The organism is Butyricicoccus pullicaecorum, from assembly GCF_002160355.1.
GTDB lineage: Bacteria > Bacillota > Clostridia > Oscillospirales > Butyricicoccaceae > Butyricicoccus > Butyricicoccus pullicaecorum.
On the sequence record NZ_NFKK01000015.1, the window covers coordinates 1 to 57,671 of the forward strand.

General features: G+C 54.1%; 44 protein-coding genes and 1 tRNA gene (1 of these 45 running past the window's edge). 13 read left to right on the plus strand and 32 right to left on the minus strand.

The features are described from left to right. The 3 genes from B5F17_RS11080 to B5F17_RS11090 all read right to left on the minus strand — a co-directional run. A partial coding sequence (locus B5F17_RS11080) for a site-specific integrase (protein ID WP_330396596.1) occupies positions 1 to 195 on the minus strand: 195 nt, incomplete at its 3' end. 155 nt (positions 196 to 350) lie between these two features. Further along, complete coding sequence (locus tag B5F17_RS11085; protein WP_087373858.1) at positions 351 to 1,445, minus strand: putative NPN-dependent ornithine cyclodeaminase; 1,095 nt, start codon at positions 1,443 to 1,445, stop codon at positions 351 to 353. Positions 1,446 to 1,490: 45 nt separating this feature from the next. Continuing rightward, on the minus strand, positions 1,491 to 3,095 hold the full coding sequence (locus B5F17_RS11090) for an amidohydrolase (protein WP_087373861.1): 1,605 nt from the start codon (positions 3,093 to 3,095) through the stop codon (positions 1,491 to 1,493). A 225-nt stretch (positions 3,096 to 3,320) separates the two neighbouring features. On the opposite strand from B5F17_RS11090, the gene B5F17_RS11095 reads away from it, so the two are divergent. The 3 genes from B5F17_RS11095 to B5F17_RS11105 all read left to right on the plus strand — a co-directional run bounded on the left by B5F17_RS11095 (position 3,321) and on the right by B5F17_RS11105 (position 7,253). Further along, positions 3,321 to 4,565, plus strand: coding sequence for a M20 metallopeptidase family protein (locus B5F17_RS11095; protein WP_087373864.1), 1,245 nt, complete (start codon positions 3,321 to 3,323; stop codon positions 4,563 to 4,565). Positions 4,566 to 4,602: 37 nt separating this feature from the next. Further along, positions 4,603 to 5,967, plus strand: a complete 1,365-nt coding sequence (locus B5F17_RS11100; protein ID WP_242968748.1) for a YfcC family protein — start codon at positions 4,603 to 4,605, stop codon at positions 5,965 to 5,967. 413 nt (positions 5,968 to 6,380) lie between these two features. After that, positions 6,381 to 7,253 carry an aminoglycoside 6-adenylyltransferase gene (locus tag B5F17_RS11105; RefSeq protein WP_087373868.1) on the plus strand — a complete coding sequence of 291 codons (873 nt, stop codon included), beginning with the start codon at positions 6,381 to 6,383 and terminating at the stop codon, positions 7,251 to 7,253. 73 nt (positions 7,254 to 7,326) lie between these two features. Here B5F17_RS11105 and B5F17_RS11110 read toward each other — a convergent pair whose 3' ends face one another. Both B5F17_RS11110 and B5F17_RS11115 read right to left on the minus strand, forming a co-directional pair. After that, entirely contained in the window at positions 7,327 to 8,979 is a 1,653-nt protein-coding gene (locus B5F17_RS11110; protein ID WP_087373870.1) for a putative manganese-dependent inorganic diphosphatase, read from the minus strand. 557 nt (positions 8,980 to 9,536) lie between these two features. Next, on the minus strand, positions 9,537 to 10,109 hold the full coding sequence (locus tag B5F17_RS11115) for a TetR/AcrR family transcriptional regulator C-terminal domain-containing protein (protein WP_162608161.1): 573 nt from the start codon (positions 10,107 to 10,109) through the stop codon (positions 9,537 to 9,539). 270 nt (positions 10,110 to 10,379) lie between these two features. Here B5F17_RS11115 and B5F17_RS11120 point away from each other — a divergent pair, with 270 nt between their 5' ends. Further along, the gene (locus tag B5F17_RS11120; protein WP_087373874.1) at positions 10,380 to 11,633 is read left to right on the plus strand and encodes a cation:proton antiporter; all 1,254 of its coding nucleotides are present in this window, start codon (positions 10,380 to 10,382) and stop codon (positions 11,631 to 11,633) included. Between the two features lie 101 nt (positions 11,634 to 11,734). Here the strand turns inward: B5F17_RS11120 and B5F17_RS11125 are convergent, their stop codons facing one another. The 6 genes from B5F17_RS11125 to B5F17_RS11150 form a co-directional block, all read right to left on the minus strand. Next, a complete protein-coding gene (locus B5F17_RS11125; protein WP_242968746.1) occupies positions 11,735 to 14,902 on the minus strand; it encodes an S-layer homology domain-containing protein in 3,168 nt (1,055 codons plus the stop codon). An 841-nt stretch (positions 14,903 to 15,743) separates the two neighbouring features. Beyond that, a complete protein-coding gene (locus B5F17_RS11130; protein ID WP_087373876.1) occupies positions 15,744 to 17,390 on the minus strand; it encodes a sodium:solute symporter family protein in 1,647 nt (548 codons plus the stop codon). 27 nt (positions 17,391 to 17,417) lie between these two features. After that, entirely contained in the window at positions 17,418 to 17,630 is a 213-nt protein-coding gene (locus tag B5F17_RS11135; RefSeq protein ID WP_016149173.1) for a hypothetical protein, read from the minus strand. A 51-nt stretch (positions 17,631 to 17,681) separates the two neighbouring features. Then, entirely contained in the window at positions 17,682 to 18,227 is a 546-nt protein-coding gene (locus B5F17_RS11140; RefSeq protein ID WP_016149172.1) for a hypothetical protein, read from the minus strand. A 50-nt stretch (positions 18,228 to 18,277) separates the two neighbouring features. After that, positions 18,278 to 18,805, minus strand: a complete 528-nt coding sequence (locus tag B5F17_RS11145; protein WP_087373878.1) for a nuclear transport factor 2 family protein — start codon at positions 18,803 to 18,805, stop codon at positions 18,278 to 18,280. A gap of 42 nt (positions 18,806 to 18,847) precedes the next feature. Next, a complete protein-coding gene (locus tag B5F17_RS11150) occupies positions 18,848 to 19,945 on the minus strand; it encodes an ethanolamine utilization protein EutH (protein WP_087373881.1) in 1,098 nt (365 codons plus the stop codon). A gap of 354 nt (positions 19,946 to 20,299) precedes the next feature. On the opposite strand from B5F17_RS11150, the gene B5F17_RS11155 reads away from it, so the two are divergent. Then, positions 20,300 to 21,325 carry a LacI family DNA-binding transcriptional regulator gene (locus B5F17_RS11155; protein ID WP_087373883.1) on the plus strand — a complete coding sequence of 342 codons (1,026 nt, stop codon included), beginning with the start codon at positions 20,300 to 20,302 and terminating at the stop codon, positions 21,323 to 21,325. Between the two features lie 528 nt (positions 21,326 to 21,853). Further along, complete coding sequence (locus B5F17_RS11160; protein WP_087373885.1) at positions 21,854 to 22,939, plus strand: ester cyclase; 1,086 nt, start codon at positions 21,854 to 21,856, stop codon at positions 22,937 to 22,939. Positions 22,940 to 23,036: 97 nt separating this feature from the next. Here the strand turns inward: B5F17_RS11160 and B5F17_RS11165 are convergent, their stop codons facing one another. Next, complete coding sequence (locus B5F17_RS11165) at positions 23,037 to 23,537, minus strand: HD domain-containing protein (protein WP_087373886.1); 501 nt, start codon at positions 23,535 to 23,537, stop codon at positions 23,037 to 23,039. A gap of 24 nt (positions 23,538 to 23,561) precedes the next feature. Further along, positions 23,562 to 26,591 carry a glycoside hydrolase family 2 TIM barrel-domain containing protein gene (locus tag B5F17_RS11170; RefSeq protein WP_087373888.1) on the minus strand — a complete coding sequence of 1,010 codons (3,030 nt, stop codon included), beginning with the start codon at positions 26,589 to 26,591 and terminating at the stop codon, positions 23,562 to 23,564. A gap of 178 nt (positions 26,592 to 26,769) precedes the next feature. Between B5F17_RS11170 and B5F17_RS11175 the strand changes: the two genes are divergently transcribed. After that, on the plus strand, positions 26,770 to 26,973 hold the full coding sequence (locus tag B5F17_RS11175; RefSeq protein ID WP_206396731.1) for a hypothetical protein: 204 nt from the start codon (positions 26,770 to 26,772) through the stop codon (positions 26,971 to 26,973). 35 nt (positions 26,974 to 27,008) lie between these two features. Here B5F17_RS11175 and B5F17_RS11180 read toward each other — a convergent pair whose 3' ends face one another. From B5F17_RS11180 to B5F17_RS11225, 10 genes are all read right to left on the minus strand, one after another. Then, positions 27,009 to 27,770: an HAD family hydrolase gene (locus B5F17_RS11180; RefSeq protein ID WP_087373890.1), complete on the minus strand. Its 762-nt coding sequence runs from the start codon at positions 27,768 to 27,770 to the stop codon at positions 27,009 to 27,011. A 64-nt stretch (positions 27,771 to 27,834) separates the two neighbouring features. Then, the gene (locus B5F17_RS11185; RefSeq protein ID WP_087373892.1) at positions 27,835 to 30,474 is read right to left on the minus strand and encodes a calcium-translocating P-type ATPase, PMCA-type; all 2,640 of its coding nucleotides are present in this window, start codon (positions 30,472 to 30,474) and stop codon (positions 27,835 to 27,837) included. 79 nt (positions 30,475 to 30,553) lie between these two features. Continuing rightward, positions 30,554 to 31,150: a TerD family protein gene (locus B5F17_RS11190; RefSeq protein ID WP_087373894.1), complete on the minus strand. Its 597-nt coding sequence runs from the start codon at positions 31,148 to 31,150 to the stop codon at positions 30,554 to 30,556. Positions 31,151 to 31,187: 37 nt separating this feature from the next. Continuing rightward, the gene (locus tag B5F17_RS11195; protein ID WP_016149161.1) at positions 31,188 to 31,769 is read right to left on the minus strand and encodes a TerD family protein; all 582 of its coding nucleotides are present in this window, start codon (positions 31,767 to 31,769) and stop codon (positions 31,188 to 31,190) included. A gap of 30 nt (positions 31,770 to 31,799) precedes the next feature. Then, positions 31,800 to 32,381, minus strand: coding sequence for a TerD family protein (locus B5F17_RS11200; RefSeq protein ID WP_087373895.1), 582 nt, complete (start codon positions 32,379 to 32,381; stop codon positions 31,800 to 31,802). A 24-nt stretch (positions 32,382 to 32,405) separates the two neighbouring features. After that, positions 32,406 to 33,545: a toxic anion resistance protein gene (locus B5F17_RS11205; protein ID WP_087373897.1), complete on the minus strand. Its 1,140-nt coding sequence runs from the start codon at positions 33,543 to 33,545 to the stop codon at positions 32,406 to 32,408. Beyond that, on the minus strand, positions 33,542 to 35,980 hold the full coding sequence (locus tag B5F17_RS11210; protein ID WP_087373899.1) for a YceG family protein: 2,439 nt from the start codon (positions 35,978 to 35,980) through the stop codon (positions 33,542 to 33,544). Before B5F17_RS11210 ends, B5F17_RS11205 begins: the two co-directional genes overlap by 4 nt. A gap of 375 nt (positions 35,981 to 36,355) precedes the next feature. Next, entirely contained in the window at positions 36,356 to 37,414 is a 1,059-nt protein-coding gene (locus tag B5F17_RS11215; RefSeq protein ID WP_407922593.1) for a cysteine protease StiP family protein, read from the minus strand. Then, on the minus strand, positions 37,411 to 38,520 hold the full coding sequence (locus tag B5F17_RS11220; RefSeq protein WP_087373903.1) for a phosphoribosyltransferase domain-containing protein: 1,110 nt from the start codon (positions 38,518 to 38,520) through the stop codon (positions 37,411 to 37,413). Before B5F17_RS11220 ends, B5F17_RS11215 begins: the two co-directional genes overlap by 4 nt. Beyond that, entirely contained in the window at positions 38,517 to 39,467 is a 951-nt protein-coding gene (locus tag B5F17_RS11225; RefSeq protein WP_087373905.1) for an HpcH/HpaI aldolase/citrate lyase family protein, read from the minus strand. The genes B5F17_RS11220 and B5F17_RS11225 overlap by 4 nt, the downstream gene beginning before the upstream one ends. Before the next feature lie 207 nt (positions 39,468 to 39,674). Here B5F17_RS11225 and B5F17_RS11230 point away from each other — a divergent pair, with 207 nt between their 5' ends. Both B5F17_RS11230 and B5F17_RS11235 read left to right on the plus strand, forming a co-directional pair. Continuing rightward, a complete protein-coding gene (locus tag B5F17_RS11230) occupies positions 39,675 to 41,120 on the plus strand; it encodes a S1C family serine protease (protein ID WP_087373907.1) in 1,446 nt (481 codons plus the stop codon). 37 nt (positions 41,121 to 41,157) lie between these two features. After that, positions 41,158 to 41,979 carry an AIM24 family protein gene (locus B5F17_RS11235; RefSeq protein WP_087373909.1) on the plus strand — a complete coding sequence of 274 codons (822 nt, stop codon included), beginning with the start codon at positions 41,158 to 41,160 and terminating at the stop codon, positions 41,977 to 41,979. Between the two features lie 53 nt (positions 41,980 to 42,032). Here B5F17_RS11235 and B5F17_RS14705 read toward each other — a convergent pair whose 3' ends face one another. Further along, a complete protein-coding gene (locus B5F17_RS14705; RefSeq protein WP_143287728.1) occupies positions 42,033 to 42,356 on the minus strand; it encodes a hypothetical protein in 324 nt (107 codons plus the stop codon). 56 nt (positions 42,357 to 42,412) lie between these two features. On the opposite strand from B5F17_RS14705, the gene spoVAD reads away from it, so the two are divergent. Together spoVAD and spoVAE are read left to right on the plus strand one after the other, a co-directional pair. Then, positions 42,413 to 43,420, plus strand: coding sequence for a stage V sporulation protein AD (gene spoVAD, locus B5F17_RS11240; RefSeq protein ID WP_087373910.1), 1,008 nt, complete (start codon positions 42,413 to 42,415; stop codon positions 43,418 to 43,420). Between the two features lie 6 nt (positions 43,421 to 43,426). Continuing rightward, positions 43,427 to 43,786 (plus strand): stage V sporulation protein AE, encoded by a 360-nt coding sequence (gene spoVAE, locus B5F17_RS11245; protein WP_087373912.1) that lies wholly within the window; start codon positions 43,427 to 43,429, stop codon positions 43,784 to 43,786. A gap of 254 nt (positions 43,787 to 44,040) precedes the next feature. Here the strand turns inward: spoVAE and B5F17_RS11250 are convergent, their stop codons facing one another. From B5F17_RS11250 to B5F17_RS11265, 4 genes are all read right to left on the minus strand, one after another. Beyond that, positions 44,041 to 45,342 carry an S-layer homology domain-containing protein gene (locus tag B5F17_RS11250; protein WP_162608162.1) on the minus strand — a complete coding sequence of 434 codons (1,302 nt, stop codon included), beginning with the start codon at positions 45,340 to 45,342 and terminating at the stop codon, positions 44,041 to 44,043. 57 nt (positions 45,343 to 45,399) lie between these two features. After that, positions 45,400 to 50,718 (minus strand): M60 family metallopeptidase, encoded by a 5,319-nt coding sequence (locus B5F17_RS11255; RefSeq protein WP_087373916.1) that lies wholly within the window; start codon positions 50,716 to 50,718, stop codon positions 45,400 to 45,402. 214 nt (positions 50,719 to 50,932) lie between these two features. Continuing rightward, entirely contained in the window at positions 50,933 to 53,233 is a 2,301-nt protein-coding gene (locus tag B5F17_RS11260) for a HAMP domain-containing sensor histidine kinase (protein WP_087373917.1), read from the minus strand. Further along, positions 53,230 to 53,943 (minus strand): response regulator transcription factor, encoded by a 714-nt coding sequence (locus B5F17_RS11265; RefSeq protein ID WP_016149147.1) that lies wholly within the window; start codon positions 53,941 to 53,943, stop codon positions 53,230 to 53,232. The genes B5F17_RS11260 and B5F17_RS11265 overlap by 4 nt, the downstream gene beginning before the upstream one ends. 226 nt (positions 53,944 to 54,169) lie before the next feature. Between B5F17_RS11265 and B5F17_RS11270 the strand changes: the two genes are divergently transcribed. Both B5F17_RS11270 and B5F17_RS11275 read left to right on the plus strand, forming a co-directional pair. Next, complete coding sequence (locus B5F17_RS11270) at positions 54,170 to 54,559, plus strand: thioesterase family protein (protein WP_016149146.1); 390 nt, start codon at positions 54,170 to 54,172, stop codon at positions 54,557 to 54,559. A gap of 83 nt (positions 54,560 to 54,642) precedes the next feature. Next, positions 54,643 to 54,729 (plus strand) — tRNA-Leu (locus tag B5F17_RS11275). 127 nt (positions 54,730 to 54,856) lie between these two features. On the opposite strand, the gene B5F17_RS11280 is transcribed toward B5F17_RS11275, so the two are convergent. From B5F17_RS11280 to B5F17_RS11295, 4 genes are all read right to left on the minus strand, one after another. After that, positions 54,857 to 55,396, minus strand: coding sequence for a hypothetical protein (locus B5F17_RS11280; RefSeq protein WP_087373918.1), 540 nt, complete (start codon positions 55,394 to 55,396; stop codon positions 54,857 to 54,859). Then, positions 55,384 to 55,935 (minus strand): DUF6036 family nucleotidyltransferase, encoded by a 552-nt coding sequence (locus B5F17_RS11285; protein ID WP_087373919.1) that lies wholly within the window; start codon positions 55,933 to 55,935, stop codon positions 55,384 to 55,386. The genes B5F17_RS11280 and B5F17_RS11285 overlap by 13 nt, the downstream gene beginning before the upstream one ends. A 139-nt stretch (positions 55,936 to 56,074) precedes the next feature. Next, positions 56,075 to 57,316 (minus strand): RecQ family ATP-dependent DNA helicase, encoded by a 1,242-nt coding sequence (locus tag B5F17_RS11290; RefSeq protein ID WP_087373922.1) that lies wholly within the window; start codon positions 57,314 to 57,316, stop codon positions 56,075 to 56,077. A gap of 128 nt (positions 57,317 to 57,444) precedes the next feature. Beyond that, on the minus strand, positions 57,445 to 57,671 hold the final stretch of the coding sequence (locus B5F17_RS11295) for a hypothetical protein (protein ID WP_087373924.1). Its footprint extends 1,393 nt past the window's final position; the window shows 227 of its 1,620 coding nt (coding positions 1,394-1,620); its start codon lies beyond the right edge, outside the window — the gene reads right to left on this strand; it ends in the stop codon at positions 57,445 to 57,447.

Sequence of the window (57,671 nt, forward strand, 5' to 3'; positions counted from 1 at the left end):
GGAGAGCAGCTGTGCTCTCCACGCAGAAACCTGTGCCTTTTCCAAAGATTTATCTGCCAACCAGCAAAAAAATTTGCGCACATCGCGCAAATATTTCTCAATCGTACCCTCACTGCGCTCTTCCGTGCGAAGATAGACAGCAAAGTCCGACAAGTAATCTATTTGATCCTGCATGGTAACTTCTCCTGTTCGCATAAATATGAACTTATTATATCCATTTTATCGAAAAAGTCGAAGATATGCGGCAGATGAATCTTTCCTGTTCCATAGCAGCGATGTTACAGTCACAAAAAAACGCTCCGCATAACGCGGAGCGTTTTTTGTATTTACCGAATTACTCAATCATGATGTTAAATCACGCCAAGTCCTTTTGCCACGATCATAATAAAATCCTGTACATTGGTGACGATGGTAGTTGCGCTAAGGCTTCCACGATCCAAAAGCTTATTCACGACAAATTCATCGGCATCCACCGTATAAAGGAATACAGGACGCACGGTGCCATTCTCAAGCACTCTATAAGAAGGAGTCATATTTCCGGTTGCAATGGTATGAAGCATGGTGGCCAGGCAGATCACAGTCGTGGATTTTTCAACCATTTTGCGCATCGCGCTCTGACCCTCATACGCATCCCCGATGACTTCGGGAAGCGGGCCGTCATCACGGATGGAGCCGGTCAGGACAAAGGGGACATCGTTTTTGATACAGCCATACATAATGCCGTTATCCAGCTTATAATCGTCAATAAACTGCGCGATGGAACCACTCTTTCGGACGCGATTGATGACATCCAGATGGTTGTAATGTCCGTTCGGCTGAGATTTCTGTGTATAAATATCCTGTCCCAGCGCGGTATGGAACATAGCGCCTTCCAAATCATGCGTTGCCAGTGCATTGCCAGCCATCAGGCCGTCTACATAGCCATTTTCAATCATGGCCTGCATGGCGCGTCTTGCATCGGCATCAAACGAAAATGCAGGTCCCATGACCCAGAGGATATTGCCGTGCTCTTTCTCATATTTCAGCAGTTCAAAGAGGCGGTCATAGTCTCTGGCATAAGAGGTCTCACGACTTCTTCCCTGACGAAAGACGAAGCGATCACTTTCGGTGTCGTCCGGGTCCTCAAAGGCATCCGTGTAAAGATAGATACCATCCTGACCATTTTCCGTACGGCCCAGAATGACTTTATCACCCACTTCCAGATTACGGTTTTCGACAACCTTCAAATGTCCGTCTTCGCAGAGTACCACGCTGGAATCCATACGGCTTTGCTCTGCGAGGATCCATTTTCCGTTGATCTTGAAGTATTCCGGATACATAGAGGTACTGTGATAATTTTCAGGGGCGACACCCTTGATGGTCACGGTCTCCCAGACAGCATCCGGCGCATCGACAAATCTCTTTTCCGTAAAATCGGGCTGTCTGTATTCTGGTAAATGAAACATATTTGCAAGCTCCTTTCTTCTGCAAGCATCACACTTCTATATGGGTCAGCGCTGATATACGCAGGTTCCACCAATGTATGTCTGTACGACTTTGACTTTGTCGATGTCCTCGGACGGCACATGCAGAATATCATCGCTTAATACCACAAAATCCGCACGATAACCGGCGGCCAGCATGCCGGTGTCCGGGAATCCGGCAGCCTGTGCAGCGCCAATGGTATACAAGCGAATCGCGGTCTCGATCTCCACCGCCTGCGCCTGTCCACCGTCTGTACCGTCCGCACAGGTGCGCGTTACGGCAAATTTCAGTCCCGGGAAGGGGTCGGTCGGGTCCGACCAGTAGGTAGCCGGGGCATCGGTGGAAAAGCCGAGCGATACACCGGCATCCAACATGTCTTTATAAGGATAGCATTCTTTCAGCCATGCCTCTCCCAGATTTTTCACATAGCTTTTGCTCTCTGCATAGGGGAAAATGGGCTGCGACAAGAAAGAAATTCCGTGTTCAGCCGCTTTGCGGATGCTGTCCGCAGAAGGATCTGTGACGTGCTCGATTCTGGTGTAGGGAATGTTTTCACAAGTCCAGGCAGATTCCCGGCATACGCGGTCAATCATACGGGAAATCGCTCTGCCGCCCATGGCATGTATGGAGAGCTGGCAGTGATTTTTCTTGCAAAAATCAATCGCGCTCTCCAGCAGCTCATCGCTGCACACCGAAATACCATACTCCTCATTGGAGCCGTAGTAGAGACGGCTCATCCATGCGGTTCGGCCGGAAATACTGCCGTCGCCAATCAGTTTTAGACCTGCGGCAAAGATCTGACGGTTTCGGTCCATGCGACTGTGCGGAATGTCAAAGTTAGGGTCGTCCGCAAAGAAATCCCACATGTAATACACACCTACCCGCGGGTAGAAGCCCTTTTGCGCCGCTGCTTCATAGAGCGGAATGTTATCGCCTGTATCCAGATTACCCATATCACAGATGGAGGTGATTCCCTGTGAAATCAGAACCTGTCCGAGTTCCAGCAGGTTTTCGACATGCTCCTCGGCTGTCTCCTGCGGCATCAGCGGAAGCACCAGATTGCGTGCATTTTCTTTCAGTACGCCGGTCGGTTCTCCGTTTTCGTCGCGCTCGATCTCTCCTCCGGGAGGGTCGGGCGTATTTCGATCAATACCAGCCATTTTCAACGCCATACTGTTGACGCAGCGAATATGAGCACAGGTGCGCGTGATGGATACCGGAGAATCACTACAGCCGCGATCCAGATCGTATCGATTGGGCGATCTTTTCTCGGAAAATCCCTGCTCATCATAGCCCCAGCCCTGAATCCACGCGCCGGCTGGCTGCTGGCTGCGCTTCTTCTGGATGGCGGATACCATCTCTTCGATGGAATTGATCTCCGGCGGCATAATCGTGATTTTTTTGCGGAAATCCGCAAGCATGACCGGATGCATGTGTGCGTCTACAAAGCCAGGAATCACGCGCCGACCCTCCAAATCGGTTACAGAAGCAATCTCCTCTTTCCACGCTGCGGGCATCGCGTCCCGCTCGCCGGTCCAGAGGATTTTTCCGTCCTGCACGACCATGGTGTCTGCATAAGGATGCTTGGTATCCGAAGTGAATATTTTTCCATTTATAAAAAGATGTTTCATGCGATTATGCACTCCTTCTATACTTTTGATGGCAAACTTGCAATTTTTATCGGAAAAATTTTCCCGAAAAAAACTTGTAAATTCATAAAAAAGGTGGTAATATAAAGAATATTTATGCAACAACATATTATAATTATAAATCAAAACCACTGCAGATACAAGCAGTATCCGGAACTTTGATGTTACTGCAAAGACGTCCGGAATGATACTAAGAGGGGCTCAAAAATGGGAATATCGGCAGAAGAGATTAAAAAACGGGCATATCAGTTAGAAAATCAGATCATAAAAGACAGAAGATACCTGCACCAGATCGCAGAAATCGGAACCGATCTGCCAAAGACCAGTGCATATATCCAGCAGCGTTTGACCGAAATGGGAATCTCATGGAAAGCATGCGGCGGCGCGCTGCCCGAAAAACTGACCGCAGACTTTGTGGAAGCAGGATTTCCAAAGATGGAAAAGGCGACCGGAGTCCTTGCACAGATCGGACACGGCAGTCCCTGCATTCTTCTGCGAGCGGATATGGATGCACTGCCGATGAAAGAAGACAGCGGTCTTGATTTTCAATCGTGCAGCAGCGCGAGCCACATGTGCGGCCATGACAGCCACGCAGCCATGCTTCTGGGCGCAGCACAAATTCTGAAAGAACATGAAGACCAGCTGCACGGCTCGGTAAAGCTGATGTTCCAGCCGGGAGAAGAGACCGGCGCCGGCGCACGCATTATGGTAGAAAACGGAGCACTGACTTCCCCGAAGGTGGACGTCGCTTTCGGACTGCATGTACAGCCCACCGAGGCGACCGGAACTATTGGTTATGCCACAGGCGTAAATTCTGCCTCGCTGGACACGTTTATTCTGAAAATCCAAGGAAGCGGCGGCCACAGTTCGCAGCCGCAGCTTTGCACCGATCCCCTGATGATCCTCAACCAGGTGTATCAGGCAGTGAACCTGCTGGTGACACGCGAAGCCGACCCTGCCGCTATGGTGACGCTCACCTGCGGTGTAGCCAAGGGCGGCACAGCGGTCAACATTATCCCGGACAAAGCCGAGCTTCACATCGGTATGCGCACGCTGGATGTAACAGCTGCCGAGCACCTGAAGCAGCGCATCCCGGAGATAATCGATCACTATGTCAAAGCGTGGAACGGAACATATGAGCTGACCGAATTCCATACCCCCTGCACGTTTTCCGATCAGGCATTGTGTGAAAGCCTCGTTCCGCATCTTGCTGAAATCGTGGGCGCGGACAAGGTCCATCAAATCCCGCCTATGACGGGCACCGAAGATTTTGGGTATGTAACGAAGGAAGTGCCCGGCATGTTTGTATTCCTCGGTGCAGGACAGCGCGGAAATGCACCGCTTCATAGTCCGAAAATGGTGCTGGACGAAGCGGTCCTGCCGTTGGGCGCCGCACTCCACGCGAATGCAGCGGCAGCCTGGCTGCGGGAAAATGGAAGGGAGACGGTTTAACATGAATCAAGCCGGAAAGAAGCAACAGGGGTTTCGGATGCCCCATGTATTTATTATACTACTTTTTATTATGCTTTTCGTCGTGGTACTTTCCTACATCGTTCCAAGCGGCTCGTACCAGCGGCTGCAGGACGCTTCGGGAATTACCGTAATTGACCCAAACACGTTTCAATATGTAGAGAATGAGACGCCCATTGGGTTTATGGACTATTTTGAAGCCATTTACACCGGTTTTGTCAATGGCGCAACCATCATGGGCACGCTCTTTATCAGTTCCGGCGCTATTTACCTGCTGGAAGTCAGCGGTGCGTTCGGCGCAGGCATCAATCTGATTCTGAAGAAAACGAGAGGCAAAGAGTTTTCGGTCGTCTGTATTTTTTACACGATTTTCGTGGTATTCGGCGTTCTGGGATATGGTGAGGCTGCCTATCCCTTTTACCCGCTGGCGGTCACGATCGGGTTTGCCTTGGGTTATGACCGAATGGTAGGCACCGCTTTTGCCATTCTCGGCAGCACGGTCGGATTTACTTCCGGTCTGATGAATACATTTACCACCGGCGTGGCACAGCAAATCGTCGGACTGCCTCTGTTCTCCGGTATCGGCTTCCGTGCGGTCGGTCTGGCGGTATTTTACATTATTGGTTTGATCGGTCTTTATGCCTACTGCCGTAAGATCAAGAAAGACCCTTCCGCGAGCCTGCTCAGTCAGGAATATATCAGCCAGTCGCAGGAAGATCACGCCGAGCAGACCGAAGAAATGAACGTAAGACGTGCATTGGGACTTCTTGTTTTCTTGGGCGTCGTCGTTGCGCAGGGTATCGGATGCATTCGCTTTGGCTGGTCTTTTCCGCAGATTGCAGGCATCTATGTCATCATGGCATTTCTTCTCGCTGCAATTTTCCGGATTGCACCCAGTCAGGCATGCCAACTGTTCTGCACCGGTGCCGTGCGGGTGTTCTCCGCAGCATTCGCGGTCGGTCTGGCACAGTCCGTGGTCGTGCTGATGAATCAGGCATGCATCATCGATACGATCGTGCACGCCATGTCGCAGCTTTTGGAGCACAGAAGCGCGATTCTGGCAATCTTCGTCATCTTCGTATTTGTGACGCTCTTTAATTTCCTTGTCGTTTCCGGCAGCGGAAAGGCCGTCATCATCATGCCGATTCTGCACCCGCTCGGAAAAATTCTGAACATCAACCAGCAGGTTCTGGTTCTGACCTATCAGTACGGCGACGGAATCACCAATAGTTTTTGGCCCGGAAGTTCTCTGGTTCAGCTTTCCATGTGCGGTGTGGACTATGGTTCCTGGATTCGGTTCTGCTGGAAGATCTATTTGGGATTTATTGCAAGCGCCTTTGCTCTGATTATCATCGCTTACGGAATCGGATATGGTCCGTTCTAAAGAGGTGAAAACAACAGATATTACGTAAAACCAGTGTTCCCGTGTAAAACCCTTCTGGCGCTTCCCGCTCTACTGTGTTCAGTATATCCGGATTGGGTAAAGCCGTCAACCTCGTTCACGCGCAATAGCAATCACATATTTGATGCACAGATTCCATGCATATAAAAACGCTCCGTGTTACACGGAGCGTCAATTTTTATCTGCCAAATCGCAAAGGAAACCACAGGAATCATTTGCGGAAATATCTTTCTTTTACAAACACTGATCTTTCGCCTGAGCCAAACCATCTCCTCCTTCCTAGCTCAACATTCTGTCACATACCAGGATGATACCTTGAACAGATATTGCAGCATCACGCAATACCGTGCTATGATAAAATCAATTTATAGCTTGTATCGAGAGGAGAATGTACGTTGCGGACAGAACAGGAAATGATGAACTTGATTCTTGATTTTGCAAAAATGGACGACCGCATTCTTGCAGCATACCTGAAAGGATCACGGACAAATCCCAATGTCCCCCCGGACATTTACAGAGATTTTGACATCATGTATGTGGTGACTGAAACATATAGTTTTATCCACGATACGAGCTGGATGAAGCACTTCGGCACGGTGATGCTCATGCAGGAGCAAGACACCGACTTCGGCTATGGAGGACGCTTCCAGATACGAAGTAACTATGACGAGAGCTATTCGTGGCTGCTGCTATTTGACGATGGAAACCGGATTGACGTGGGTGTTGAGACGCTTGCGGTGATGGAGAGCGGCAGAAACCGCAATAAATTGTTCCTGCCGCTTTTGGACAAAGTGGACTGTCTGCCGCATCTGCCGCCGCCAACCGACGAAGATTTTCACATCAAAAAGCCGTCGGAAAAGCGATTTCACGGATGCTGCAATGAATTCTTTTGGAGCTTATGCGATGTCGCGAAGGGAATCGCAAGAGATGAGCTTCCGTTTGCTATGACAACCTACCACGCGCTTTCCAGAGAGATGCTGGAGGTCATGCTGGACTGGTATATTGGAATCGGCACCAATTACACGGTATCCGGTGGAAAACTACACAAGTATCTGAAAAAATATCTGCCCTCAGATTTTTATACGGCGTATCAGAACATCTACTGCGATGCATCTTACACGAGCTTCTGGGCATCGATCGATACGGCCATCCAGCTGTTTCGAAAGGCGGCTCTTTTGGTTGCACAGGATGGTGGATTCACTTACCCCGAGCAGGAAGAACAGGCTGCCAAAAAGTACATGCAATACATTCGGTCAACGCTCGCATGAGCTGATGCAGAACCAAAATTCAACCTACGAAAAAACGCGTAAATCGGAGTTTTCCGATTTACGCGTTTTCATTTTAATCTGCGATGCTTTCATCTTCCAGTGCGGCGAGCAGCGGCGATACCAGCTGCTTTTTACGGCTGACAACACCGGGCAGTGTGATCGAATCGACACCGCCGGGCTGCTGGAAAGCAATCTGCACCAGTTCAGCAGCATTGTGTCCGACAAACAACAGCTCGGTTGTCTCCTCGATGATGTTGGTGAGCATAACAAACATCATGTTCAAGCCGGATTTTTCCAAGCTGCTGCGCATATAGTCGAGCATCTGCGGCTTGAGTTCGTGCAATTCTTCCTGATTGACGCTCGTAACCTGCGAGATTGCAATACGCTTGCTCTTGACCTGATAAGACTTGTAGTCAATGTGGAAAATATCGTCCATCGAACGGCCAACCAGCTCGGAACCTGCGCGGAACATGGCAACAGCATGAGTGGGAATGTCAATGCCTGCAATCTTTGCGAGTTCTTCCGCCGTGTAGCGGTCGATCGGCGTGCAGGTGGGCGAACGGAACATGAGTGTGTCCGACAGAATCGCCGAGCACAGCAGTCCGGCAATGGCCGGTTCAATCTCTACACGATTTTCGTGGTACAGCTGCGTGACGATGGTTGCCGTACAGCCAAGCGGCTGGTTGCGGAAGTAGATGGGATTGGTGGTTTCCAGCGCACCGATGCGGTGATGGTCGATGATCTCGGTGACCTGTGCTGCGTCGATACCCTCGACCGCCTGATCGCGCTCGTTGTGGTCGACCATGATGACCCGCTGCTTCTCAATATCCAGCAAGTTACGCTGGGAGACCATACCGATATACTTGCCGTCCTCGTCCAAAATCGGGTAGTAACGGATTCTCTTCTTGGAAACCGTCTTTTTAACATCCTCTACCAGATCACCCGGATGGAACGAAATGAGTCCGTTCTTGCGCATAATGTGCGCAACCGGTACTGCCTGGTTGATAACCTTAGCGCAGGTATATGTATCCATCGGGGTTGCAATCACGGCACAGCCGGCAGCGACTGCCAGCTTTTTGATGGTTCGCGATACGCCAGCACCCAGACTGATGACAATACAGTCGGCGTTCATCTCGATCGAGCACAGCTGAGACTCGTATCGGTTACCCAGAATGACCAGATCGTGTTCGTTGATATGCTCCTCGAGCATGTCGGGATTGGCCGCACCGATTACAACACGGCCCTCCTCGAAACGGTTCTCGGCGGTGCCGACAACCAGCTCGCCACCCAGAACATCGACCAGGTTGTGATAGCTGGTCTTGGCTGCGGCCAGTGCATCCGCACCCAGATCTTCCATGTAAAATCGGGCGATGTCACTGAGCGTCAGCAGGCCTTGCAGGTGATTGTCTTCATCAACGATCGCGACTGTATGAATATTATTATTATTCATGTATTCCCATGCGCGGCGCAGGGACAGATCTGCACGGATACCGGGTACATCACGGTACTGCACATCGGACAGGCGCGGGTTGAGCGAAGCCAAATAACGCGGCGGCTCCACCTTGAAATGATCAAGGACAAACTTCGTTTCCGGGTTGATCTGCCCCGCACGGCAGGCAATATGCTCCTGGCCGGTCAGAATCTGCTTTAAATGGGCGTAACAAATCGCAGAACAGATTGAATCAGTGTCCGGGTTTCTGTGCCCGATCACAAAGACTGATTTCATTTGCTCTCTAGCTCCTTTACAAACATGCATGTATAGCAAACGTCTACGATCCGGTTGCTGCGCACGTTCTTTTATTAGTATCATACCATAGACCCACCACAAGTTCAAACAAAAATGTTATATTTGTGGGTAATTTATTCAAAATTGCTCGCTTAATTCGATTTTTATGCGAAATTCTTTGACAAATATTTAACCAACCATTCCTGTCAAAAGATGTGTAATAAAATACGCGAAATGATAGAAATAAGTTTGACTCCCCAGTCATCCAAATCTGATGTATCGGGCTGCCTGTGATTCTGCTTTTATCCCCTCTCACGAAACCCGGTTTGCACCGGTACAACTATTTTCGTTTGTTCAAAAATCGGACAATTCCATGAAAATGTCAGTACAAATCGGTACCAAACACTGCTATCCTTTATGGTATCGTGAGGAGGACTCCACAGCGAACAAAAAGGCCATCGGACTGCAAAATCCAATGGCATGAAGTCAAATATCCAGAACAGCGGTCGAAATCCAAGACAAATGCGCGCAATTGCGATTGTGCCGAGGTTACACAATCAAGGTTCTGTGTGGTCTTGCTGCGCGATAATTTGACGGAAGATTTCGCCGGAAAGCAGCTCTTCCAAAATGGCGACGGTCGCGTCCGGGTCTTTCACCATACCGTTTTTCATCCAATCGAGCAGCACACCGGACATTCCGTGTGCATAAAACCTTGAAATCATCTTGATCTGCTGTGGGCTGAGTACCCGATCTCCGTTGGCATTGAATATAATATTCCGAACCAGGTTCTCGTAGAACTCCATCAGGCAGCCGGACAGACTGTTTTGACCCTCAAAGCGCACTACATTCGTGTAAAACGTCCGGTTTTCCTGCATGTAATGGCACAGCGCGCGCATGCCGCTGCCCCACCGCTCAATCGAAGCCGTGTCTCCGATGATCGGTGTGATTTCGGTGTAAAAAATCCAGTTTATGACATCATACTTATCTTTAAAGTGATAGTAAAAGGTATTGCGGCTCATTTTACAGTGCCGGGCGATATCGCCGATGGTAATGTCGGTGAAAGACTTGGTTTCCAACAGCTGCTTGAGTCCGCGCGCGATCATAAATTTTGTAAAGTCCGAGTTCGACATATCCATCCTCCCTGAAAGGTTTTCTGTATTCTATCACGAAAGGGTACATTTCGCAAGCGATTCAGCCGATACAACCGGCTTTTTCAAACCTCTAATGGAGGATGCCAAAGCATACCGATAACAGCTGCGAACAGGAGATGATTCGCTCCCCGAGTGATATTTCCGGCATGGATACCCGCAAGCGCAATCGCCCCGCCTTACAGCGCTTGCGTACGCGACGGTGCAAAGCTGCTCAGCTGGATGCAATGATACAGAATGGAGTGATACACAATGATATCTAATCTGCTGCGGCTGCTCATAGTCGTTGCTCTTGGTTTTTTATTTGGAAAGTTGGCATCCAAGCTCAAAATGCCGGCTGTTTTAGGTTTTTTGATCGCGGGTATGGCGCTGGGACCGAATGCAGCAAACCTGCTGACCCTGGAAATTCTGGATGCACCGGCCTATGAACGTCTGATCTCCGTACTGGAGTGCGGAATGGGCCTGATGCTCGGAACCGAAATGGTTTGGAAGCGCATGCGCCGATACGGAAAGCAGGTTCTGACCATCACGCTCACCGAATCCTTGGGAACCTTTCTGGTCGTCAGCGCCGCATTCTGCGCTATTTTTTACCTGACTGGCGTTCCGGTATTTCTGGGATTGATCTTTGGCGGAATTGCCCTTGCAACCGCACCCGCTCCTGCTCTGTCCATTGTCACCGAGTACCATACCGACGGACCGGTCACCCGGACGCTCATTCCGCTTGCAGTTCTCGATGATGTCGCCGCCATTACGGTATTTTTAGGCGTGATGAGTGTCGTCCTCAAACAGACCTCGGGCGGCAATGTACCGGGTTACCTGATCCTACTGGTTGTACTGTTCCCCATTTTGATCGGACTTCTGGTTGGACTTCCGGTATCTGCTCTGCTGCGCAAGAGCCAAAATCCAAAGACCAATTCGGTCATTGCACTCCTCGGTGTCCTGGCAGCAGCCGGGATTACCATGGCGGCAAATACGTATCTGATGCCCTTCCCCATTCTCAACTTTATGCTGACCGGCATGGTGTATTCCGCCGTCTTTGCCAACCGTATTCCCGAAGAGCAGCTTGACGGTATGATGTCTCGCTGTACGCCCATCATTGGCGGCTGCTTTACACTCATTATCCTAAACCTTGGCGCACCTTTGGATTATCACCTGATTCTAAATGCCGGACTCTTTACCGCCATCTATATTGTGACCCGCGCTGTGGGAAAAATCGGCGGCGCTGCCATCGGTGCACACCTATCCCATGCATCGGTAACCGTGCGCAAATATCTGGGATTGACCCTCATGCCGCATTCGGGTGTTTCTCTGGTCTTGACCGGCATTGCAATCTCGTCCCTGACCGGTACATTCAGCCAGTATGGTGACATCGTGCGCGGCACCATCGCCGCCGCTGCTGTCATCAACGAGGTCATCGCAGTCTTTCTTGCGCGAAAGGGCTTCCAGCTTGCGGGAGAGCTCAATGCAGCACAATCTTCAAGTACGCCGTCCGCACAATCTGCATGATATGATTTCAGACAACCTTTCATTTAAACTTCGCGTATCAGCGATCAAAGCAATAAAAGAGGCTGACCTTTAGGTCAGCCTCTTTTAAGCTGGGAAATGATTTACTTTGCAATATTCTCGCAGGAACGCATCAGAATCGTTGCGACCTGTGCACGAGTTGCGTTGCCTGCCGGGGTCAGCGTGGTTGCGCTAGTACCGGTGATCAGCTGTGCACCGTTTGCCCATGCCATTGCGTCGGTTGCATAGGTGCTAACCTGCGCTGCATCGGTGTAAACGGACAGATCAGCCTTAGCCGATACATCATAGCCCTTGAACTGTGCATAGCGGTACAGGATTGCCGCCATCTGCTCACGGGTGATTGCATTGTTCGGTGCAAACTGTTCTGCACTCATACCGGAAACAATGCCGTTCTGACGTGCCCAGTAGACCGCATCTGCATAGTAAGCGTTTGCATCGACATCGGCATACGGATAGCCCAGATTCTCATTTAAGAGATCGGGAGAACCTTCCAGGCGGTACAGAATGGTTACGATCATGCCGCGAGTGGTGGTCACATCCGGGCTGAAGGTGGTCTCGCTGGTACCACTCATCATGCCGTTCTCATAGACGTACTGGACTGCATCTGCGTACCAAGCATCAGCTGCAACGTCCGCGAAGTTGGCCTTGACCGTCTCGTCCTCGATCAGAGCGAAGGATACTTCGATCTCAACATCGCCCTTAGGCATCTCGAAGGTGAACTTGCCGTCACCCTTGTCCTTGAGGTCGATCTTATCGCCGTCCTCATCGTAAACTGCCAGCTTATCCAGCTCATAGCCCTCGTCCGGGGTGACCGTGATGGTGACGGTGTCGCCCTTCTGGGCCTTGGAGTCGCTGACCTTGATCGAACCGTTTTCTACCTTGGAAGGCTTGGTGATCTCGTAACGGTTAGAAGAAGAAGTGCTGCCAGCTTCCGGATGCGATGCGCCGCCGCCCGAGGAAATGCGATCCCAATGTGCCGTTAAGGTCACAGCTGCGGTTACGGTGTACGGACTCTTAACCAGTTTATCGCCATCATACCAACCTTCAAATTCATAGCCTTCACGGATTGGAGTCGGCAGAGTAATTTCGGTCTTTTCCGGTACCGTTACGGATGCAATCGCATTGCCGCCATTTCCATCGAACGAAACGGTATAGCTCTGGGGCACACCGTCATCCTTGATTACTGTAATCGTATCACCCGGTTCTGCAGCCCGAATCGCCTCATCCACGGTATCATAATAACTGTAAGGTGCCTTTGTATTAGATGCGCTCTTGAGTTCAGTATTCAGAGACTCATCCAGATAATCCGGCTTTACAGACTCGGCATAATGACCACTATAAACCGTAATTGCATCTTTCGCTGCATCTGTACTTGTGGATGTAGCTTCAATCTTCCCAAAAGTTCCGTTTCCCTTAATTTCTAATGTATGTGTCTCGGAATCCGAGCTGTCATAAACAATGGTTCCTTGGATCGTTCCCGTATAGGATTCATCGAAAACGACTGCCACACTCGGATAGCTGCTATATTTACAAATATCAAATACAATCGTGTTTTCCGGATCTGTAACGTAGATGCTAGTGTCGCCCTTAAAAACAATGTTGCCACAGTTAAAGCTTAACGCATAATTTTCTCCACCGACCTGATTTTTTGCATAAATCTGCATATTTTCCAGAGTCAGATTTGCATAGTTCTGAATAATACGTCCAATCGGCTTTCCAGATCCTGCACTTCCATTCTTATCAGAAATGCGAATGGTACCATTTTTGAATGTGATGTCTGAACCTTGTAATAACTGGAAACCATTGGTTTCTGTTCCAGTCGATCCTGCACCCGGATTGCTCAACGTATAAGTATGACCATCAAAGTCAATGGTGAATTTCTTTCCGGACGGAACGGAAATTCCAGGAGCCTCATTGACATCATTCAAGATTGTAATTGTGTCACCCGAAGTGGCCGCATCTACAGCATCCGCTAATGTTCTATAATACTTGTCGCCGATTGCAGCAACGCCTTCGGATTCAGGAATGGGCTTAACAACATACTGACCATTCTCTTCCTGCCAATCGCTGCTGGGATCGATATACTTGCTTACATCACTGGAAAATGTACCGCCAGTGATGTTCAATCCTCCTAGGTCTTCATCAACCCGGACTGCTGTTTTATCATCTCTACCTGATTCAAAAATACCGCCATAGATATTTACGATGGCATCCTTCTTTTCTCCTCCATCATTACTATTACCGATATAAGCTGCATATTTGCTCGCAGCTACAAAGGTGCCACCATATACATTACACTCTACTTCACCAGATTCACCAGCGACATACAAAGCATACCACGCACTATTTTTACCATGGCTTTCACACGCAACTGTTTCAAAGGTTCCATCATGCACTTCAGAATATCCGGCAGATGTAGAAAACGCCCCCTGCACACCAATTACAGTACCATCATAAAAATAAAATTCGGGTTTTTCTGCAGATTTATCATTCCAATGACTTTGAATAGTATATCCCCAAATATTTCTATCACACGAAGAACAAGATCGACCATCAAAGATTCCATCATAAATTTTAGTTATGCCTTCATTATATACTGCTGTTGGTGATCCGTAAAAACTACCGCTATAAATTTCACAAAAACTCTCAGGTCTATTTTTAACTACCGAACCACCTGCATATGTATAACTTCTATAGGTACCGTTTTTCACAATCAAACTTCCATAATTGTCAAAAACTCCATATGCATTATGTGCAGATTCAGTATCTACAATACCATCACCAACCACTGTTAATGTTCCCTCAATCCTAAAGGGACGCCCTTCAAAATCATCGGAAACTGTAAGCTTTTTACCATTCATATCTAAGATAATAGATTTATTCTCAGGAATGGTAACAATTTGGCTGGTAGCCATTTCAGAAATATTATCTACCAGCCGAATGGTCGTTTCGACTCCATCCTCAGCATTTTCAACCGCCTTTTGCAGGGCATCCGCGCTATCGACTTCAACAACACCATCTGCCGTCTTCTCTGTCTCTGCAATCTCTTGAATCTCAGACGCCGGTATGCTTTCAATCTCGGCAGGCTGCTCCATACTCTCGTTTTCTGGCACCTCTTGCTCAGACAAAATGGTACTCTCAGGAAGTAAATTTGTTGCTTCTTCAGTCGCATCAACAGCCATTGCAGTTGTTGACATCGAAGCCATTACCATTGTTGCAGACAGAACACCTGCCAACAGTTGCTTTTTCACAGTCGCTCCTCCTTTTCAAATTTAACACGAACATCTTTACACATTCGGAAGTTATATATTATTTGTATTATAGCACAGTCCATTTTTCGTTTCAATTACCATTCTGTATTTAATTCTTATTTTCTAGATACTACTGTATTTCCATGCTATTAAAGTTATATTTTGCAAATAATTTGTATTTTACATGATTTATACAAACTATATTTGCATTTTATACTTTTTATATTTTATTTTTAAAATGATTATTTACCTAGTATTTCCTATCTTTTTTGAAAACCTTATACCGTTTTATCTTTCATACCATCAAATGTTATAAACAAGATATCCGCAGAAACATACCGCCGCATAAACAGTTCTATCCTCTCGCGCATTGCCCTCTAATACTGTAAAAAATCCCCGTATCTTTCGATACGGGGATTTTTTCGCTCTCTTTTTGTATGCGGTTATTCCAGTTCAAGACAGTTTTTATGTTCTACTGCACAGTAAACTTCCTCATTTTCTCCAAGCAAAACAGCTTCAGAGAACAGTACATCTGCGTGGATGTTATAATTTCTTATAATTGAAAATCACACGATTTCGATACAGTCCCTGTACATTTTAAGATCACACGGTTAATTTCCAACAAATAATATTTACCGCCCCACACATCCAGGTCATCTCAATCCCGCAAACAAGGCGAAGACCTCTCCAGGCATGCAACGTACATGTCCGGAGAGGTCTCACAAAATTGAGGGGGAGTTATTTATGTATCCAATGCAAACCGATGATATTTCACATCAGCCTGATTGCGTCTATACATGCGCCGCGTGCACACGGCGCATGCAGCATTGGAATCAAATTTTTACATGTTCTCGCGAATCCAAGCAGAAACGCGGCCACGAACGAAGAAATCCTTGAAGATATCGGTCTGTGCGTTGTGCTTCTCGTAGAACTTCTTCTCGGTTGCCAAAGAAACCACGATGATCGTAATGATACCGCAGAAGATTGCCGGAAAGCCAAGGAAGAAGCCGCCCCATACATAGCGGATACCAGAGAAATACATTCCGAGGTAAACAGCTTCCGCTACAAGCATGCTCGCAATTGCACCATGCGGGGTTGCCTTCTTCCAGAACAGACCTGCTGCGATCGTCGGGGTAACCAGTACCATACCGTTGGTTGCCATATCGGTCAGCAGGGTCAGCAGCGGCAGATCGGTCAGGCTGAAGCAGAAACCGATTACGCCGAGGATAACAACGATGATACGGGTACGGAATACTTCCTTCTTTGCGTCCTTCTGTACGCGCTGCTGGATTGCTTCTGCGCTCTGGACACCGTCGGCACCAACCGGAGGCGTGCCCTTTCTAATATGCATCACATTGGTGATGAGGTCGTTGGATACCAGACCAGACAGAGAAATCAGCGTCGAGTCCAGGGTACCCAGTGCAGCAGCCAGAATGAAGGTGCAGACCAGACCCAGCATGATGGGATTGCCGCCCAGCGAGCACAGTTCCAGCAGACCTGCTTCAGGGTTCTGGATGGTGTAGCCCTTAGCAACAGCGCCCAGGACGCACGCACCAAAGATACCGTAAATGCTCAGCCAGATGCCGGAAGCTGCAGTCGCCAGAGAGGACTTCTTGACTTCGCGTACGTTCTTAGCCAGGCAGATGCTCATGAAGTTCGAGGGATATACCAGCATAACCAGGGTACCGAGAACAACATTAGAAACCCAGTACGGACGGTTGTAATCGCCGCTGTTAGCAAGGGTGAAGATGGACGCCTGGGTTTCGCCGGCATACAGCGTCGAAGCTGCTTCCTGTGCAGAGTGGAACATATCGCCCAGGCTGCCGCCAAAGAAATGGCTGATGATGTAGGCCAGTACCATCAGCGAGCCGCCCAGCATGACACATGCAGAGAAGCTATCGACCATGGATACCGAATTTACGCCGCCAGTTGCGACATAGATAATGATGATGGTGAATGCGATTGCAGAACCAACCACGATCGGGAGGGTGCCGCCGGAAGCCAGATTCATCGCCAGACCCAGCGTGCGGATCTCGGTAATGAGCCAGATGATGTTAAAGCAAACGATAATCAGGGAAACCAGCATCTTGACATAACGGCTCTGATAGCGCAGTTCCATGATATCGGGCAGCGTCGAAAGACGATACTTCTTTGCAATCGGCCATACCTTCTCACTGAGGAAGTACATAACCAGGCCTGTAGCCGCACAAGTGATAACCGAGTTCAAACCAGCTACACCGAAGTTGTAGAAGAAGCCGACACGACCGGTAAAAGTGGTACCAGAATAGAATGTGACACAGGTAATCAGGAATACAATGATTGCATTTCTGGATTTACCGCCGGTGAGATAATCCTCAAAGGTCTGGTTCTTTTTGCGCTCCAGTGCCTTCTTGGAAAATCCCTGATACCATGCCATCCAAATGACAATGGCAATGTAAATCACCATCATGATGATCGGAATTGGGCTTTTAATCAGTTCAACATCCATTGGGTTCTTTCCTCTCTTTCTCTAGAATCAGTCTTCGAATGTCTTATCATTCCGTTCATACAAGAACAGGAACAAGGTCAACAAAACCAGAAGGCCAGAGATTGCATACAGGCCAACGAAGAAGCAGGGGAAAGGACCTATAAACCCTTCTACATTCCAGACATTCATCAGCTGCGGAATTACGCCGCATCCGAACAGGTAAACGATGCCGAGCAGTACAATAACGATCTTACGTACCATAAGGATAAATCTCCTTTCTCAATCTCTTTTTCTCTTTTTTCTCGCTGTTAATTACTCCAGAAGACGACGGTATGCATCATTGCTGCGGATGCTCGCCTCCTTACCGACGCGCCACTTGCCATCAATAAACTGGATCCAGCATTCGCACATTTCCAAGTCTTCATAGGGCTCGAAGCTCAGATCCTTGCCGGGACCATTCGGGCCAACGCCGCCCTTACCGCAGGCAGTATTGTAAACGACCTGACCAAAGCGGTAGTTGTCGCCATCGCGGACACAGTGAATATCTACAAACTCTACATTCAGATCGGGGAACTGTGCGAGCGTGCGCAGCGTATCCCAAACGACATGATCCGAACCTTCCAGGTTCGCGCCGCCGTCGCGCTCTTCCTTCAGGCCGTCAAAGTAGAAATCATACACGCGGCCCACCTGCTTGTGCTTCCAGATCAGCATGGTGTATGCCTCGAACAAATCTGCAATTTCCTGGGGTTCCTTGTACGTACAGTTGCGGATGACCTCTTCATAGAGCGCACGCTCTGCCATGATTTCATCCACCGTCATTTCGGTGATCTTTTTATTTTCTGTGATATTGGCCAACATTGGACTCTAACCAGCCTTTCTCAAATCTGTTTTTTGATAGAAGGATCGCCTTACTGCTCCGCAGGCTTGCAGGCGGCCTTGATGCACTCCATGCTGTACATGGTAAACTCACGCACAATGCGCCACTTTCCGTTGATGTTGCGAACGGTTGCCATGCTCATGGTGATGCACTCGTTGGGATTGAGCTCGCGCATGGTTGCCGGACCGTAAATGCTCTGATTGCGGTTGCTGCCCTCCATGGTGTAGTACTGCCATACCTTGTACTCATCACCCTTCTTGACTGCAAAGCAATCACGCATGTGAATCTTCAGATCGGGGAATGCTGCGGTGAACTTGAGCGCTTCCTGCATGATTGCATGTGCGTCATCGTACAGGTCACCGTTTTCGCGATACAACTTTGCATCATCCGCATAGATGTCGTATACGCTGCCAATCCACTTATGGTTGTAAATCAGCTCTTTATACAGTCGGAAATACTCCGTGATGGATTGCTCATCCTGCACTTCCAGAGCCTTGATCTTTCGATCGACTTCCATCATTTCGTTGTAAAGCCGATCCGCCTTGTACATGGTTTCCATTACTTCATTACCTCCCAGGGTCGTTGTTCTATGTCAACGGTCTCAGCCGCTGATTTTTACTTGTTTTTTCCCGCGCAGCCATTCCTGTACCATGACAATGGCAACGCCGCAGATACCTGCCGAAACTTTGGCGACGATCATGGGCACGATCATATCCGGCCGCACGCCTGCGGTGTATCCCAGATGATCGCCCAGCGCAGCGCCTACCGTAATCGCCCACACGGTGTTAATGATGGTCGCCTTTCGATCCATGTCCTTAATCATGGTGAACACCGGAACCGAGTTTGCCAGCGCAAAAATGAGTCCCGCAGTCGCGTTGGAATCCAGTCCCAAGTGCCGTCCCACAGCCTTCAGCGGCCGGTCGAGCACACGCAGGAGGATGAACAGTACCGGGAATGTACCCGCAAGGATGACACCAATGTGTCCAACCGTCTGCATTGCTTCGGAAATCGGCGTCATACCGGGCAAAATTGTGACGCCGGTGATGGTTTCAAATCCTGCGCAGATCAGTCCAAAGTAAATAAGCGCTGTGACGGCACGTCCAAACCAGAGCGACCCTTTGACCATAGCATTCGGCGCCAGGCGCAGGCCGATGGCCAGCAGAACCGAAATCACAATGATGGGCACCATATTGCGCAGAATGAACGTCAGCGGGAATCCGGCGACCAGACCGCCCAGGATACTGCCAATCGGGGTGACAATAAAGCCAATGAGCAGGCCCTGTGCAAACCACGGATGCTTTTCCTTGGGAATCAGTCCCAAGCCAACCGGAATGTGGAACACCAGAATGACGCCGAACATGGAAGCGACAATCGCGCCGCCCAGAAGTCCGGCTCGTTCATCAATCGCAAGCTCCATCGCCAGCGGGTATCCACCCATGTCGTTCGCCAAAATCGAGCCAAACATACCGGGATCTACGCCGATCGCGGTAAACAGCGGCGTGATTGCTGCACCAAGGGTGTCTGTAATCAGCGGCGTCAGGCAGATAATACCCACCATGCCCAGGGCCAGCGTGCCCATCGCATGAAAACCTTCTTCAAACTTGGGTGCAAGTCCAAATCGACCGCCCAAAATCTTATCGATACCGCCCAGCACAAAGCCGATCGCGACAAACCAGAGAATGATCTGATCCAATGACACCTCTACTCACCACCTGTATATATATTCATATATGCAAAATCACCAAACGAAATTTTGTGAATGGTAATGTTTTCATGTTTAAAATATTGCTCCCGGATATATCCGAAATTGCTCACATATATCTGGCTATATAGCCTTATTTTCACATATTCTCGCTCTTAATGCAAATGACAATATTTTCATAAGTTGCAAGATTTTGTCTGCTCACAGTATAATATGGCAATAACGCGATTGTCAACCAATGTATATTTCAAAAATATGCATATTTTTTTGTTGTATTTTAGACTTGAATCTGTGTAATGAAAGGAGTAATATAAAAGTTCAAATATTGTCATCAGTGTGACGAGGTGAATTATGAAGAAAAACCCAACCATCATTGATGTCGCGCAGCAGGCCGGTGTTTCCCCCTCCACCGTATCCAGAGTGTTCGATCCGAGCTGGAACGGCCGCATCCGTGAGGAAACACGAAGAATTGTGCTGCAAACGGCAAATCAACTGGGTTACCACGGAAGCAATGCGCTTGCGCGCGGGTTGTTTACGCAAAGATCGGGCATTATCGCTTTCGTTATCGGAAAAAGTGTAAGTGATTTCTACATCGACATTGTCAAAAAGTTCCTGCCGCTGCTGCAAGAACGCGGCAAACAAGTGCTGATTTTTGAAATTGACCCTGTCGTCGGTGTGGAAAACATTTTGACGCAGGTACATCGATACCGCACAGACGCAATCATCATCGCGTCCAGCGCAACCAGCTCCGAGATCATCAATCCCTTCTTCAGCACCAACATCCCCATTATCATCTTCAACCGATACATTCCCGACTCCAATTTCAGCGCGGTCTATTGCGATGTCACGGCTGCAACCGCGCAGGCTGCCGACTATTTGATGGCGCAAGGCCATAAAACCTTCGGTATTTTCAACGGCAGTGCAACCATCGCCAAGGAAATCGAACGTGTTGAAGGCTTCGCAGCGCAGGTGAATAAGCGCGGCGGAAGCATTCTTTGGACACAGGAATGTGATTTCAGCTATACCGCCGGACACGAAACCGCTCTCGCTACATTGAGCGAACAGCCCTGGCCGGATGCCATTTTTTGCACTTCTGATATCATTGCGCTGGGTGTTATGGATGTGATTCGGAAGAAATTCCACAAATCCATCCCGCAGGATATCTCGGTCATTGGTTTCGATAACATCCCGGCCAGCTCCTTCGATGCCTATGATCTCACGACCATCAGCTACCCGTTTGAACGCATGATCCCATGCACGGTAGACCTGCTGGAGCGCATCCTCAACTCGCCTTCTACCCACGTCGAACGTGTCTTTGACATGGAGCTGATCAAGCGCGGAAGTGTTGCACCCAAATACGAGCTTCCGCAGGCATAAAATACATCCTTCGCAACCCCCTATTTGTTTCTGCGTGATTTTCTATGTATTACAACCAGTTCAGAACTTTTTCACATCGAAAATTGAAACAAAAGAACCAGTCCCATACCGATCATAGCGATCTGGGGACTGTTTTTTTTATTTGCCTTTCCAGTTTTCGGGATATTTTCGCACTTGGCATGATTTTTGCTGCATATTTAAAATATCAGGTGCTTGGCTCGTGTCACGCACATCTTGTTCTCTCCATCTCGATGATAAGAACGCAAAAATGTCTTCCCGTTCTGCTCTGATTTCATCCGGTTATCGTCCAAAATCAGATAATATTTGGCTTTAAAGCGCAATGCAAAAATTGTCATTCGCGATATCAGTGTATGCAATTTTGCGCACACTCGTTGCAGTCACGCAACGACATAACCGTACAACCTTCGTCCAATTCCCTTGTCTGCCCGAGTCTTTCGGTTGTTTTGATCCGAATTTTGGCATATTCCCGCCAGTAAAATATCATGTATTCCCAATGGAGGTATCACAATGAAAGATGCAGTTGTATATTACGGCGACAGCACACAGGTCAACGCAATCGATCACAAGAATTACGCAGAATTCCTCAAGCACACCGAAAAGAAGCAGGAACTGCCCGGTTTTGACGAGGAATATCTGGATATTGTCGACTATATCCTCAAAATCACCCACCGCATCTGGGAGGAAAAGGGCATCGGCGTGATTTATGATACCTATGCCAATAACTGCTTAGTTCATTCCGGTGACGGCACCTCGACCGGTGTGTCCGGCGTCATCGCCAACACCCTCATGACCCTGCACGCATTCCCCGACCGTCGTTTGATGGCAGAGGATGTCGTCTGGTCCGAGGATAGCCCCGGCGTGTTCCTGTCCTCCCACCGGATTCTGTCCACCGGTACCAACCTCGGCGACAGCAATTTCGGCCCGGCAACCGGTAAAAAAGTCTACTTCCGTACGATTGCCGACTGTGCATGCACCAAAAATAAGATTTTCGAGGAATGGCTGGTGCGCGACAATCTCTGGATTGTGCAGCAGCTGGGCCTGAATCCGTGGGAACTGGCTGCAAAAATGGCTGCCGGTCAGCCTGAAAAGCAAGTATATGGACGGGATGAGTGTATGGAAGGTCAATTTCTCCCTGAAGTTTATCGTGCAAAGGATAGCTCGGTTGGCGAACAAGTTCTCGAACTGCTTAACGAAGTGTACAACCGCAAGCTCATCAATCGTATTTGCGATTTCTATGCAGACAATGCAGTGGTTCATAGCATCTGCAATCAGGACCAGATCGGTCATGATGAAATTCAGGGCGCAGTCATCAGCCTGCTGTCCTCCTTCCCCAATGCACGCATGATCGTCGACCGCGTGACCTGCAACGACAGTGCTGACGGCTCATGGCACGTATCGGCGCGCTGGCGTCTGCGTGGTCTGCACGAGGGCATCGGTATGTATGGTGCACCGACCGGCAAGCCGGTCGAAATTCTGGGCATCACCCAGTATCGCTTCGAAAACGGCAAAATCGTCGAGGCATGGGAAATCTATGACGGTCTGGATGTCATGCGTCAGCTCTGCTTAGGAGACGAACCAGCAACCGAAGCATAAAACAAAAAGCAACCGTACTATATTTATATACAATCCAAGGCAACGCAAAAAATCCCACCTGAAAACAGGTGGGATTTTGCTATCTGTTCAGAACCCGTTATTTTGCGCAGCCCTGCACGTACAAATCAAACAGTTCCCGGCCCAAATCGCTCACAAAATACGAGCGAATACGTGCCCGCTGCGCTTCATCCGGTGCACTCTCATAGCAATTGACAATGAGATCGGCCTCAATCAAGGCTTGCAGCATGGGGTTGTGCGGACGGTCATAGTCATGATGCTGTTCGACCAGTGCCACAATCTCGGGTTCGTCCTCCATCGAATACCCAGCCTGCTGCAAAAACTCGTGCACCAATTCGGGTGCCACGCGGCGCTGATTTTGCTGACTGGCATCGCCGTCAAAGTGCTCCTTACAATATTTGATTGCGATATCGTGCAGAATGGCGGCGGCCTGTGCAATCCGGCGCTCGTGTGCGCTCAATCCTATCGCTTCCCCGATCAGCTGGGTTAAGGCATAAACCTTTAAAATGTGCTGTGTGCGCCGATTGTGTCCAGCCTCGTAGCGCAGTGCGTTTTGCAGCAGTATGCTTTCCTGATTCATCGATTCTTTGAATTCCTTTCTATTTCACCGACCAAGCCGCATATCCAGTTCCCAGGTAAACTGCGTTTCACACAGCTGGTAAGCCTCGGCCAGCTTGGGACCGCAGCTGTTCGAGCCGACACCGGACATCTTATAGTCTAGGCACAGAACCGTTGCGTCGCAGGGTGTCAGCTCAAAATTATGCGCCTTGTGCTCGAGTTCCTCCTGGGTGTAGTGCGAGGCGTTAAAGCTGAAGCTGTCACCTGTCACCGCGATGGCTGCGCCGCGGTCAGACACGATTTCCAACCGTGTACAGCCGTAATGGCTGCCGTTCTCCTGCGGTTTGATGTAATCTTCGTGCAGACCGGTAACGGTATCCCGGTAACGTCCGAATTTGGACGCCTGATGTTTGTCGATATAGCTCTCCAGCGGGCCGTATCCCAGATACTTCACGGTTTCAAAGTCATGCGGCAGGAACAAACGCAGACCAAAACGCGGCAAGAACGGCATCTGTCCATTGTGCTTGCCATCCACACGCAAGTGCACGCTGCCGTCGCCCGCAATCGTCCAACAGACGGTCAAATCGACAATGTGCTGAATATGAATAGCGTTCAGTGCCGCATTCGCCCACAGCTCGACGCCGTGCGCGGTCTGCCGCACGCCGCTGTCGTACACGCGCACCAGTGCGCGATCGTACCCGGCCTGCCGCCACACCGGTGCAATTTCCCGGTCGTTGTCGGTCGGCGCACGCCAGATATTCCACTGTTGCGGCTGCTTGCAGTAGGTCATCTGTCCAGCGGTCATCTCGTCAAACAGCCCAGTGCAGCGGTTCCACACGTAGCGGAAGTCAGCTCCGGTGACGATCACCGCACGACGATCTTCCTGCCAGGTGATTGCAGACGATGCCTTTGCCGGCTGTTTCGGCTGCTCACGCCGCACAACATACTGGTCAAAGCCCAGTTCTTCCCCGATCTCGTGTACGCCGTCCGCTTGCTTTTGCAGGTAATACAGGTTGACACAGCAGGTGCCGGTCTGGGGCAGACAAAGCGGAAGGTTCAGCTCGGCTTCGGTATGGGGCTGGATGGACGGCAAATCACAGGTACCACTCTGAGTGACCGCGCCGTCCTGTGTGACTTCGTACCGCAAGGTGACTGCGTCGCGCAGATCGGTAAAGTCCAGACAGTTTTTGAGCGTGACCCGTCCGACATCGTCGCTCTTCCACTGTGTACGTACCGGACGCGCTGCGTTTTTCCACTCTTTCAGGCCGGTATGCGGGGTACGGTCGGGATAGACCAGACCGTCCATGCAGAAGTTGCCATCGTGCGGAAACTCGCCGAAGTCACCGCCGTAAAAATACCGGTCTTTGCCCTCCGGGGTCTTGCCCATCCAGACCGCGTGGTCGCACCACTCCCACACAAAGCCGCCCATGAACTGGTCATATCGGTAAATACGTGCGAAATAGTCCTCGATGTCGCCCGGGCCGTTGCCCATCGCGTGCACAAACTCACACTGTACAAAGGGCTTTTGCACCACATCTTCTTCGCAATACATGTCGCAGGCTGCCGGAGACGAGTACATGCGACTGTACACGTCGATGTCCGACAGGTCGTTCGACTTGTCCGGCAGGTAATAAATGCTGCTTTCGTAGTGCGTCAGCCGCGTGGGATCGTAGGTCTTGACCCAGCGCGCTGCGCGCTCCAGATTGGGGCCAAAGCCCGATTCATTGCCCAGCGACCACATCAAAATCGCTGCGCAGTTCTTGTCCCGGATGACCGAGCGCTGGACGCGGTCGAGCATGGCATCGGCAAACCGGGGATCGTGACACAGCAGGCCAAATGAGGGATGTTCGCGCTCATAATCAAACTCACCTTCGGCGTAAGGCTGGCTATTATAGATGCTGAACGCGCCGTGCGTCTCCAAATCGGCCTCAGCGATCATGTAAAAGCCCATCCGTGCGCACAGTTCGGGCAGCCAAGGTGCATTTGGGTAATGACTGGTGCGCAGCGCGTTGAAATTGTGCTGTTTCATCATGCGCAAATCGCGCAGAACATGCTCCCGCTCGACGGCATAGCCGACAAAGGGGTCGCTATCATGGCGATTGACGCCCTTGATCTTGATATTGACGCCGTTGACGTACAGCACCGCGTCCCGAACGGCAATGTGCTTGACACCGACCTGCTGGACGATGGTTTCGCCGTCAGCGCAGATGACCAGTTCATAGAGTGCCGGGTGCTCGGCATTCCACAGCACCGGATGGTCAAGGGCAAAGTGCACGCTCCCGCTCGCGTCGGTCGACTGCTGTGCCAGCTGCGTGCCGTCCGGTGCGTACAGCGTGCACATCGCCTGCCCCGGTGCATCGTTCCAGACAACCGACAATTCAATCGCGGCTTCGCGCAGATCGTCCGACACCGGTGTGCGCACGGTGTAATCAAAAATATGGTGCTGCGGACGGTGCAGCAGGTATACATCGCGGAAAATACCGCTCATGCGCAGCTTGTCCTGATCTTCCAGATAGCTGCCGTCGCACCACTTCATAACCAATACCGCCAGCCGGTTGCGTCCAGCATGGACAAAGGCACTGATATCAAACGCGCTGGTCGAGTGCGAAACCTGACTGTATCCCACCAAATTGCCATTGACCCAGACGTAAAAACACGAATCCACGCCCTCAAAGTGCAGCTCGGTCACATCGTCCGGGGTATTCAGTGTAAAATCGGTCACATACGCGCCGCAGGGGTTATCCTCGGGAACGTACGGCGGGTCGAACGGGAACGGATAGCGGATGTTGGTATACTGATGCCGGTCATATCCGAGCATTTGCCAGCAGCTCGGCACCGGGATGGCATCCCAGCTGTCGGCGTCAAAGTCGGCTTCTTTGAATGCATCGGGCACGTCCCACTGGTTCGGATAGTAGGCAAAGCGCCAGGTACCGCTGAGCAGGGTCATACGCGCCGAGCGTGTGCGATCGTGACTGCGCTCGCTCTCCTCATCCGAAAACGGGATGAAATACGCGTGATTTTCCATCGTCCCGACGTGCAGCACGGCGGGGTCTTCATTATATGTGGGCAGGTTCATCAGTATGCCTCCATCTTGCGCAAATTCTTTTATTTGGGCTCTGGCTTCATTTTACCATGACAGGCTATCGAATACCAGTTCTCTTTCACGCGGTTTGCGGCAAGCAAGGTCACCTTCCCATCTTTTGTCCTCCGTTCGGTCCCCGGCGGGATTTTTCCTATTTTTATGGAATCTCTTTTTGTCTGTCACATACAATGACAGTGGCTACTGCGTTTTCACCATCTCGCAGGACATCTGCGTTGCTGTCCCGGTTGAGTTCGGCGCGGTTGCGTCGGTCGGTGACAGCTACATCAGCTGCAACGGTGCTTCCGATCAGGACATCTGCACCGGCTGCGGTGAAGTGGTACCGCCCGTCCCCGAGACCGTTGTTCCTCAGGTATAATGCGCAAAAAGGCTCCCGATCGGGAGCCTTTCCTGTTATCTACTGTTTGCGGTCAACCGATCGAGTACCACGTCGGAAAAAATGCCGTCCTGCGGGGATACGGTGACGACTGTCTGGCCGGGCTGACCGGTATAATCCAGCGCATCGGGACAAAATGCCGTGTCGGCAGCCGCGAGCAGCGGCAGGTCGAACAAACTGTCCCCCGCGGCAAACACCCGTGCTTCCGGGAATCGCTCGCGCAGACGGCGCACGCCGGTGCCCTTATTGAGCATACGCGGCACGACGTACACCTTGACTCCATTCTCGAACAACTCGACGTGGGTCAGGTCGAGTGCATCCCGCAGACGCGCCAGCGTGTGCGGCACATCCGCGCTCTTGGTAAACACAAACAGACCGTCTACCCGCCGCACGTCCAGCGTGCGGTTCGGGTCATGTTCGAGCACATCTTCGGCCTGCTGCAAGGCCGGTTCTGCCGGGGCGATGAGGTCACACGACGCTTTGTACCAATCGGGGTCGGATACGCCGTCCCGCAGCAGTACCCCGCCGTTGGCGGCCAGCGCCAAGTGCGGCGACCAGGTATCCCCGAAGCAAATGCGCTGGTACTGCTGCACCGACCGGGTGGTGACCGGTACAAAGTGCATGGTCTGGTTCACTTTTTCGAGCAGCTCGCGTGACCGCTTTGTCATAAACGATACCTGTCTTCCCTCGTACACCTCGGCACACACGGTATCCGTCCCGATATCTCGCTTATAGGAGTAAATCAGGGTATTGTCCAGATCGGACGCAAAGAGATCCATAAACGCCTCCTGACCAAAAAAGTGCCCCGCACCCCGAGACGGGTACGGGACACCGAATTGTTTGTTATGCCTTGGGCTTGGGGGTGAGTATCTTGCGGATGAGGTCGACCGGATACATGGTCAGTGCCATCAGGCAGACCGCAATCCAGCCATCCAAACCGAAGCGTACGCAGCTGAATATCTCGCCGATCACGCCGCCGATCGAAACCAGAAGCACCTGTACTGCCATGATCGCCAGCCAGATATGGATGAAGCGCTTGTTTTCACCGATGTGCTCGAAGACGTTCAGGCCGTCCGAGCGCACGTTAAACGCGTTGACCATGAAGGCAAAGACGAACATGCAGAAGAAACCGGTGTACCACTGGGCTTCGGTGGCAAAGCATGCGCGGAAGAAGGGCACCTTGAACCATACAAGGCTCAGGATGGTCAGCCAGATACTCATAATGACGATCTGAATGGCCATCGGACGGCTGATGATGCTCTCATCACGACGACGCGGCTTCATGCGCATATACTTCTTGAGTGCCGGCTCGCCCGCGAACATGAGCGATGCGAGGGAGTCCATGCACAGGTTAATCCACAGCAGGTGGGTGACCTTGAGCGGGCTTTCGATGCCGATGAAGGGCGAAATTGCCGAGACAAAGACCGCTGCCAGGTTGATGACCAGCTGCATCTTGCAGAACTTCAGGATGTTGATATACAGGGTACGGCCATACCAGATGGCGTTCTTGATGGAGTTAAAGTTATCGTCCAGAATAACCAGCTTACCGGCTTCCTTGGCAACCTCAGTGCCCGAACCCATCGCGAAGCCAACATCGGCACGCTTGAGCGCCGGGCTGTCGTTGACACCGTCGCCGGTCATACCGACAACCAGGTTCATTTCCTGACACAGGCGCACCATACGGCTCTTATCGGTCGGCAGCGCGCGGGAGATAACGCGGATGCGCGGGATGATCTTCTTGACCTCGTCATCGCTCATCTCAGCCAGCTCGGCAGAAGTCAGAACCAGCTCGTCGCCGCCGTGGTACAGATTTGCCTCGCGTGCGATGGCCATTGCGGTCTCGCGGCGGTCGCCAGTAATCATAACGACCTGAATACCCGCCTTCTGTACCTCCTCGATGGCCTCGCGTGCCTCGGGACGTACGTCATCACGGATACCAACCAGACCGATCAGTACCAGATCGTCGTGGATCTCGTCGCGGACGAGCTTCTGACGGCTGTAGCCGAAGGCCAGCACGCGCATCGCGCGGTTTGCCAGATCGTCGATCTTCTGACCCAGGGCAGTCTCATCGATATCGACCTCGTTGCCCTGCGTGTCCAGGCACTTCTTGGCCTTAGCCAGCAGGCGCTCGGGTGCGCCCTTGTAGAAGGTGCGTCCCAGATCGGGCAGGTAAGCCTGACTGAACTTATTGGCACTGTTAAAGTCCTGCTGTGCGCCGATCTCGCAGTCGTCGCGGGCTGCCAGCGCGTGGAATGCGTCCTCACCGAGGAACTTCAAGAGCGCCTGATCGGTCATGTTGCCGCCGACGACGTGATGCTGGTCGTCGAACAGCGCACCGGTGTTCTTACCGATGGACAGGTGCAGCGCTTCGCGCATCGCAGCTGCCGTATTGATGTCGGTCGTGCGGCCGCAGCCGTCGAAGAACTCGACAACCTCCAGCTGACCCTTGGTGATCGTACCTGTCTTATCACTGAACAGGATATTGAGCGAACCTGCGGTCTCGATACCGATGGACTTACGCACCAGTACGTTGACCTTGAGCAGCTTGCCGGTGTTCTGCATGAGCACGAGGGCGATAACTAGCGGCAGACCCTCGGGAACCGCACAGACAATGATGGTGATGGCAATGGCGACGGCGTTCATAACGTCGCCCAGAATGGACAGACCGCCGGTTGCCAGATAAGCGGACAGACCGCCTGCCAGCATGACAAAGTGGACGAAGTAAGCCAGTGCAATGATGATTGCGCCGATGTAGCCGAATACCGAAATCTGACCGGCCAGCTTGTTGAGCTTGACCTTGAGGGGCGAGTCGGGTTCCTTGTCTTCCATGTCCTTGGCCATCTTGCCCATCATGGTGTCAAGGCCGACCTTCTGAACAATCATATAGCCCTCACCGTCGAGCACGGTTGCGCCGCGGAACAGGCTGTGTGCGTCAACGAAGGTGTCGCCCGTGATGGTCTCGGGGATGGCAAAGCCGTCCGGGGCTTCGGTCTTGGGGCACTCCTCGGCCTCGCCGTTGAGCGCACTGTTATCGACCGACAGCGCACCTTCTGCCAGAATACCGTCGGCCAGAATCTTATCGCCCGACTGGAGCAGGATGACGTCGCCGACAACCACTTCGTCAGCCGGGATGACCTTGATGACGCTCTCGCGCAGCACCTTGACCGTGTCCTTCTTCTGGGACGCCTTGAGGTCACGGTATGCGCGGTCGTTGGCCACACCGGTACGTGCCGAGACAAAGTTTACCAGCAGGATGGCGATGATGGTACCGACCGGCTCATACCAGTCGCTCTCGCCTACGAGGAACATACCGAACATGATAACCGCGATGACGCACAGAATGCGGATCATCGGGTCCTGGAATCCCTCGAGGAACAGCTGCCAGAAGGTTTCCGGCTCTGCCTCCGGGATACTGTTCGCGCCGTGTTTTTTCCTGCTTTCCTCGACCTCAGCCGCGGTCAGGCCGTTTAACTTCTTATGCATGGGGTTCTTACCTCTCTCAAAAAAATCTCGGAAAAACAGGGAGGGCGGACGCTCTCCCCATCTTTCTATCTATTGTAGATCAGCGGAAATGCTCGACCAGCTCGGCGATGCCGCCTACCTGAAGCGGCTGGCCCATGGCGTTGAACTTCCACTCACCATTTCTGCGGTACACCTCACCGAATACGACAGCGGTTGCACCGTCGTAGTTCTCGCTAAGGTTGTAGCGGCAGATCTCCTGATTGTTGCGCGCATCGACCAGTCGGATGAAGCTGTTCTGAATCATACCGAACTGCTGGTTACGCTCGCGTGCCTGATAGATGGTGACACACATGACAACGCGGTCGTACTGCTCGGGGAGGCGGTCGAGATCGATCACGATCTGCTCGTCGTCGCCCTCGCCTGCGCCGGTCAGGTTATCGCCCATGTGCTTGACTGCACCGGACGGATGGGTCAGGTTGTTGTAGAACACGACATCCTTGGTGTTCTGAATCTTACCATCCACGCATACGAGTGCGGATGCGTCGCAGTCGATGGCCTGGGTGCGTGCACCGAAGCCGAACAGGCCGCGCTTTGCGGGCTTGGCCTCATCCCATCCCAGTCCGACAATGACGCGGGACAGGCCGGGGTTTTCCTTGCTCAGGCTGACTTTTTGACCCTTCTGTAAGCTGACTGCCATAATACAATCCCTCCTAAAACAGAGTTATCTTTCTTTTTTATTCGGTCTCGACGCCGTAGTTTGCGCACAGCGCAGCCAGACCGCCGTAGAAGCCCGAACCGATGGCGTTGAACTTCCACTCGCTGCCGTGCTTGTACAGCTCGCCGAATACGGCTGCGGTCTCGATGGAGAAGTCCTCACCCAGATCGTAACGCATCATTTCCTCGCCGGTTGCCTCGTTGTAGATGCGGACGAAGGCGTTACCCACCTGACCAAAGTTCTGGTTGCGGGTCTCAGCGTCGTAGATGGTGACGGTGAAGGCGATCTTTTCAATGTTTGCGGGTACCTTGGACAGGTCGATCTTGATCTGCTCGTCATCGCCTGCGCCTGCGCCCGTGCGGTTGTCACCGAGGTGCTCAACAGCGCCGGACGGGTGCTTTAAGTTGCCGTAGAAGACGAAGTCCTCTGCACAGCTGACCTTGCCTGCACCGGTCAGCAGGAAAGCCGACGAGTCGAGGTCAAAGCTCGTACCGGTGTCGTACTGGTTGATGTCCCAGCCGATGCCGACAACGACCTTGGTCAGTCCCGGATTATCCTTGGTCAGGCTGACTTTCTGACCCTTCTGTAAACATACTGGCATAATAATACGCTCCTTTTTATCGATTGAACCTTAGCAGGTCTCAATACCGTAATTTGCACACAGTGCGGCAAGACCGCCCTGGAAGCCCGAACCAACGGCGTTGAACTTCCATCCGCCGCCATGGCGATAGATTTCACCGACAACGATGGCGGTCTCGATGGAGAAGTCCTCACCCAGATCGTAGCGAATGAGTTCCTTGCCGGTATCGTTGTCCACGATGCGGATGAACGAGTTATCCACCTGTCCGAAGTTCTGGCGGCGCTGCTCTGCCTCGTAGATGGTGACTGTAAACGCAATTTTTTCGATCGAGTCCGGAATCTTGGTCAGGTCGACCATGATCTGCTCGTCGTCACCGTCGCCCTCACCGGTCAGGTTGTCGCCCATGTGCTCGACGGCGCCCGAGGGGTGCTTTAAGTTGCCGTAGAAAATGAACGCATCGGTATTCGGGGTCTGACCGTTCGCGCCCAGCAGAAACGCCGACGCGTCGAGGTCGAAGGCAAAGCCGCCGTCATAGCGGTTGACATCCCAGCCCAGTCCGACGAGGACGTGCTTAAGGCTCGGATTTCCCTTGGTCAGGTCGACTTTCTGTCCTTTTTGTAAGCTGATCGGCATAATATTTCCTCCTTTATGGGGTATTTATCCCTGTTTATTCTGTCCGCGCATCATCTGCTCGAACTCACCCTGGATGACGCGCAGGCGCTCGGTATCGCTCTCGCGCTGCTTGCGTGCGTCCTCCTGAATGCGGCGGGTATCGTCGATGCCCTGCACGATGGTCTTCCAGGTCTTTTCCAGCGTCTCGATCTTGACCGAGCTGCCCGACGCCAGCTGTGCGGTCATGCGCGACTGGTCGGCGGTGTTCTGCGCGTTGCGCAGCAGCATCTCGTTGGTCTTTTCGTCGAGTGCGCTCATGGCCTCGGCCTGAATGCGCTGACGCTTGAGCAGAATAGCCTGTGCAAGTGCCTGTTTGAATACCGGCAAGGTGATGATAAAGGCCGAATTGATCTTGCGCACCAGATTCATATTGGCAAACTGCATGGTCTTAATCATCGGAATGGACTGCATGGCCACATTTTCCGCGATGCGCAGGTCGTGGGTGCGCTGCTCGAGCATCATCTGTGCCTGCTCAAGGGTTTGCAGCTCGAACTGAATGGACTGGTCACCGGTCTGCTCAAGATCGGTGCGGCGCTGGTCGATGTAGGCTGCGATCTCCTGACAACCCTGTTCGCCTGCCAGAATGTACTTGACCAGCTCGTGATAGTAACCCAGATTGGACTGGAACATCTGCTCGAGCTTGCGGTTGGACTCCTTGATCTCGGACTCGTACTGTTTGAGCTGGACGTAGATCTTATCGACCTCGTCGCCCATGGTGCGGTACTTATCCAGAATCTTGTCCAGCTGCTTGCGCATGTTGGAGAACAGACGACCGAAGAATCCGGGGTCTTCGCGGATCTCCTCGATGTCGAACTTGTCCATAATCTTGCTCAGTGCGGCCAGCATCGCGCCCGAATCATCGATCTGGCGCATGTTCATGCCGCTCAGCACCGCGTCCGAGCACTTGGCGATCTCGGATGCAACCTCGCCGCCAAACCCGACGATGGTTTCGAGGTTGTACACCTCGATGGTGGATACGATGTCGTCAACTTCCTTGGTACCGGTCAGCGCCTGTGTCATCTGGGCGCGGTCGTCCTGAATGTTGTACGGCACGACTTCCATCCCGGTGTCCTGCGGCTGTGCAGGCGCCGGACTGGGTGCGCGGGAGCCGAAATTGATGCTCATAAATGTCCCCTCCTAAAAAATCGGGTGAAGATTCCTTCATTTGCGGATGCAGTCCCACCCAGATAGGGCGGCTGCAAGTCATATAGATATTCGCCTGCCTGATGCTCGTCAAAGAGCGGCTCGGCGTAATATTTCTCCACAATCTGATAGCCGGTCGGCACGAACAGCACCACGTCGAAGCAGCACAGGTGCAGAAGTGCGAGGAAAATCGCGTCTTCCAGACTGCACTGGGCTTCGCCGGTCGATACGACCATGAGCTTGGGCACGGTCTTGGTGAAGTCGGCCTTTTGCAGGATGCGCACGATGTCCTTGGGCAGGTTCATGGCGACGGACAAAATCTTATATTCCATGCCCTGCGAGAACGTGCCGCGGATGAGTCCGCTGTCCAAGAGTGCCTGTACCTTGTCCAGCAGGAAGTCCTGAATCTCCGGTCGGAGCAAAGCGTAGGGATAGGCCGGGCTGTTTTTGAGCGCATCGCGCTGGAGTTTGCGGTTTTTGATGTACGGTACGGGGTTGAGTCTGCTCTGATCGACCGCGCCCAGATAGGGCAAGCGAGTGACGACCTGGGTGTCCTCGTCGACCAGACGCTTGATCTGTGACCAGTACGCGCCGGTGTCGGCGTTTTTCACGCCGCTGACCTTGGCAGTCAGCACGGGGACGAGTACGGTATCGTCCACGGTCTCAAAGCCCGGACGCAGCAGCGCTTCCTTGTCCCACAGCAGGTACACTTCCTCGCACATGGTGCGCAGCGTGACCGCAGTCGCCTTGTGGTGCTGGCGATCACGGTACAGGCCGGAGTCCTGATACAGGGTTTCGGTCAGTTCCTGCTCGGCGTGGTAGGCGGCCGTGCTGTACTCGGCCGCGTCTGCCGACTGCGGGAAGCGGTCGAGGTGCAGGGTGTCATCATACACCCGGTCAAAGAGCAATTTGTCGGTCAGACGGCAGTCTGACGCGTGCTCGGGGTAAATTTCGATCACATCGATGGGCATGCGTGCCAGAAAACGCAGGAACATGGCCTCGAACGCCGTCCGGCAGATGCCAAAGTAGAACAAAACGGGCAGTTTTCCATTGGAATAGCCCTCGAACAAGGTGCGGAAGTAGCGATTGAACCAGCAGATGATATATACTGCACGGTTTTTGATGCGCATGGGCGACTCGTTGGCCTTCTCCATCTCGGTCAGCAGCTCGACGAGTGCCCGGCCGGCAGCCGCGTCCAGCTTAGCGTTGGCCGTGGGCTGGAGCATGGGCAGCAGCCCGGCGATGACCTGCGAGGCCGACTGTGCGCTGCACTGCGCGACCTTTGCCGTCTCGTTCGGGGTCGGGATGGGAAGTTCTTCGAGTACGGTCACGTGCCTGCCGGTGTCGGCCAGTTTCTTGCGCCACAGGAACAGGTCACGGGTGTACGAAGATTTATCGGATACGCCCAAAATGCGGACGAACATGTTGTAAATGTAAGATTGTTCCGCGCCGCGCTCGGCAGGATCACGCAGCGAGTCGGCCATCAGATCGCCCGAAAGCCAGGTATTGACCGCACACACCGGCGCATTGGGGAACAGTTCTGCCGGGGTGCGGGAGGGTCTGGGCGCGGGGCGCGAGGCTTGCGCCGGGCGGCTGGGCGATGGGGTGGATGTAGCCGGACGGGACGGAGCTGAAGCGGTCGGACGCGAAGCCGACGGGGTAGCTGGACGGGATGATGACGGAGCGGTCGGACGTGCAGCCGGCGGGGTAGCCGGTCGGGCAGGCTGCGCCGGGCGCGGCGGTCGGTACTGCTTCATCCGGGTTTCCAGCGAAAAGTCATTTGGGAAGGGCTGTTGTCCGGCGAAGGGACACAGGTAAGTCTCCCGACTCTGCGGGTCGAGTGTGAGATAAGCGCTGTCGCCCTGCGGCTCAATCAGCATGATATCACAGCCCGCGTCTGCCAGCACGCAGAACAGCTGCAACTCATGTGCGCTCAGCTGGCCGTCGTACAGGATTTTGGGCAGCGGGTCTTGTCCCAGCCGGTGCAGCAGCTGTTCAAAGCGATAATACATCCAGCACAGGAATTTTAAGTACGCATTGCGCAGCATGTTATCGTTTTTGCCCTGTGCGCGCAGCGAAAGCAAGGTCTGATGAATGGAGCCGGACAGGTTCTGTCTCTGTGCATCAGACAGGCGCGGCAGCCATTTTTTCAGCTGGGTATCGAAAAACGCGGGATCACAGGCGAAGTCATCGCCCAGGGTCTCGCGCAAATAGGCCAGTTGTCCCCCATCCGGGTTTTGCAGTTTTCCGGTCAGGCGCATGGGCAGCTCGGTACGTTTTTGCAGCGCCTGCTCGATGAACTGTTCCAGGGCAGGGCTATAACCCGCCGCACGGCAGAAGTAGACACCGGGCTGAGGGCGGGTAGAAAGAGGGGTCCAAAAGTCTTGAAATTGGCTGAGCTGCAAGCGTTTGAGCATAGTTTCCGCATCCTGATTGCATTCCCGAAACAAGGGAAAGATATTTTTACGCTTTCATGGACTAATCCATCAAACGATACTATCACTTTACCATCTTTTTGGTAGTTTTTCAATATGTAGCCCGTCCATTTTCATGTCTAGTTTGTAAAAATTGCTGAGACAGGAAGATTTTTGTCGGGTTTTGGGCTAGAGTGAGGGAGTTTCGCGTCCTGCGGGACGCGGTGGCAGGAAAAGTTTGATGGAAACCCGGGGCGGACACCGGGTTTCCACGGGGAATTTCGCGTCCTGCGGGACGCGACTCAGGGCTCTGCCCTGAGAACCCGCAGCCTTTGAAAAGGCTGGCGAAACTTTCCATGTTGGGTGCGGTGCCAGTCGTTAGGTATCGGCTAATTTTTTGATAATACCGCAGGCTTTATAGTTTTTCAGCGGGTAGGGTTCGACGGTGACGCCCTTTTCCTTCGCGAGCTGATACAGGTGGGCAAGCTCGGGGGCATCGGTCTGGTCTTCTCTGACCAGCAGTTTCCAGGGCAAGCGTCTGAGCAGCACGCGGGTTGCCTCACCGATACCCGGTTTGACGAAATTGATATCAGACACGCCGAAGTGCTCCGCGACCGTTCTTGCCTCGTCGTAACCGCTATGTGTCAGGGTGATTTCCGGGAAGTCGGGTGCAGTATCGAATCGCTCCGCGACGGCATTCAAAAATTCATACGAGCAATCATCCGCGGACAGTTCCCCATAGTAAGCCGCGCCGTGGAAATCGTTTTTTCCAATGAGGTCATCGCGCAGCACGGTGCGGCTGATGAGACCGGAGACCGTACTGTTGAGGCACGAGCTGGGAATGAGAAAATCCTCATGCGTGCCGCACAGGGTAGTCAGTCCTGCGGGGTCGGACAGGACGGCAAGTTCCGCGCTGACGCCGGGGTAATCGGCCAGTACCTTGCGCAGTTCGGTCAAAATCGCGCCCTTTCCGATCCATCCGTCCACAAATTGCAGGTTTTGTGCCGGGTATCGCTCCAGCAAATAGCGCATGGCGTTGTGGTCGATGCCGCGTCCGCGAATGATCGAGATGGCATAGTGCGGTGCGTCGATGCCGTAGTGCTGTTTGAGGTACCAGCGGAGCAAAATGCCGATGGGCACGCCTGCGCGTGCGAGGGAAACGAGTACGACATCTTTGCCCTTTTGCTCGTAGATCTTCCGGGCACAGGTGCGCACGGCAGCGGCGGTGTGGTCGGCCTCGCACGCGAGCGCGCGGTCGTAAGCCTCGATGTATTTTGCGGTCGGGACATACTCGGCGGGCAGCATTTCGGAATAGTGCACGCCCGACTGGATTTTTGCCTCACGGGCGCGGGTATCCAGTGGTTCGAGCTTGCCGGTGATGTCCTTTAACAGCAGGGTCACGTCCTCAGGACGGTAGCTTGTGCGCATCTTGTTCATCTCCATTCCAGCACGGTGACGCTGCGGTTGCCCGTCCGCTCGAGTGCGGCCAGCAGGGTATCCAGTCCCTTGTCCGGGTTCTGAGCATCGGTCACGATGCACACATGATCGTAAGCGTCCAAGTTATATAAATAGGTCACGCGGTCGGCATCATACAGGCTGCGCAATTCATACCGTGCGTGCAGCGGATAGTCCGGGTGTGCGTCGGTCAGGATGGGGCTGCGTGTGGTTGCGTGGAAGCGCACGTCGTGACCTACGCGTTCGAGCACGCCCCCGGCAATCAGTCCGGGATACATGCATTCTTCGGTGCCGAGCACGAGCACCCGTGTGGCATCCTCGGGGATAAGCTGCACGACCCTTCGCGCCAGTGCGCCGCATGCGCTGTAATAGGTTTCCGCCTCGCACACGCACCGCGGGTCGACCAGACCGGGTGCCTGAGCATGCTCAGCTTGCAGCTCGTGCGCAGACTGTACGGCAAAGCGGTCGCCATCGGCCGGAAAGCGTGCGGCGGTCTCGGACAGCTTTGCGTTATCGGTCGCGAGCAGGTATCTCGTCCAGATGCCCTTGCTCTGGTACACCTCCCAGCTTTCCGGGGTCATGCCGTTGAGCAGCGAAGCCACGCCAAAGGTAATATGCGCAAGGTCGTACCGTGCCCGCAGGGCATCGATCAGATGCAAAATGGTGTTTCCGGTCGTGACCTCGTCCTCGGCAAAGACGATATGCTGGACTTTGGGCAGCACCTCATCCAATCCACGGGTGCACAGGCGCTGCTCAGTCGCGTGGCTGTGCGTCTCGGAAAAGTACAGGTAATCGGTATCCGGGACGTTTTCCCGTGTGGTCTGCATGAAATAGACCGTTCCCGGCAGCGCGGCAGCGATGGCCGCACCGATGGCGGTCGCGGTCTCGGCAAAGGCGATCACCAGAACCGACTGTCCGCTCGGGATGGCCTGCCGCACCTGCTCACCCAGTGCGCCGAACACGCTGAGCGCGGTGTGCGGTTCGACCGGGATGTGCTTGCCCTGTGCGGGATTGACCAGCAGATAGGGGCGCTTTGTATTGTTGTCGCGCCGTGAGGCGCGTACCAGATCACTCACTGTAAACTTCATGGTTTTACTCCGTAAATCGCGGCCAGCGCACAGATTTTGCGTGCCCAGCGCGTGTGGGTCTTGTATTCGTTCATGCGTCCGCCGTCCGCGCTCTTTTCCACCAGCACCCGGTCGTTGTCCGCCATGCCCAGAATGCGCCGTGCGTCGTCCGCGTCAGCCTTGGACACGCGCAGACCGTTCTGCACGACCACGATCTGATTGGGATGAATGACCGTCTTGCCGACAAATCCGGCCAGCAAGTCGCGCTCCAGCTCACGCGCCAGACCGTTTAGTCCCTCCGGTGCGTCGAAATACTCCCACACAGGGCCGGAGACGACGTAATCCCGCGAGAAGCAAGACAGGATATCGGTCAGAATGCGCTCGACACAACCAATCTCGTAGATGGTCTGATGACGCGCGCGGCGCACGCCGAACACATCGCAAAAATCATTGCCGCCCACGCGCACATTCAGCACAAGATCGCGGTTGGCATCGAGCAGGGTTTTGAGCCTGCGCAGACACTCGGGACGCAGGTCGGGCTCTGCCAGGTCGGACGATTCCAGCGTGGGCATGAGATAAACCGGCCGGCCGGACTGCTCGCTGATCTGTCGCACGGCTGCCAGATACGCCGGGCCGTTTGTCTGCGTGAACTTGGGTGCGATAAATCCGGTCAGAATTTCCCGTCCCGCGCCCAGTCTTGTCCACAAAGCGGGGATCTGATCGGGATGACGCACCCGGATAAACAAAAGCGGACGGTAAACGTCCTCGTCCGCCCGTGCAATTTCGTCTAAAGTCTGTACGGCTCGTGCCTCGGCTTCGGGCACGGCACAGTCGCTGATGCTGTCTTCGAGGCACAGTGCAAGGGAGTACGGCGCATCCATCTGCCCCTGAATGACACGCCGTGCAAGGTTTTCCTGATTGGCCGGCGCGTACAGCAGCGCACCGACGGCATAGGGGGAAATCTTCATGTTTGCCTGTCCTTCTTTCCCGGTGTCTGTGTTTTGAGACACCCAAAAGGTATTCTATGTCATTATATCGCTCTGCCCCGCTATTTGCCAGAGGACGCCCAGTAAATTTTCTGTAAAACATTCTCCTTTTGGCTCTATCCAACACTCAAAATCCGTGATACAATAGCATTGCTTTGAAGTGATTTTTTCACCGGGGAGGTCGGTTCCATGTCCTTGTCCATCCGTCAGAATCCCATGCACCTGTCGCTGTTCTCGGCCTTCTGCGGCATTCGCAGCCGAGTGCACGCCGGACAAAAAGACGTTTATCTGCTCGAATGGCTGGGGTTGCCCGACTCCCCGGATGTTTTTGCCCGTCAGCTTGGTGCAGCCATCGCACAGGCGAGGGCGCACAAGACCGGTTTTGTCTGTGTGACAACGCTCCAGACCCGACCGGCACCCGGTGACACTGCGCATCTGAGCGCGCTGGCCGATGCCCTGCTGTCAGGCGGCAGGCTATCTCTGTCCGGTCTGGACGATCCGCTGCTGGAGGGTGTGCCCGAACGCGCGCTGGGATATGCGCTGGATGCCTACCGCGCTGCGCACCCGTCCGCGTCGGACTCTATGGTCAAAAACTGCGCCGTGCGCCTGCTGTGTGCGCTCACCGGCCTGCTGCCCGCACTCTTCCCGACCGGCATGCTGACCGACCAGCCCAAGTGCGTCTATCTCGGTGTCCCCGACCAGACCGCCTGCCTGCTGCTGCGCGTCCTGCCTCACCTCGGCTGTGACACCGCACTCATTCAGCCCCAAGGCGGTGCGCTCCCGCTGCTCGGCACGGATGCACTCGTCCTGCACGGTCTGGCACAGGATGATCTGGACGTGAACGCATTGCTGCGCACCGCACAGAGCGCAAAACCTGCCGAAAAACCGCAAAAACAGTCGCCGCGTCCGGCAGTTTCGCGCACACCCGCGCAGTCCATCCCCAGCCAAATGCAGCCCCAACCGGCCGCTCGTCCGGCAGTCTCCATCCCGCCCCGGCCATCCCGTGCGGTTTCCTCTGCACCGGTCACGCCTCCCCGACAGGCGCAGCCGTCAGCGCCCGACAGTCCCCCAGACTACGAAGCGCTCGCTGCACTCGCGTCCTCGGTGGTCATGATCGACGTGCTGGACGCTTTCGGTCAGCCCTGTTCCTCGGGTTCGGGTGTACTGATTGCACAGGGCGGCATCATTCTGACCAATTTTCATGTCGCATCCCGCGGCGTATCCTACGCCATCCATCTGGAAAACTGCGATACGGTGTTCTATACCAGCGAGCTGCTCAAATATCATGCAGATGACGACCTTGCCCTCATCCGCCTGTCCGGCTGCCCGGCGCGTCCCATTCCGCTCTATACCGGTCCTAATATCAAGCGCGGTCAACCGGTCGTCGCCATCGGCAGTCCGCTCGGCCTGTTTAACTCGGTCTCGGACGGCATCATCGCCGGGTTCCGCCGTCTGGGCGACACCGATATGATTCAGTTCACCGCACCCACCTCGCCCGGCAGCTCGGGCGGTGCGCTGCTCGACCGTTTTGGCCGTCTGATCGGCATTGTCACCGCAGGCTTTGAGGGCGGTCAAAACCTCAACCTTGCCGTGTCCTACACCGCAATCAAACCCTTTGTCCGCGGTTTCCTATAATATTATCGCATCCCCCCAACAAAAAGGAGGTCATTTTATGAGAACAGCAATCGGCACACGCGAAAATATGCGTGTACTGGAAGAATTCGAGAGCGGCGGCCTGCGCGTCGAAGTGCTCGAATACGAAAAACTGTGCGGTCTGACCGCGCCTTCCATGGCGCAGGCCGTCTACTTCATGGAGCAGCAGCACATCCGTGCCCGCCAGATCGCTCTGTACTTAACCGACGAGAAGGTCACAGTCAACCGCGGCGCAATGAGCTATTTTCAGGGCAACCTGCAAATGGTCAGCGGCGTGACCGTGGGCAACGCCCTGGGACGCATGCTGCGCGGTGCTGTCACCGGCGAGTCTATGTCCCAGCCTGAGTATACCGGTACCGGTCTGCTCGTGCTCGAACCGTCCTTTAAGCACTTCCTCGTGCTGGAGCTTGCCCCCGGTGAGCGCGTTATTGTGGACGATGGCATGTTCTTCTGTGCACAGGGCAGCGTCGGCGTCCGTGCAGCCGCCCAGCGTACCATCTCCTCGGCAGCCCTCGGCGGCGAGAGCCTGTTCCAGACCGAACTGACCGGCCCCGGCATCATTATTCTGGAATCGGCCGTACCCATGAGCGAAATCGATGTCATCGATCTGGCGAATGATACCCTGCGCGTCGACGGAAACTTCGCCGTCCTGCGCTCGGCAAATCTGGACTTCACCGTCGAACGCAGCGCAAAGACGCTCATCGGCTCGGCAGTCAGCGGTGAAGGTCTGGTCAATGTCTATCGCGGTACCGGTCAGGTTTGGCTCGCACCCACGCTCAAAGTGTATGATAATCTGACCGCTGCACTGTGTCCGCCGCCTCTGGTAAGCAAGAAGGATTAACCACCGCACCCCTAACTGAAAGTTTCGCCAGCCTTTTCAAAGGCTGCGGGTTCTCAGGGCAGAGCCCTGAGCCGTGTCCCGCAGGACACGGAATCCCCTTTTGAAACCCGGTGTCCGCCCCGGGTTTCAATCAAAACATACAAAAAGGAAAGACCGTCCCAAGCGGACGGTCTTTCCAGAGAATTGCGCGTCTGCGGACGCGCTTTTTTATTCTTTTTTAGTTGATTTTCGCAAAAGCGAAAATCAAAAAGAGATTTCGCCATCTGCGGATGGCGACTCAGGGCGCTGCCCTGAGAACCCGCAAGCCTTTCGAGAAAGGCTTGAGCGAAAGCTTCAATTCGCCTGCGGGCGGGAATTCCGCCATATTTTTTCTCCAACAGTATAAATCCCCTTCTCCCCGGCTACACTAACCCGGACAGGAGGGGATCTTTTTATGGCAAAACGACAGGGCTGCCGCACGGTCAGCTTCGATCGTCCGGTCTATGTCTCGGCGCATGCCGCCATCGTCGGACAAAAAGAAGGCGAAGGCCCGTTGCAGGGCACGTTCGATATGGTCTCCGGTGATACGCACTTTGGCCAGAAAACATGGGAGCTCGCCGAATCCCGTATGCAGCGCATCGCCATTGAAACCGCCACCGGCAAAGCCGGTTTGAATCTTTCCGACCTCGATTTTATTCTCGCGGGTGACCTGCTCAACCAGTGTATCGGTTCGGCAATGGCGTCGGTGTCGAGTAATATTCCGTTTATCGGTCTGTACGGTGCGTGTTCCACCATGGCCGAAGGTCTGGCTGTCGGTGCATGTCTGGTCGACGGCGGTGCCGCACGTCGGCTGTGTGCCGCGGCATCCTCGCACTTCTGCGCAGCTGAGCGGCAGTACCGTTTTCCGCTGGCCTACGGCGGTCAGCGCACACCGACGGCACAGTGGACGGCGACCGCTGCCGGTGCGGCGGTACTAACCCACGATCGTACCCCGGTGCGCATCACCCACGCGCTTTTCGGTCAGATGGTCGATCTGGACGTGACCGACGCGAACAACATGGGCGCAGCGATGGCACCCGCGGCTTACGATACGCTGACCCATCTCTTCGAGGACACCGGCACCCAGCCGTCCGACTACGACCGCATTTTGACCGGTGATCTGGCGCGTGTGGGCAGCGCATTGCTGCGCGATCTGTTTGGGCGCGACGGTGTTGATCTGGGTACGACCTACGATGACTGTGGTGTCTTGCTCTACGACACCGAACAGGACGTGCATGCGGGCGGTTCGGGCTGCGGATGCTCAGCGGCTGTACTGTGCGGCGACATTCTCGACCGCATGGAGCGCGGTGCGCTGCACCGGGTCATTTTCGCGGGTACGGGTGCACTGATGAGTCCGACTTCTGTGCAGCAGGGTCAGGGCATCGCGGGCATCTGTCACGCGGTTATTCTGGAAGGGAGCTAACGCAAAATGCAATATATTCAGGCGTTTATCATGGGCGGCGCGGTCTGTGCCGTGGCACAGGTACTCATCGACAAGACCAAGCTCACTCCGGCGCGCATTCTGGTCGGCTGTGTGGTATTGGGTGTCATTTTGACCGGTCTGGGGCTATATCAGCCGCTGGTCGACTGGGGCGGTGCAGGTGCAACTGTGCCGCTGTTAGGGTTTGGGTATTCGCTGGCCAAAGGCGTACAGGTTGGTGTAGCGCAGGATGGGCTGCTCGGTGCGTTTACCGGTGGTGTGACCGGTGCAGCGGGTGGTATTGCAGCGGCGATTGTGTTCGGCTGTCTGTTTGCACTGCTGAGCAAGCCGGAAGACAAGTCGAAGTGAAACGCAAGCTGAAGTGCGGAGGAAGTAAGAAAAAGACCGTCCCTCGGGACGGTCTTTTTCATGAGCGGCCATTGGCCGCGGAGGTCTTGCGCTCTGCGGAGCGCGCTTTTTATTATTTTTTGGTTGAAACCCGGGTCCGACACCGGGTTTCAAGAGGAGGTTCCGGACTCTGCGGAGTCCGGCTCAGGGCTCTGCCCTGAGACCCCGCAGCCTTTGAAAAGGCTGGCGAAACTTTCAGTTAGGGGTGCGGTGGTTTAGGCGTTCTTCTGATAGCGCATCAAAATCGTCGCGACCTGTGCGCGGGTTGCCGAGCCATTCGGGCTGAGGGTTGTCGCACTCGTGCCCGAAATCAGGCCGTTCTTAACCGCCCAATTCATTGCCGGGACAGCGTAGCTCGACACGGTATTTGCATCGGCAAACGCTACAAGGTTTGCGTCCGCGTTACCGGTCTCCTGACCCTTATACTGTGCGTAGCGGTACAGGATTGCTGCCATCTGCTCGCGAGTAACGTTCTGGTTCGGTGCAAACTGGGTTGCGCTCACGCCAGAGACGATACCGTTGGTCTTTGCCCATGCCACAGCCTCGGCGTACCATGCGTTCTGTGCGACGTCGCCGAACGCGGTATCGGCCTTTGCCTGCTCGCCCGACATACGGTAGAGCACGGTGACCAGCATTGCGCGGTTCATATTGGCATTGGGCTCAAAGGTTGTCGCGCTGGTGCCCTGGAACAGGCCGTTTTCAACCGCATAAGTGACCGCCTCAGCGTACCAGTCGGTCGGCTGCACGTCGGTGAACGATACGGTAGGCTTGTTGGTCTCCTCGATCTTCTCAAAGGTAACGACAACCTCATCGGTGGACTTTAAGCCAGTCAGCTTGTTCTCGATGTCCACTTCCTTGCCGTTGACCAAAATCTTTGCGATGCGGTAGCCGTCATCCGGGGTAATGGTGACCGTGCCGTCGCTGTCGGCCTTGACCTTACCGCCCTTGCCGTCGACCGATACCTCCGGGGTGCGATCCTTGTTCGAATCGGTGGTGCTTCCGGCCTCCGGGTGGGATGCGCCCCCCGACGAGCCGCCAGTCGAACCACCGGTGGAGTTATCGCCGCCGGTGCCGTTGTCCGAGCCGTCCTGGTCACGGGTGACCGAGAGCGAGACATCGGCGTACTCGGTGCGGCCAAGCGTGCGGTCGAGTACGACCGCGCCGTTAACCTGCTTGACCTCAGTGCCCGCGGCAACCGACAGGGTGCCCAGTTTGAGCGACCCGTCTACTGCCGTCAGCGGAGTGCGCGACGCTGCGTACAGGGTGACCGTTCCGGCAGAGCCGTCCACCGTCATCGCATGCGTGTCCGCCGTTCCGGCAAACTGGATGTCGGCGGTGTTGGTCACCTGGAAGGTGACCTCCGCCGCATAACGATCGGTGCCCACATCGGTCAGTACCGCCGTGGCACTCGTGCCCTGTTTGTCAAAGGAGATCGACAGCTCCGCCGCGAACGCGGTCATCGGGAGCATCGCGCCCAGGGTCAGCGCGCAGATACTTGTTTTCATCCAACGCTTCATCGCGTCCTCCATTTCTTCACAAAATCCTATATGCTTACTCTAAAATCCTAATTTCTGTTACTCTGCCAGAATGATATTCGGCATGCTCTCATAGCGCGGTACGCTGATGAATACCGTATCACTGGTCATGCGGGGGTCGTGACCCTCAACGTCAACTGCACGCCACATCTGTGCCTTGAACTCGATGATGACCTCGTTGGTTTCACCGTGATTATGCTCATCTACATGGTCCTCATTGACCTTCTTGAAGGCCTCCTGATCCTCAGGGATGAACAGGAAGAAACCGTCGCTGATGGTGCTGACTGCGCCGTCCTCCGGGATCTCGGCAAACAGCAGCGTCTCACCCGAAAGCGTGCGTTCGGATACGGTGGGCGCCGCACTCGAACCCGGCATCATGCTCTGCATCTTGCCAACGATGCGCACGCTGTTGTACAGCGGGTCGCCGCGATAGCTGCCGGTTACGACGATGGTACCAGCCGGAATCTTCTCGGTGCCCTCGGTCGTCTCGTAGGTGTAATCCTGACCCAGCACACCGATGGACGCGCCCTCGGTGAAGGCGATGTTGTCGCCCGGGTAGTCGAGCAGCTGGATGTCCTCCAGTGCAACGTCGGACGGAATGCCCGAAATCGCGATCTGCTTTGCGTCGTACATCCAGATACGGGTATCCTGTACACCCGGCTTGTTGAAGTAAGTCAGGAACGAGTGGGTGGGATCGCTCGACTCGTTGACCGTAAAGCTGCCCATCTTGGCAATCGTCCAGTCGCCCTGTACCTCAACCTGGCCAAGACCTGCCAGCGGTACTGCTTCATTCTCCAGATCAACCACGTCGGTATCTTCGACCTTGTCCTCCGTCGGCTGGGTCGTATCGACCGTCGGCTGCTCGTTCGGCTGCTCGGCTGCCGTGCTGCCTTCCTCGGCTGCCGGCTGGTTGGTCACAGCATCCTCATTCTGTGCACCCTCCGCACCTGCCTCCGGCTGGCTTGCATCCGGCGTAGTCTCCGGAGTAGTCTCGGTGGTTTCGGTCTTGTCCGTTTCGGGAACGATGGTGGTCGCCGGTACGAGAGCGGTCATCGGAATGCTCTCAGTGGGCTGCGTGGTCGGGATCTCATGAACCTTGTCCGATACCAGTACCATCAGGGTACCAGTGCTCGGAACATGGTTGCCGGTGATCTTGATACCGGAGACCGTCAGCAGGCTATCCGGGTCCTTGACCGTAATCAGCACATTGCCGTTCTTCTCGTCGCGGACGATGGTGTATTCGTCCGAAGCGATGGTCTTATCGTAGGAGATGCGTACATCGGACGCATGTGCGTCTGCAACCTCATAACCCAGCTTGTCGATAACGCGCACCGAGTAGCTCAGCGCCATGTTATTGGCTGCACCAACCGAATCGGTGTAGGTCTGGGTCGCGCTGCCGTTGCCCATCAGGAATGCAATCGAAGTGCCATTGCGCAGAATCTCATAGCCCTGTACGCGGTCGGCATCGCCGTGCGCCTCAATGGTCAGCTGCACCTTGGTGTCGTCCTTGATCTCAGCCTTGACCGATGCGGTCATGGATGCCTTGGACTCACCTGCCAGACGGTCGCGGCGCGACTGGTCACTCAGGTACCAGATCTCACGCTCTTCCTCACCGTACGAGGACAGGGTGCTCTTGGTGCTCTCGCTGAGCTCCATACCCCAGCGGGTAAAGAACTCGGTCAGGTTCTTGCCAGTGACCTCGGACGCGATCAGCGCGATGCGGTCATCCTTGGATGCGCCGCTGTGCTCTCCTGCCTTCCACTTTTTGAAGAATTCGTTGAAGAAGTCCAGCGAACCTGCGCCCTTGAGTGCGTTGCCCTCATCGTCGTATGCGAGGTGCAGCTGCCAGTACATGCCAAGCTGTACAAAGACGTTGCCTGCCTGACCGGGCTTGCCCAGTGCAGTCTTGTTGAAGATGTCCGGGTACATGCCCTCCAGACGGGACGGGCCGGTCATGTTTTCGGTGTCCGCGGTCTGTGCAACCAGCGAGTAAATGTTGTTGGTGATCTCGGCGTAGCCGATCTTGTCCATGTTATGACCGATCTCGTGCGCGATGCCCCAGCCGTACAGGCCGTTTACATCGTCAGAGTCGATACCGCCCGCACCGGTCTGACCAAGCGGGTAGCCGGTCACCATGGCACGGGTCTCGTTGTAGTCGATGCCGACATAGCTGCCAGCCGCGAACATGAACGCACCCGAGAACAGACGAGAGAAGCGGATGTTCTGACGGGTCTGCATGGGATACTGGTAGGAATCAAACGCCTGATCGGCAGAGATGATACCCTGGGTCTTGTTTGCCAGGAAGATCAGCTGCTCCCATGCGACGATCGCACGGTAGAGCTGGTTTGTCATATCCTCGGTCGATGCGCTTGCACCACCCAGGCCGGCCAGCACCTGATCGGCCGGCAGAGACAGCAGCACGCTGGGCGTTGCAATCTCGGTCACGTTTCTGGTGTTGGTCTTTCTTGCCGTTTCATTCGGGAAGCTCAGGCTGGAAACATGTGCCTTGAGCGCCTCGACGTAAGGCGTGAGCAGAGCCTTGCGCTCATTCTCGCTCTTGCCGTACCACTGAGACGGCTGTATGTTAAGGTAAGGGATTTGGGTAATTACATTTTTGTTTGCCGAAGTATCGCGCACCTGAATCTTGATGCCGTCGGCGTTCGAGCCGCTGTACTCGATATACAGCGAACCGCCGCGCTCACCCGAACCGCTGTTTCCAATCTGGCTCAGCCAGATGCGGTTGCGGCCGTTGTGCAGTTCGTAGCTCTTGGTGGTTGCGCTGGTCTCGGAATACTGCTGCCACTGGACGAGCTTGATGCTGTCGCCTTCCTGTACGCCCTCAACGTAGAGCGAGATGGACTGGTTAGACAATGCCGACACACCAAGCGGCTGGAGCGCCGAAGCCGTCTGACCAAAATGCTCGTCTGCCGACGCGGTGCGCGAGGTAAAGCCGGTGCGCACGTTCAGCTCGCTGTCCTTCTTTTCGAGCAGCTGCTGTGCGTTGTTCAGCTCGTCGAGCAGAACCTCACGGTTTACATAGTAAGCGTCCGCATCCTTTGCGCGAGCGCGCAGCGCATCAATCTTGTCCTGATCGACACCCTCTGCCAGTGCAGTGTGGCTGTCGTTTGCGAACAGATCCTGAATCCTATTGTCCAGATCGCCGTACTCATAGAACGCGACTTCGGTCAGGCTCAGGTTGCCCGCGCCTGCCCACTGGCTTGCCTCGACGGTCAGCGATTTTACCGTGCTCTTGGGGAACTTTACGATGAAGTAGGTATTGTCTTTGCCCTTTTCAAAGGAGACATTGGTGACACGCTCGCCGTTGATCCACATGTTGAACGAATCAAAGTAGTCGCGGTAACGCTTGCCGGACTTCTCCGGGTCGTTGCGCAGATCGGGCACGTAGATGAGATAGTTCATCTCATATTCCTTGTCAAAGGTAAAGGTGAACGCTCTGCTCTCCGACCAGGTTCGAGCGATCCAGCCGGTGTTATAATTGCCGTCGTAGACCGACTTGGGCAGCTCACCGCGGCTCAGGCCCCAGTGTACATTGCTCGTCGGATAGGTCGCGCTGATAATAACGCTGTTCTCCAGACGGTTGACCGTCGGCAGCTCGGGTCCTTCGATCTCGGACAGCTTGGGCGTGCCCTCTGCGGTCAGCGAGACCGGGCCGTTGCCGTTGCTGTTGACACCGAATACCTGTACCTCGTAGGTCACACCGTTTTCCAGACCGGTGATGACCGCCGAGGACTGGTAAGAGCCCGACAGGAGGGTGAATTCGCCCTCGCCCTTGACGCGGTACTGGACGCGGCTGGAGACCGTATCCTTGCCCGGCTTCCAGTTGACCGTCAGGAACGCATCACCCGGGGTGACCGTGACAGAGTCCGGCTTGTCGGGTACGCTGTTCGGCTGCGGCGTTGCGCTGACGACCTTGGACTTGCCGCCCTCCCAGGTCTGACCGCCTGCGTTGGAGATCGGCGCGACCGCAAAGTAATAGGTCTTGAGGTTTTCCAGATTTCCGACCGTGTAGGTGGTCTGCTCGGTCTCGACCGTGCTGGTCAGCTTGTCCGCGCTCGTGCCGTAGTAGATCTTATATCCGGTGATGTTCGGGAAGGCATCCCAGGTCAGGGTGACCTGCTTGGTGCCTGCCGTCGCCTGAACGTTCTTGACCTGTACGTCTTCAACGACCGGCTCCTCGGGCACGATGTCCTGTACGAACTTGATCTGCTCAACGACAACCGGCTGGTTGTCCTTGACCTCGACCTTAATGGTGATCTTCTTGACCGGTACGCGCTGTCCGAGCGAGATGGTGACCGTCTTGCGGCCGTCATCGCGCAGCTGCATGGCAAGCACGCCGTCCGGGTTGCTGTGATCGAAGGGAACCTCGATGGTATCGCCGCTTACCAGCTCGGCTATGACCGTACCCTTTTCAACCGGGTTGGCCGTCGAGCTGACGATGGAGACCTGCTCCATCTCGACGCCGGTCTCCTGCGCCGACTGTGCCAGCGGAATGGGCAGTTCCAGCTCGCCGCTGCCGCCCTTGGGCACCAGCGTGACCGTCTGGCCGTCGTCGGTGAACAGAGAGGATACGTCGCCCTGCTGAATCTCGACCTTATCGCTGCCAGTGATCGCCTGTGCAACCGAAGCGGTGTCTACGACCTTGGCCGTAATGACCGTGGTGTTGAACAGCTGTGCCTCACCGGTCGCGGCTGATGCCATGGTGACTGCCGCGAGGTCGTAAATGTCGACCTTGCCGTCACCATTTAAGTCGGTCTTGCTGTCGTTGGTGCTCAGCTTGCTCTTGACGATGTCAACGTCGCTCGTGTTGATCGCGTTGTCACCGTTTAAATCGCCCTGGGTGAACGTTGCGTCGCCCGTACCCAGGACAATGCCCTTGGAGTACTGTGACAGCGTGAGTTCGTCGCTCTCGTACGTCTTAAAACCTTCTGCTTCAAATTTCAGATGATAAGCATTCTCATCTTCTTGTGCAGACAGACCACGAATGTTCACGTCGATGTAGTTTACCGTCTGATCGGTGGTGCGCTGCGACACCTTACCCGATGCCGTCGTGCTCTCAGAGAAGGTCAGCGTGCTGTCCTGACTGAGATCGCCGGTCGCAATCGCTTCCTTCCCCTGGAACAGGGTCAGTTTTGCGCCGATTTCCTGTAATTTTTGACTAGAAATCGGATAATCCAGGCGGATTGTTGCCTGAATTTCGCCGGTTGCCTGAGTCGTTCCGACCGCATTTTTCCCTGCGCTGACGCTGCTGACCGCTGCCGCCTGCGGCAGGCTGCCCAGCAGTCCAACGCCCATTGACGCGGCCAGTACGCCTGACAACGCCCGATGATACCATTTCATGATGCTCTCGCTTCCTTTCTTCCCAGCCGTCTGACCGTCTGTACGTGCGGCTCCTTTTTGGTTATATTTTAATTCATTTTTTCGTTTTAACCTCGAATATTGTAACACACACTTTTTCCTTTGTGTACCCCTAAACTTGTTTTTTGTGAAAATTTTTACCAAACGGCAAAAAGCGGTCGGCGCAAGAATGCGCCGACCGTCAAAGTGCCGAAAATCAGGTTGTTCCTTTTTGATGCGGGTGCATGGGGAATCGCAGCGTAACCTTGAACAGGTCACCGTCCACCGACAGCTCGAACCGTCCGCCCATGCATTCGGTCAAACTGCGTGCAATGGACAGACCCAGTCCGCTGCCCTCGGTTGCGCGCGATGCGTCACCCCGGACAAAGCGCTCCATCAGCTCATCGGTGTCGATGTTCAGCGCCTCCCGCGAGATGTTCTTGACCACAATGCTGCTCTGACCGCCCTGCTCGGTCAGATCCAAATAAACACGTGTACCCGGCATGGCGTACTTGACCACGTTGCCCAGCAGATTGTCGAACACACGCCACAGCAGACGGCCATCGGCCGTGATCGTACAGCTTTCGCCGCCGATACGCAGCACGGTCTCGAGCGACTGCGCGGTCAGACGCTCGCTGTACTCGCCCACCGCCTGCCGCAAAAGCTCGGCTGCGTCGGTCGGAGCAAGTTCGACCGTGATGTTTCCCGTCGAAGCCTTGGACGCTTCGATCAGGTCTTCGAGCAGCTTTTTGAGGCGGTTGGACTGGCGCTCGAGCACGTCCGCGTACTCTCTTGCCTCCTTGGGCTGCGGGTCGGTCTTTTTGAGCAGATCGACATAGTTGATAATGGAGGTGAGCGGGGTCTTGATGTCGTGGCTGACGTTGGTGAGCAGCTCGGTCTTGAGGTGTTCACTCTTCATCCGTCGTTCGACCTCCACCGCACAGCCGCTCGAGATGCGGTTGAGCATGTCGGCATTGCGGCGGAACGGTCCGTGCAGATGGGCGGTGTCGATCTTATAGGACAGATCACCCTCGGACAGGTGCTTGGCGCCCTCGATCAGGCGCGACAGCTGGGACAGCACCCACGCCAATCCGACGAGGGAACCGATGGCCAGCAGGGTCACAAATACACCGACCTCAAAGCTGCCCGACGCCACGCCTACAATCCAGAACGCTGCGATGATACAGCCCCCCCACAGCATACCCGTCCACATGATGCTCATGCTCGATGCCATCTTGCACAGACTGCGCCAGATGTATCCGCATACGCTCTTGACCCGGCCCAGTACCCGCTGGATGCCCGAGCCTTCCCACTCGAACGCCCGCGCCTTGTCCGCGACCTGACGCGCAGCGTCCTGCGCCTTCTGCGCAAATCCGTGCACGGTCTCCTTGGCCTTGTCGCCGTCCAGCACCAGCACAAATCCGGTGTCCTTGTCCCGCTCGTCCGGTTTGGCTTCCTGGAACGAAGCGTCTACCGCCTGCTCGATCGATCGCACCATCTGTGCGGTCTTTTGCTCGTGGTACTGCTCGCGCTTGCGCTTGGCAAACAAGTAAATCGGATTGCAGATATAAAAGGTAAGCGTCGTACGCCACAGACGGTGTGCCTTGATGCGCACGGTCAGCGACCGCAGGACGAAGAAGCATACCAGTACGAACGCCCAAATCAGTACCGCGGTCAGGGTCAGCAGAAAATCAATGCCGTACGCCGGGTAGCTGACCATAATCTCTGCCGCATCTACGGTGGTGTAAGCCGGAGCGGTGTACGTATAGTTGAAGCCTTCCCAGATGAGCTGGAACGCACAGTAGGCGACAAGCAGCAGAACACCCAGCAAAATCACCGGCCAGCGGTCGAAAAACCGCAGGCGGATGCCGTCCTGCTCGGTCTCGTTTGCCCGATGACCGGCCGCAAGCAGCAGGTAGAGCCCCAGCAGCACACTCAGCACAGCCGCCGCTGCCGCACCGGGGATCAGTCCCATACTCGTCACGCCATGCACAAACCGATAGCCGGTCAAATATCGACCCAGTGCGTCATCTTCCACCGAGAACGCGCGGTCAAATCCAACGTCAATGCGCGCAGGCTGTCCGTTCGATTGCTCGCAGCTGGTCGAGGAGACCAGGATGCAATTTTCATCGACCCAGTCGCCGCCCAGCGTGGACAGCGTTCCGGTCATCTCCCCGTTGCTGTTTACACTCACCATGCGCACACGCACATTGCTGCGCTGAGGCGCATACTCACTTTTGAGCACGGTCATCTGCTGTTTTTCATAAGCCACATCGCTATTTGAATACCGGTAATAGTCCTTCATATCGGCAATACTCTGGCCGTAATAGCCATTACCGCCCGGGCCGCACATCGCCAGCGTCTGCACATATCCGGTCTCGGTCACGCTCTGGCCGGACAGCGCACCGATCGAAAGTCCGTACACCGTGACGACACCGCCAAAGCTCACCACCAGCAGAGACACGGCTAAGACCAGTGCCGCGAGCAGCTTGACGCCCGCTTGATATCGCTTTTTCACGTTGCTGCGCCTCCCTTCTCAAATTTATAGCCCTGTCCCCAGACCACCTTGACATAGCGCGGTTCGGCTGGGGTAATCTCGATCTTTTCCCGCAGATGACGGATGTGCACGGCGACCGTCGAGTCGTTGCCGTACGCGTCCTCCTTCCACACTGCCGCGTAGATCTGCGCACTGGAAAATACCTGTCCGGGGTTCTGCATGAGCAGCTTCAAAATACTGTACTCGGTCGGGGTCAGCGTCACCGGGTCACCGTCCACGGTCACGCTCTTGCTCTCATCGTCCAGCGTTACGCCGCCGATGGTAATAACCTTGGGTTTTTTCTGCTGCTCGGCTTGCAGCGAACCCAGCATGGTATAGCGTCTGAGCTGCGACTTGACGCGCGCAACCACCTCCATCGGGTTAAAGGGCTTGGTCACGTAGTCGTCCGCACCGATGGTCAAACCCAGCACCTTGTCGGTGTCCTCGCTCTTGGCCGTTAACAGAATGATCGGAATGTTGGTCTTTTCGCGCAGTTTGGCCGTCGCCATAATACCATCCATAACCGGCATCATAATATCCATCAGTGCCAGATGCACGGTGTGTTCGTCCAGAAGATCGAGTGCTTCCTTGCCCGTGTACGCCGGGAGTACCTCATAGCCCTCGGCAGACAGATAAATCTTGAGCGCGGCCACGATATCACGATCGTCGTCGCAGACCAGAATCGTATACATCAAAAAGTCCCCCTTTCGCCCGCCTGTGCGGACTGCTTTCTTTCCTGTCTCTATTCTCTCACAATCTTTTTTAAAATCCTAGAGGGCAAACGATTAAGATTTTTTTAAGACCCTTCCTTTTCCTTCCCTCCGGTAATTGACATGTGCCACACTTTCGAGTACTCTAACAGTAGGGCTTTTCGCCAATGCAAAACAAATCCATTCATTTTTCAGGAGGAATCTCACGATGGAACTCGGTATTAAGGGATATAAGGAACTGACCGTCACCGAAGACCTGCTCGCAAAGAATGTCGGCAGCGGTCTGGTCGCTGTTTACGCCACCCCCATGATGATCGCCGGCATCGAGGGCACCGCTGCCGAAAGCGTTGCTCCCTACCTCGAGGAAGGCCGCACCACAGTCGGCACCCAGATGAACGTCTCCCACGTCGCTGCAACCCCGGCTGGCATGAAGGTACATTTTGAGACCGAACTGGTCGAGATCGCACCCAATGGCAAAATCCTGACCTTTAAGGTTGCCGCTTACGACGAGGCCGGTCTGATCGGTGAGGGTACCCATCAGCGTGCGATTGTCGCAAAGGAGCGCTTTGAGGCCAAGGCACAGAGCAAGCTTGGCTGATTTTCTCCCAATCACCCCCAGTTCTTTCCCCGTCCCATTGACAGACCGCCGCTCTGTTTGGTATAATAATTGGGCTGGAAATCGCCGCCATGGTGGAACTGGTAGACACAAGGGACTTAAAATCCCTCGCTAGAAATAGTGTGCGGGTTCGATTCCCGCTGGCGGCACCACAAAGAAATCCCCGTATCTTTCGATACGGGGATTTTTTTGTCCTTTTGGAAGGGGTTGGAATTTTTTGGGGTGCGACGCACAGCCGCATTTCTAACAAAATTCTAACAAATTGCAGATGGATGGCTTTTACGCCAGCGCTGGGGTATAGCGCTCGGCATAGCGCAGAACGGCACGCGCAGTGTCCAGACCGATCTTCTTGGGATCTCGATTCTTGAGCCACGCGTTGACGTTTGCGTTATTGAGCTGCAAATCCTTGCACATGCGATAGGTCGAAAGACCTTTTTGCTGCTGGATGGCAGTGATCTTGTCCGCCATCAACTGCTTGACGCGATCATCACGCTCGCCCTGCCGCTTGACCGCACAAAAGCTGTTCCACACCTTCTGGTACTCGGGCGGCAAGGTGTCGGATGACCATTTCACATCCTCATTCTTGTTTAACATCTCGTACAGCGCGGTGTACTCGGCGAAAACCGCCTGATTGTCACGGCAGACGTTGAGCAGCGTGTGCAGCTTGCCGCTCTCGACCGCGTACGCAAACAGCGGGGCTTTCAGGCGGGCGTTTTGGGTGGTCATCTCCTCAAACAGCTTGCTCAGACTGAGCGTCCCCGTGAGGGACAGGGACTGTACATACTGGGTTACGAATCCACGGAATGTCAGTTGCCGCACGGGCGGTATCTCCTTTCATACTCGGAAAAATCATACAGAAAATCGCGATAAGACCGGTCACTGAGCACGTTTGCCATCACTTCATCGGGTGCATGGGCGATCTGGTGCAGGTGCTCCCAGTCGAGCTGGGCAATCACGGCTGGCGAAATAATGTCCTCCCGATCCTGCGGCCGAATGGAAAACAGCTTTGCAATCACGATATCTTCCAGAGACGCCGTGTAAAAATCGATCACCTGACCGTCAATCGGCAGTTTTTGCAGACGACTCTCGTAATTGTAGGCAAAGTTGCAGCTGTACGCCTGCACATCACAGTTGATATCATAATCGGCCAGCAGCGACCTGAGCTGCGGCGACACCGCGAGCGCATCAATATCATGGGTACTTCGCGCGATGACCTCCATCAAAATGAGTGCGCCGCCGCCCACGATGACCAGCCGCAGCCGCTGGCTATCAGGCAGTAAAAGCGCTGCCTCCTCGTCCAGATCGCGCAGTCTGCGCATCATATCTTCTTTGAGCATATCCCATTTTCTCTTTTCCATACTATTGTTATTCAAAAATATTATATGTGTTTTGGGCTGTTTTGTCAACCAATCACGTCATTTTGCTTGCGTAAAGCAAAGCACGGTGTTACGCTTAACACACAGGCGATGCTGCCGCTTTGTTCAGAATCATCGCCGTTTACTTGCGCTTGCAGTAGTCGCATCGTTTTTTACAGCGTTTGCCCGGCTGCTCTCCGAAAAATTCGCGGATCATTTGCCAGCGGCAGCGATCTTCGGTCTGTGCGTACGCCTGCAGGGCATGCAGTGCAGCCAGACGCTGTTTGAGTTCCTTGCCGGTCAGGTCCAGCGCGTTCTTGCGAATCAGACGCTCGCAGATGGTAAAGTCATAGCTGTGCCAGAGCAGCACGGCCTTGGACTTCTTACCGTCACGCCCGGCTCGTCCGACCTCCTGGGTGTAATCGTCCAGCCCGATCAGCGGGGCGTGATGAATGACCAGCCGGATGTCCGGAATGTTGACGCCGAGTCCAAAGGCGTTCGTGCACACCATAATACGCTGCTTGCCGTTCTGGAAATCTTGCAGGATTTCCATTTTATTCTTGCGCTTACCATGATAGCACGCGACCGAGAAACCGCTCTTTTTGAGGAACTTATACAGCTTTTCGACCCGCTTGACCGTGTTGCTGTAAATTACAACGCGCCCGGTTTTACACTTACGAAGAAGGGCAACGATCTCCTCTCGCTTACGCTGCTCAATGACCTCGGCATCCTTGCGGCCTCCCAGACCTTGTCCGACCTCGATCACGCGAAGCAAAATATTGTCTCGGGTAACGCCGATCCGATGGATGTACGGAGCTCGCAGGGCAAGCTTAACAGCGATTTCATCGGCAGTTTCCATGGTGGCAGTCGCGGTAAATGCCGCCACCACCGGACGCTCCGGCAGACCGGCAACGAAGTCCTTGATCCTCAAATAGTCCTCACGGAAGCCGCTTCCCTGCTTGACGATGCAATGTGCCTCGTCCACCATAACACCGGCAATTTTGCATTCTTTAATTGTTTGTTTTAACTCTACATTTTGCAACATCTCGGGCGTAACATACAGCAGCCGCAGCTGACCGGACGCGATCTGTTCCAGCACCTGCTGCTTGTCCGCAGGCGGTAGCAGGCCGTTGATGGTCGCCGCCGCAATTCCGCGCTCGTGCATCTGACGCACCTGGTCAAGCTCCAGCGCCAGATGTGGCTCCACCACGATGACGAGCTGCTCGCGCTGCAGCGCCAATGCCTGAAAAATAACCGACTTACCCGCCGAGGTCGGCGCGATGCACAGCGCATCGGTACCAGCCAGCAGCTGCTCCAGCACGGCCTCCTGAAATGGACGCAGGCTTTCAATCCCCAACTGTTCCAAGATTTTTGTCTGCAACATAACATGCTCCCTTCTTCATGTAGATACCGGCAGCCGGCATGTAAAACCGGCTGCACGCGTTCACAACGTCACAACGCAAAAAAATTAAAAAATACAGGAAAATATGTGTTTTTACAAACTTTTGCAGATCACAAATCACATGTTTCCGTCATATGTTCTTCGGTTTTTTCCCATATGCACACGGGAAAAAGCACGTGTGCCGTGGATTTTCCGTTTTGGCCGCGCACGTTCTGGCTCATTTTTTCCAACAGGCCGAGCGTCTTGATATGAGTGCGGAACACTTCAGAATCCGCCCTACGCAGCCCCAGTCGAGACTCTAGGAAACGTGGAAAACTATCCTTAAGCTCGAAGGCAA

Coding starts and splice junctions, on each gene's coding strand:
- B5F17_RS11225 (WP_087373905.1), bottom strand. CDS start 39,467: ATGAAGATTTCCCCCTATGCCGTCGGTGCGCTGCTGTACGCGCCGGCC.
- B5F17_RS11110 (WP_087373870.1), bottom strand. CDS start 8,979: ATGAAATCAGTCTTTGTGATCGGGCACAGAAACCCGGACACTGATTCA.
- B5F17_RS11290 (WP_087373922.1), bottom strand. CDS start 57,316: ATGTTGCAGACAAAAATCTTGGAACAGTTGGGGATTGAAAGCCTGCGT.
- B5F17_RS11250 (WP_162608162.1), bottom strand. CDS start 45,342: ATGAAGCGTTGGATGAAAACAAGTATCTGCGCGCTGACCCTGGGCGCG.
- B5F17_RS11130 (WP_087373876.1), bottom strand. CDS start 17,390: ATGGATGTTGAACTGATTAAAAGCCCAATTCCGATCATCATGATGGTG.
- B5F17_RS11270 (WP_016149146.1), top strand. CDS start 54,170: ATGGAACTCGGTATTAAGGGATATAAGGAACTGACCGTCACCGAAGAC.
- B5F17_RS11100 (WP_242968748.1), top strand. CDS start 4,603: ATGCCCCATGTATTTATTATACTACTTTTTATTATGCTTTTCGTCGTG.
- B5F17_RS11155 (WP_087373883.1), top strand. CDS start 20,300: ATGAAGAAAAACCCAACCATCATTGATGTCGCGCAGCAGGCCGGTGTT.
- B5F17_RS11180 (WP_087373890.1), bottom strand. CDS start 27,770: ATGGATCTCTTTGCGTCCGATCTGGACAATACCCTGATTTACTCCTAT.
- B5F17_RS11255 (WP_087373916.1), bottom strand. CDS start 50,718: ATGAAATGGTATCATCGGGCGTTGTCAGGCGTACTGGCCGCGTCAATG.
- B5F17_RS11165 (WP_087373886.1), bottom strand. CDS start 23,537: ATGAATCAGGAAAGCATACTGCTGCAAAACGCACTGCGCTACGAGGCT.
- B5F17_RS11210 (WP_087373899.1), bottom strand. CDS start 35,980: ATGCTCAAACGCTTGCAGCTCAGCCAATTTCAAGACTTTTGGACCCCT.
- B5F17_RS11235 (WP_087373909.1), top strand. CDS start 41,158: ATGAGAACAGCAATCGGCACACGCGAAAATATGCGTGTACTGGAAGAA.
- B5F17_RS11135 (WP_016149173.1), bottom strand. CDS start 17,630: ATGGTACGTAAGATCGTTATTGTACTGCTCGGCATCGTTTACCTGTTC.
- B5F17_RS11140 (WP_016149172.1), bottom strand. CDS start 18,227: ATGTTGGCCAATATCACAGAAAATAAAAAGATCACCGAAATGACGGTG.
- B5F17_RS11200 (WP_087373895.1), bottom strand. CDS start 32,381: ATGCCGATCAGCTTACAAAAAGGACAGAAAGTCGACCTGACCAAGGGA.
- B5F17_RS11230 (WP_087373907.1), top strand. CDS start 39,675: ATGTCCTTGTCCATCCGTCAGAATCCCATGCACCTGTCGCTGTTCTCG.
- spoVAE (WP_087373912.1), top strand. CDS start 43,427: ATGCAATATATTCAGGCGTTTATCATGGGCGGCGCGGTCTGTGCCGTG.
- B5F17_RS11115 (WP_162608161.1), bottom strand. CDS start 10,109: ATGTCGAACTCGGACTTTACAAAATTTATGATCGCGCGCGGACTCAAG.
- spoVAD (WP_087373910.1), top strand. CDS start 42,413: ATGGCAAAACGACAGGGCTGCCGCACGGTCAGCTTCGATCGTCCGGTC.
- B5F17_RS11145 (WP_087373878.1), bottom strand. CDS start 18,805: ATGGAAACCATGTACAAGGCGGATCGGCTTTACAACGAAATGATGGAA.
- B5F17_RS11205 (WP_087373897.1), bottom strand. CDS start 33,545: ATGAGCATCAATTTCGGCTCCCGCGCACCCAGTCCGGCGCCTGCACAG.
- B5F17_RS11285 (WP_087373919.1), bottom strand. CDS start 55,935: ATGGAAAAGAGAAAATGGGATATGCTCAAAGAAGATATGATGCGCAGA.
- B5F17_RS11195 (WP_016149161.1), bottom strand. CDS start 31,769: ATGCCAGTATGTTTACAGAAGGGTCAGAAAGTCAGCCTGACCAAGGAT.
- B5F17_RS11185 (WP_087373892.1), bottom strand. CDS start 30,474: ATGCATAAGAAGTTAAACGGCCTGACCGCGGCTGAGGTCGAGGAAAGC.
- B5F17_RS11085 (WP_087373858.1), bottom strand. CDS start 1,445: ATGTTTCATTTACCAGAATACAGACAGCCCGATTTTACGGAAAAGAGA.
- B5F17_RS11190 (WP_087373894.1), bottom strand. CDS start 31,150: ATGGCAGTCAGCTTACAGAAGGGTCAAAAAGTCAGCCTGAGCAAGGAA.
- B5F17_RS11265 (WP_016149147.1), bottom strand. CDS start 53,943: ATGTATACGATTCTGGTCTGCGACGACGATCGTGATATCGTGGCCGCG.
- B5F17_RS11120 (WP_087373874.1), top strand. CDS start 10,380: ATGATATCTAATCTGCTGCGGCTGCTCATAGTCGTTGCTCTTGGTTTT.
- B5F17_RS11160 (WP_087373885.1), top strand. CDS start 21,854: ATGAAAGATGCAGTTGTATATTACGGCGACAGCACACAGGTCAACGCA.
- B5F17_RS11215 (WP_407922593.1), bottom strand. CDS start 37,414: ATGAACAAGATGCGCACAAGCTACCGTCCTGAGGACGTGACCCTGCTG.
- B5F17_RS11220 (WP_087373903.1), bottom strand. CDS start 38,520: ATGAAGTTTACAGTGAGTGATCTGGTACGCGCCTCACGGCGCGACAAC.
- B5F17_RS11170 (WP_087373888.1), bottom strand. CDS start 26,591: ATGAACCTGCCCACATATAATGAAGACCCCGCCGTGCTGCACGTCGGG.
- B5F17_RS11095 (WP_087373864.1), top strand. CDS start 3,321: ATGGGAATATCGGCAGAAGAGATTAAAAAACGGGCATATCAGTTAGAA.
- B5F17_RS11090 (WP_087373861.1), bottom strand. CDS start 3,095: ATGAAACATCTTTTTATAAATGGAAAAATATTCACTTCGGATACCAAG.